The organism is Ruegeria sp. CK3 (assembly GCF_056536565.1).
The window spans coordinates 228,946-283,924 of record NZ_JBQFPV010000008.1; the positions used below are offsets into that span (position 1 = coordinate 228,946).

Consider the following 54,979-nt stretch of genomic DNA (forward strand, 5'->3'; position numbering starts at 1 on the left):
GGTTGTAGCGCGTCCGCAAGGCCGGTTCGATGTCCTGCGTCGGCAGATGCTCGGCAAACCAGCGCACGGCATGGTCGATCATGTGAATCGCGGTGCTTTCCAACGGCTCGATGAACCCGCCAGATAGGCCGATCGCCACGCAGTTCTTGACCCACGCGTTTCGCACGCGCCCAACGCGCATCGGGATCACGCGCGGCGTCAGACCCTTGCCGCTGTCGCCCAGCCACTCAAGATATTCATCTGCTGCCTGATCATCCGTCCGGTGCGCAGACGAAAACACATAGCCCGTGCCGACTCGGTTGAAGAGTGGCACGCGCCATGTCCACCCCGCCCCAAGCGCGGTTGAGCGGGTCAGGCTTTCAATCTTTTCCGGATCCGGATGTTCAATCTGCAACGCCATGGCCCGGTCATTCGGCAGATAGTCCGAGTAATCCATGAAGGGTTCACCCAGAGCCTGATTGATGATCAGACCACGGAACCCTGTGCAGTCAATGACCATTTCAATGTCATGACGGCCTTTGCGCTCGAGCATCAGGTGACTGACATTGCCCTGCTCATCCAGCTCGACCGATTGCACCTCATCCTGAATATGCTCAACACCGCGCTTGGTGCAGACCTTGGTCAGCATGCCCGCGAACTTCACGGCGTCCAGGTGATACGCGTAACCAAAGCGCTGCTCGAATTCCGGTGCCCCCAAGGGCCGAGCGCCCTTGCACATCCGACCCAGATCATCATGCGGCGAAATGGACTGGGTGAAATCCCGATCCCCGTTGCCAAAACGCAGGAAATACTCGGCCGTCTCCAACCCCTCCAGCATCTGACCATGGGCAAACGGGTTCACATAGTCGATGCGATTGCCCTTGGCGTCCTTGTTCCAATTGCAGAACTTCACGCCCAGCTTGAATGAGGCATTGGTTTCGCGAAAAAAGTCCCGTTCGGAAATGCCCGCTTGCCTCAGCGTGACCGGCATTCTCGGAACCGTTGCCTCACCCACACCGACGGTCGAGATATTGGGGCTTTCGATCAGGCAGATACGTGGGCGATCCTTGGGCGCGGAGGTGCGCGACAGCACCATCTCCAAAATCAACGCGGTCATCCAGCCCGCGGTCCCACCACCCACGATGGTGATTTTGCGCAAACGTTTGGTCATGTTTGTCTGTCCCTGTTGGCTTAGGGAATTTTGTGGCTGCTTCCCCCTTTTTTGGAGGTTTACGGCGGCCTTCCCTTTATTGCTTGTGAGGGGAGCATAACAGTTTTGCTACGTCTGGCTAGAGTCCTGTCGATGTGGCTATTTTACCCTTCTTGCGCAGATGCTTACTAGGTTTCACTTGATCTTTTAGCCCCAATCTGATGGCGATAAAAATCCGGTAACGGCGAGGTGTGTCAAATTGAAACTCGACCACGTTCCAGGTTCAGATCTCTTCGCCCTTTTTCAAAAGCTCATCGATCAGCGCACGCTGCAGATCGCCGCTGTCACCCCCTCCGAACTCAGCCGCCCCGCCCGAATATAGAGTGCCATAGGTGTTTGCGATGTTCACCGTCTGCGCCAGGCCCGAGATCAGCTGATCCTTTTTCAGCGGCGACAGAGGGTGGATGAACACGGCCCACAGGGTTCCGTTCGCAATCGCATAGCGCGCGTCCAGCGTGCTGTCGAAATTGGCCTGCATCATCCGTTGCAGATCCTCCGCAGACAGATCCGCCGTGCTGCTGATGGGCACCATGGCGCGCATTCGATCGGCCACTACATCGGTGATCACCAGAACTGGCACATCCGCAATGGTGATCTGGAACCCCGGCCCGCTGGGCTGCGTTTCTGGATCAAGCGCAAAAAGAATCCTGCCCAACCGCTCATACGTCATCGGAGGTTCGCCCTCAGGCACGGGCGGTTCGGCCTGCTGCGCGCTCACGCTGCCGGCGATGAGGAACAAAATCACAGCTAGTCGGATCATGAGGCCGCTCCCATAGTTGCCCCCCTACCTTAGAAAGCAACCGGGTCACTGGCCAAACAAAGCTGTGTGAAGTGTTTTTGCGTGTAATCCAGATTTTTGAACGATCTGCACAGTTTCGCGGCTTACCTGCGATTACACGTACAAGACTCAAGTCCTAACTTTGTCACATCGGCCGAGGGGATACCTCAGCCCGGATCTGAAAATGAAAGGATGACCCAAATGAAATCGCTCGTCTTCACTGCTTTTGTTGCTGCGCTTGCCCTGTCGGCCCCGGCCTTTGCTGCGGATGAAATCAATGTCTCCAAAGGCATCTCGGCGGCTGGCGCGCCGCTTGCTGCGCATGGGGTTGATCTGGTCGCACTGGTCAACAGCGGCAACCCGGTCGAGGGTTTTGCCACCCACTCGGCCACCTATGATGGCGCGTCCTACTACTTCACCACGGCCGAAAACCGCGAGGCCTTTGAGGCTAACCCAGCAGCCTACCTACCCCAGCACGGCGGCTTCTGCTCATTCGGAGTTTCGGTCGGCAAGAAGTTTGACGGCGACCCGGATCAGTACCTGATCGCGGACGGCAAATTGTTCCTGTTCCTGAACGCCGAAACCCGCGCCGCCTTCTTGAAAGACGTGGTCGGCACTATCAAAACCGCCGACGACCAGTGGGCAAATATCAAGAGCATCGCCGTCGGCGAACTCTGATCCCCTAAAACAACGGCCCGCAGTTACGCTGCGGGTCTTTTCTGCGTGATGATTTCGACAGCCTTCTCCAAAGCGTCGTCGATGCTCAGTTCGGACGTGTCCAGCAGAACGGCGTCTTCGGCGGGTTTCATGGGGGCGGTGCTACGCTCCGCATCGCGCGCGTCCCGTTCGCGCACATCGGCCAGGACCTGATCACGCGTTACATAAGACCCTTTGGCGCTAAGTTCCAAAAACCGGCGTTCGGCCCGAACCTCAGCGCTGGCGGTGACGAACAGCTTTACCTCAGCCTCGGGGCAGATCACCGTCCCGATATCGCGCCCATCCAGTACTGCCCCGCCCGCGCGCCGGGCAAAGGTACGTTGGAAATCGACCAGCGCGGCCCGTACCTCAGGGATGACAGCAACCTTCGAGGCGGCCTGCGCGATCTCAGCCGTACGCAGATCGCCTTGCTCCAGTTCCTCTGCGGTCAGAGCTTGGGCCGCAGCGACGGGATCAACCCCATCCAGCACGCGCCGTCCTACCGTTCGATACAACAGCCCCGTATCCAGATGAGCAAACCCGAAATGCGACGCGACGCCTTTCGAGATCGTCCCCTTGCCCGCCGCCGCTGGGCCATCAATGGCGACGGTAAAGCTCATACCCGTTCGACCTTGGCACCCAACGAGGCCATCAGCGGCTCGAAGATCGGGAAAGAGGTCGCGATCGGGCCGCCATCATCGACCGAAACCGACGTTTTCGCGCCCATGCCCATCACCATGAAGGACATCGCGATCCGGTGGTCCAGAAAGCTCTCGCAGGTGCCACCACCGGGAACGTTGCCGATGCCCAGCCCTTCGACCGCCCACCAATCGTCACCTTCATTCACAGTCACGCCATTGGCCCGCAACCCGCGCGCCATCGCGTCGATCCGGTCGCTTTCCTTGACGCGCAGCTCTTTCACGCCGCCCATCATCGTGGTGCCGGTCGCATTGGCGGCAACCACGGACAGAACCGGGTATTCGTCGATCATCGAGGCCGCGCGCTCGGCCGGGACCTCGATCCCCTTCATGTTGGGCGAGTATTTGGCGCGCAGATCGGCGACGGGCTCACCGCCCTCTTCGCGTTCGTTTTCATAGGTCAGGTCCGCCCCCATCTCACGCAGAGTGGTAAAGAGGCCCGCACGGGTCGGGTTCAGACCGATGCCGGGCACCAGCACGTCCGAACCGGGGGTGATCAGCGCCGCGCAAACCGGGAAAGCGGCACTCGACGGGTCACGCGGCACGGCAATGACCTGAGGTTTCAGCTCGGGTCGACCGGTCAGCGTGATCACGCGACCTTCATCTGTATCTTCAACGGTGATCTCGGCCCCAAAACCGGCCAGCATCCGTTCCGAATGGTCACGGGTGGCCTCTTTCTCGACCACAACGGTCTTGCCGGGGGAGTTCAGGCCCGCCAGCAGAACGGCCGACTTCACCTGAGCCGAAGGAACCGGAACCTCATAGCGGACCGGGGTCGGGTCCGCTGCGCCCACGATGGTCATCGGTAGGCGCCCGCCCGAGCGGCCAACCGCCTGCGCGCCGAACAGCGCAAGCGGATCTGTGACCCGCGCCATCGGGCGTTTGTTCAAGCTAGCATCACCCGTGAAGGTCGCCGTGATCGGAGAGGTTGCCATCGCGCCCATGATCAGCCGCACGCCGGTGCCCGAGTTGCCACAGTCGATCACCTGATCGGGTTCGGCAAAGCCACCGACACCGACACCATGCACGGTCCATTCACCGCCGCCATGGTCGGTCACCTCGGCCCCGAAGGCACGCATGGCCTTGGCAGTGTCCAGAACATCCTCGCCCTCAAGCAGGCCCGAGATCTTGGTTTCCCCAACCGCCATCGCGCCAAGGATCAGTGACCGGTGCGAGATCGACTTGTCGCCGGGCACCTCAGCCGTTCCGTTCAACGGGCCGCAGGGATGCGAGGTCATCGGGATGGGCGTGCCGTGTCCGGACATGGGGGCTCCTGTTTTCGCTATCAGTCCATGCCGATTAGCGAATTGGGACCAGTTGGTCCAGCGGCAATAAGGGTATGGGTGTCTCTCAGGTCTCTCCCAGCCATTTTGCCGGGTTTTCCTCGGCGATTTGGCGAAAGATCTCTTCGCCCAGAACGTTGCGCAACCGGATACAGACCGCCTTTTCTGACAGCGCCTCTTGCCGGGTCATGTAGTAATCCGACCCGAACAAAACGCGCGACCGCAGGCGTTCGCTTTCCTCATCCTCGCCCATCAGGAACAAACGCAGGAACGGCGCATAGTCTTCGAACTGGAAAAGGGTGTAGGAGATATCCGTCCACAGGCCTTCGAAGTCTCCGCTGCCGATCAAGTCGCGAATGGATCTCAGCCAATTCCGGTTGAATGCATCGTCCAAAGGGTCGCTGTGATCGGGATTGACGTAGGCATGCCAGTCTCGCTGCCCACCAAAATGTGCCAGACAGATCCGAAGGTTGGGAAAGGCGCGCATCACCGGGATAAACGCCTCAGGCTCTGTATAACGGTCGGCCCAATAGTCGGAAAGATACCGCCCCTGAACCCCGCCACGCGAACAATGCGACATCACCGGCAGGTTTTTGTCCTGCAATCCCGGATAGACATGCTGCATCAGAACCGGGTCATTCGGTGCAAACCCTAAACGGGGATAGAGTTTGACCCCACGAAACTTCAGATCATCAATGGCACGCCACAGTTCAGTGGCATTGGGATCAGCCCGCGGGTCGATGGTTGCGAAGGGAACCACCGAAGGGCCAACCTCTGGGTCAGTGGAGAGCTGCGCCAGTTCGTCGTGCTGGTCGCGCAGGGGCACCTCAGGCGCGCCGAAGCCAAAGGCTGACAGATCCATCGGCAAGACGACAAAACGGGTATTGCTGGGGTAATGTCGCTGCAGGTTATCCAGAATCTCGCGCTGGCTGCCCTCATCCGTTTCCTGCTGAAAACGATAGAGCCGATCCAATTTTTCAGCGACGCCAGGCTGGCCGATCAGTCTGGCACCGAAAGCCAGAGCCTTGATCAACCATGGCATCTTCTTGAACGGTTTGAGCGCCGGATAGGGATAGTCCTCGGGCACGTGGCGCGAGTGAAACAGATGCGTGTGGCAGTTGGTAATCCGAATATCAGACATGGTAATCCTTGAAATAAGCTATGCTGAAAACGCGTAACGCGCACAGCCTAGCATAGCGTGCAGGATTACAAAAATTTGAAACCGATCAGGCGTCTGTCCGGCGGAAGGTCAGATAGTGCGGTGTCCGCCCTTCCCGCAGGGCCTTTTGCTCATAGCGGGTCGAGATCCAGTCGTCCCAAGGCTCGCGCCAATCGACAGGGCGTTCAGCCAACCACTCGAAACCGGCGCGGGGTACTTCCTCAAGCGTCTGGCGCACGTAGTCAGGAATGTCGGTGGCAACACGGAAGATCGAGCCGGGCTTCAGGACACGCGCCAGAGGCTCCAGATGTTCGGGCGTCACGAAGCGGCGGCGGTGGTGGCGCGTTTTGGGCCACGGATCTGGGTAGAGCAGGAAGGCGCGTGAAATGCTGGCTTCTGGCAGCACATCGAACAGGTCGCGCGCGTCACCGGGATGCACCGCGAGGTTTTCGACCCCAGCCTGACGGATCTTGCCGAGCAACATGGCGACGCCGTTGATGTAAGGCTCGGCCCCGATGATTCCGATATCGGGGTTGTTCGCGGCCTGATGCACCAGATGTTCCCCACCGCCAAAGCCGACTTCAAGCCAAACATCCTTACCGCCAAACAGCGCATCGAGGTCCAGCGGGTGGCGTTCGGGGTTCGTCTCCCAATCCACGGCACCGGGCGACAAGGCTTCGAGGTCTTCGTTCAGATACGTCTTCTGGCTTTGCTTCAGGGTTTTGCCCTTGAAGCGACCATAGAAGTTTCTGCGGGGGCGTTGGGGTGTCTGGTTGCTCATGGCGGTGCCCTTACTGTGGCGCGCGCCGTGTGACAAGGGGCTGACCCTCGGAGTATCTCGAAAAAGAGAAAGGGCGCATCCTGCGAGACGCGCCCCTTTTGTCTTGGATCAGACTGCCGCTTTCAGGGCTTCGATGAGATCAGTGCGTTCCCAACTGAAGCCGCCATCGGCAGCGGGTTCACGGCCAAAATGACCGTAAGCTGCGGTGCGCTGATAGATCGGCTTGTTCAGTTGCAGATGCTCACGAATGCCGCGCGGGGTCAGATCCATGACCTGACCAACGGCTTTTTCGATCACAGCGTCTGCAATCTGGCCGGTTCCATGGGTATCGGCGTAGATCGACAGCGGCTTGGAGACGCCAATCGCATAGCTCAACTGAATGGTGCAGCGTTCTGCCATACCGGCGGCAACCACGTTCTTGGCCAGGTAACGCGCGGCATAAGCAGCTGAGCGGTCCACTTTGGTCGGGTCTTTGCCCGAGAACGCCCCGCCACCATGAGGCGCCGCGCCGCCATAGGTGTCGACGATGATCTTGCGGCCAGTAAGGCCTGCGTCCCCGTCCGGGCCGCCGATTACGAACTTACCGGTCGGGTTCACGTGCCATTCGGTATCGGCACTCAGCCACCCTTCGGGGAGGGTTTCGGTGATGTAGGGCTCGACGATCGCACGGATGTCGTCCGAGGTCAGCGCTTCATCCAGGTGTTGCGTGGACAGAACGATCGAACTGACGCCAACCGGCTTGCCATCGCGGTAAACGACGGACAGCTGCGATTTCGCGTCCGGGCCCAAAGCAGGCTCGGTGCCGTTTTTACGCACTTCGGCCAGACGACGCAGGATCGCGTGCGAATACTGGATCGGGGCTGGCATCAGCGCAGGTGTTTCCGTCGTGGCGTAGCCGAACATGATGCCCTGATCGCCTGCGCCCTCATCCTTGTCACCCGAGGCATCAACGCCTTGAGCGATGTGAGCAGACTGTTCATGCAGCAGGTTCGTCACTTCGACTGTTTCGTGGTGAAACTTGTCCTGTTCGTAACCGATATCCTTGATACAGGCGCGCGCGATCTCGTCGATGCGCCCCATATAGTCGTGCAGCTTTTCCTGATCAGACAGACCTACTTCGCCACCGATGACGACCCGATCGGTCGTAGCAAAGGTTTCGCACGCCACGCGCGCTTCGGGTTCTTCATTCAGAAATGCGTCGAGTACGGCGTCCGAAATCCGGTCACAGACTTTATCCGGGTGCCCTTCGGAAACCGATTCCGAAGTAAAGGTGTAGTTCTGTCGGGACATAAATGTGCTCCACTGAAGTTCCTCTGCCACGCCAGGAAGCCGTTGTGACAGGCACCAAGGGCATACGCGCCTTGCGAAATGGCGTCAATCGGAAACTAGGTGCTGCGCGGCCGCGGCATGCGCCACAACAACACGGCCAACAAGAGCGAGACCAAGAACACGGGCAGGTCCCCAATGCGGGAATAGACGGTTGGCGCAAGAGGCAGCGGCAGATCAGCGTCTACGAACCCCGCCTGCCCCAAAGGAAGCGATGCGGTAATCCGACCCAACGGATCGATCATCCCCGAAATGCCGGTGTTGGCGGACCGCATAAGTGGCAGCCCCTGCTCAATCGCCCGCATCTGGGCCTGAGCAAGATGCTGGTAAGGGCCGGAACGGGTTCCGAACCATGCATCATTGGTAATCTGCAAGATGAAATCGGCCCGTTCCGGCGCGCCGTTGACGTCTTGGGGAAAGACGGCCTCATAACAGATCAGCGGTAGGGCTTGACCCAGCTTGCCCGCCTGCATCACCGCAGGCCCTGGCCCAGAACTGAACCCATGACCAGCCGTTGTGGCCATGCCGTGAATACCGAACCGGGCCATCAGGTTTCCGAACGGTACATATTCGCCAAACGGGGCCAGATGGTGCTTGTCATAAAGACCCGTCTGCTGCCCGTTCTCATCGAGAAAAATCATCGAGTTGTAGATGCGCGGGCCGTCCCCTCGCTGAATGCCCAGAATAACCGGAACGCCCTGAGCTGCATCCGTGGCGGCCTCAAGATAGGGATCGGCGCTGCTGAGCCACGCCGGAATTGCAGTCTCGGGCCAGACGATCAGGTCTGGACGTGGCTCTGCCGCGGTGAATTCGATCTGCCGAGCGAAGAAAAGGGGCGCATATGCAGGATCCCATTTCTGATGCTGAGGCGCATTCGGCTGGATCAATCGGACCGTATTTTCACCATACTCAATCACCGGCCTGCTGGAGGCGTAGACCACAGCAATAACAGCGACACCGACGAACCCAGCGACCGGAATCAAAAGCGAACGGAGAGCCACAGGGTGCACCATCGCGGCCCCAAGCGAAAACGTCACCGCAAACGTCAGTGCAGCCAGCCCATAAGGGCCAACCAAAGACAAAAGTTGCGCAACCGGTGTGTCGACCCAGACCTGCGCAACCCCGGCCCAGGGGAAGCCGGTCAGAAGATAGCCGCGACCAAACTCGGCCAGTGACAATGTCAGTGCCAGCAACACAGCCTGTCGTACAGCCGGAGCATCAACCCGCCGCGCCGCCCAGAATGCCGCCGCCCAGAACAAAGCCAAGCCGCCAGCCATGAAGACCAGCGCAAACGGAGCCATCCACGCATGGCGCTCGGCGTCCACTTGGAAAGGCTCGATGATCCAACTCAGCGCATGGGCGAAGTAGCCGGTGGCAAAGGCCCAGCCCAACCAAGCGGCACAGGCGCGGGTTTCACAGGCCAGAAAAAACGCCGGGATCAGGATCAGCGCAATCAGAGTCAGCGGCCAGTAACCAAACGGCGCCAAGCCATATGCTCCCAGCGCCCCCAAGGCAGCTGCGGCAGCAAGTCTAAGCCAGAAAGGCCAACCCCGGACAGGGATCATGCAGCGACGTCCGGCAACATAACGCGCAGACGCTTGATGCGGCGCGGGTCGGCATCAATCACCTCGAACTCCGGACCTTCGGGGTGCAGTACAACCTCACCCCGCGCCGGAACACGGCCCGACAGCATGAAGACCAGACCGCCCAGAGTTTCGATCTCTTCCTCGTCGACATCCTCGTGACTAGTTAGAGAACGTCCGATTTCGGCCTCGAAATCCTCAAGCGGAACGCGGGCCTGCACGACGTAGCAACCCGGCTTTTCCTGCAGCCAAAGCTGATCTTCATGCGCGTCATGCTCATCCGCGATTTCGCCGACGACCTGCTCAATCAGGTCTTCGATGGTCAACAACCCGTCAACTCCGCCATATTCATCAATCACAAGCGCCATGTGGCGACGCTCGGTCTGCATTTTGGTCAGCAAAACACCGATCGGCATCGAGGGCGGCACAAACAGCAGCGTGCGCAGCATCGAGGTCAGGTCGAACTCGGCTCCGCCACCATTGAACCCATGGGTTAGAGCAAAATCCTTGAGGTGGACAAAACCCAGCGGCGTATCCAGCGTACCTTCGTACACGGGTATCCGCGACAGGCCGCTTTCGCGAAAGACCTGCGCCAGCTCATCCTTGGAAATCGTTGAGGGAACCGAGACGATTTCAACGGTCGGAATGGCGACATCCTCAACCCGCTTGCGACGCAGGTTAACCATGCCGCGATGTTGATTGTCGGCTATTTCATGCCCGTTGACCGGAGCGCTTTGCTCCTCTTCGGCCCCCGAAATGGCATCCATAATCCGCGAAAAGAAACCGCTTTTCTCTTCAATGTCCAAATTCTCAGACTGCGCGCTTTGCGCCGCCCTAGAACTGCCGTCTGTATCGCCCATTGTCCTCTTCCAATTGATCGGGTGAAATAACCCGCTTCATCTATTATATGGGTCATTGATACCCAGTTTGCCAAGTATCTTGACCTCAATCCCTTCCATCAAGGTCGCATCGGGGTCACGAATGTGATCATACCCCAGCAAATGCAACGTTCCGTGAACAATCAGATGAGTCACGTGATCAGACATGGATTTGCCCGCCTCAGCAGCTTCTTGCGCGCAGGTGTCGTATGAGATCGCGATATCCCCTAGCGCGATTTCGCCGGTAAAATCGGGTTCTGGCAGTTCGGGCGTTTCACCCGCAACTTCCGCTGCGAGGTCTTCGGCGGGCCAGCTCAGAACATTCGTCGGTGTCGGCTTTTCCCGGAACTCGGCGTTCAGTTCGGCAATTCGGGTGTCATCGCAGGCCAGCAGGCTGACCTCACACAAATCCGGGTCCAGCCCGCAATGGTGCAGAACCGCGTCAACCGCGCGCGAACACAGAAGCTCCAGCCCCTGCCAGCGGTCATCTTCCACGGTGAGTTCAAGATTCATCCTGTCGCCTCAAAGCCTGATGTCGGGCCTTGAGTTATCCTGTCTCGCGCCCTGAATCGGCCTCATACGCTTCGATGATTGCGGCGACAAGCGGGTGCCGCACCACATCTTTCGAAGTAAAGTAGTTGAAGCTGATATTCGGGATCGTTTTCAGCAGGCGTTCAGCATCCGCCAGCCCGGATTGAACCCCACGCGGCAAATCGACCTGAGACCGGTCACCCGTGATGACCATGCGGCTACCCTCGCCCAGACGGGTCAGGAACATCTTCATCTGCATGGTCGTCGCGTTCTGCGCCTCATCCAGCACCACAAAAGCATTGGCCAACGTCCGCCCTCGCATGAACGCCAGAGGGGCAATCTCGATTCGCTTTTCCTCGATCAGTTTGGCGAGCTGTTTGCCGGGCAAAAAGTCATTCAGCGCGTCATAAAGCGGCTGCATATACGGATCGACCTTGTCCTTCATATCGCCGGGCAGATAGCCCAGCTTTTCCCCGGCCTCGACCGCAGGACGGCTGAGGATGATGCGGTCCACATGGCCGCCGATAAACATCGACACGCCAACGGCAACGGCCAGATAGGTTTTACCGGTACCCGCCGGGCCGATTCCGAAGGCCAGTTCATTCTGGAAAAGCGACTGCACATAGGCTTTTTGCGCATCCGTGCGGGGTTCGACCAGCTTTTTGCGGGTCTTGATCTCAACGGTACCGCCCTTGAACATCTCAAGCTGGTCGCCGTCTCGACTACCGGTCCCCTGTTCCGAGCCACCCATTCGCAACTCTCGGTCCACATCAGCGGCTTCAACATCGCGCCCGCCTTCCAGACGGGTGTAAAGGGCCTGCAAAACCTCAATGGCGTTTTTCTGCGAATCCTCTTCACCCATCACCACCAACTGATTGCCGCGGCGCACAATCTGGACCGAGAGCTTCTGTTCGATCTCGGTCAGGTTGCGGTCATATTCGCCACATAAATCAATCAACAAGCGGTTGTCGGGGAATTCTACAAATGCCTCGCGCTGGGGCATCTCATTTTGCGGTGGGGTAAGGGCACCGATGGCCAATCCGTTCTCCTGTCTTGGCGTTTCACCTTGAGCGTAGACAAGAACTCGGACCAGGTGCAAGCCACAGTTTCAAAAATTCGCTCGGCGATGACAAAAGCGCCGATCGGGCGCTTTGCCCCGGTTTAGAACTTGTAGTTCAAACCGAACCTCAGACCGCGATAGTTCGGTGTGGATTTTGTCGAAAAACCCGAAGAGAATTCAATATCCTTGGAATCGAACTGGACATATTCAAACTCACCTGTGATCGACCAGTCTTCCGTCAGATAATGCTCCGCACCAATGCTGAGCGAGAACCCGTTGCGGCGATCCGAAGTTTCAAATGACTGTGTGCCAGAGGTGGACGAAATACTGTTTGTGGTCTCTACGTCACCCCAAAGGTAACCGACACTGACGAAATAAAGGATTCGCCCGCTGCGGTTGGTTAGGCCATTCCGAAACCGCAAGGTGACAATATCCGAGACTTCTGACCCGCCTTGAACCGTCTCAGAGCCGACTACAGTGGAAACACTGTCGTCCAGCGATCCGAAATCATATCCCAGCTCAAATCCATAAACATAGTCACGACCGCCCCGAGCCGGCAGGACACCCCGCCAGCCGCCACGCACACCGCCATAGGTTCCGCTGATGTCCTGATCGCCGATTGCAAACGTATCGGTTGGCGTGGTCAGACCGAACCGATCATCGCCCCCACCGCCATACCCTGCCGTCACACCGAGATAGAAGGCACTGACATCGTCGCTGAAGCGCTTGTCGCTGATCACTTCGGGATCAGATATGTCCCCCGTTTGATCGCTCGCCCAAGTCGCGCTGGCCCCAAAAGCCACTAAAGTTGCGACCGACACAGACCAGAGACCTTTGCACTTCAGAACCACCACTCAATACCCTCCATCGACGCCACTTTCGTGATCGGCAAAAACAAACCTTCCGCACGCGGTCGAGGCCCATCAGAAAACTTGGCTCCTCTCGGAACATAGTTCCAATTCATAAATCAAGGGTAAATTTTAGATATATTCGTACTGGCACGACGTGCCCGCAAAGAACCACCTTATTGCAACAGTTCCCCGGCCAAAGAGTTCGCGCCAGACTTCACGATACGCACCTTCCGCAGGTCTCCCACGTTCAGGTCAGACCCAACCACGTGCACCGAGTGAAGATAGTCCGATTTTCCAACCATTTGCCCTTCGAGCCGCCCGGGTTTCTCGAACAGAACGCCGACAGTGCGACCGACCATGGAATCTTGAATCTCGCGCTGATGCTTGGTGATCAGAGCTTGCAAGCGTTGTAAGCGGTCATCCGCCGCCGCCGGGTCAACCTGGGCGCGTTCCGCCGCCGGAGTCCCCGGACGGGTCGAGTACTTGAACGAGTAGGCGTAGCCGTATTTGACCTGCTCAACCAAATCCAAAGTCGCCTGGAAATCCTCTTCGGTTTCTTCCGGGAAGCCGACGATGAAATCCCCCGACATCACGATATCCGGACGCGCGGCGCGAATACGCTCGATCAGCCGCAAATAGCTGTCCGCCGTATGGCTGCGGTTCATCCTCTTGAGAATCCGATCCGACCCCGCCTGCACCGGCAAGTGCAGGTAAGGCATCAGCTTGTCACAGGTGCCATGCGCCTCGATCAGGTCATCCGCCATGTCATTGGGATGCGAGGTGGTAAAACGGATACGCTCCAGCCCGTCGACCTTGTTCAACTCCCAGATCAGCCCAGCCAGCGTCATGTCGCCATTGGGACCGGCACCGTGATAGGCGTTGACGTTCTGACCCAGTAGAGTGATCTCGCGCACGCCGCGTTCGACCAGATCCTGCGCTTCACGAGTGATGCGGTCGGCCGGGCGGCTAACCTCGGCCCCGCGGGTATAGGGCACAACGCAGAAGGCGCAGAACTTGTCGCAGCCTTCCTGCACCGTCAAAAACGCCGTCGGGCCGCGTTTGGCCTTGGGGCGGTTTTTGAGCTTTTCGAACTTGTCCTCTTCGGGGAAATCCGTGTCTAAAGCTTTGGCCCCCTCGCGGGTCTTGGCCTCCATCTCCGGCAAACGGTGATAGCTTTGCGGTCCAACCACCAGATCGACCAAAGGCTGGCGGCGCATGATCTCTTCGCCTTCGGCCTGCGCAACACAGCCCGCCACTCCGATCTTGAGGTCGGGCTTTTCCGCTTTCAATCCCTTGAACCGGCCAAGCTCGGAATAGACCTTCTCGGCGGCTTTTTCGCGGATATGGCAGGTGTTCAGCAGGATCATATCCGCATCGTCCGGCGACTTGGTCTCGACATATCCCTGCCCGCCCAAGGCTTCGGCCATACGCTCGCTGTCATAGACATTCATCTGACAGCCATAGGTCTTGATAAACAGCTTTTTGGGTTCAGACATGGATCGGGCCTTTGCAGTCGCTGGATCGGCGTCATCTATATGCTTCGAACGCCGCTTGCAATGCCGGCGCAATTACCCGAATTTGGCGAAACTTTCCAGCAAGACGCGAATGAAAACCAGCGATGCAGTACGAATCCCTCGACAGCTTTCTGAATTCAGGCCAATCCGCCCTGTCCAAAGGCCCCGTGGCCCTGATTTTCGCCGAAGACGAGACCGAGGTCGAAAGCACGCTGCACCACCATCTAGGCCTCGGCTTCAAGTCGGTCGTGGCCTTCATGCCCGCTGAGTTCACCCTCAGCGATGACCTGTCCGCGCGGATACATCGCGTGACGTTCAAATGCGCGCCCCGGACCGTGGTATTCGACGCGATCAACAGCATCACGAAAGCCGCGCCCAGTGTCTGGATATACTACTGCTACAACGCCGAATACCTGTTCTACCCTTTCTGCGAAACACGTAGCATAGGGGAATTGCTGGCCTTCCACGCCGAGGAACGCCGCAGCGCAATGTTGTGCCACGTGATCGACCTCTATGCCGGTGATCTGAGCCAGTTCCCGAACGGTGTAGCCCCCGATCAGGCCATGCTGGACAGCACCGGATACTACGCCCACACCCGCCACGACCCCACGGGCCGCCCGATCGAGCGTCAATTGGACATGTCCGGCGGCCTGCGCTGGCGGTTCGAAGATCACATCCCCTATGAACGCCGCCGGATTGACAGAATCGCGCTGTTCAAGACGCGCAAAGACCTGATCCTGCAGCCCGATCACACGTTCAACGAGGCCGAATACAACACCTATGCCTGTCCGTGGCATCACAATCTGACGGCTGCGATCTGCTCATTTCGGGCGGCAAAAGCTCTGAAAAGCAACGCAGGTTCAGCCTTCGACATCTCAAGCTTCCGTTGGCACAATTCCGTCTCGTTCGAATGGACATCGCGCCAATTGCTCGATCTGGGATTGATCGAACCCGGCCAATGGTTCTGATCCGCTCTTCATCTGGCTGAAAATATCCCGGGGGAGGCGCCGCAGGCGGCGGGGGCAGAGCCCCCTATCGCTGCAGCAGCATCGGGAACCAGTCTTCCCGCAAACGCTGCCCCGGCATCATATCATGCCCCGGAAACGGAGGCGACGTGCGGCCCGGGCGCTCGACATAGCGCGCATCATCCCCGACCAGCCGCAGTGAAAACGCCCGGCGACGACTGTCCGAGTGATTCCCCCGCGCCCCATGCAGGGTGCGGTAGTTGAACGCAACCGCATCGCCGGGCTCCATTTCGAATTCGACCACCTTCATCCCTTCCGCATCCGGATCGGGGACCGGAATGTATTGACCTTCATCAGCAAAGAAGCCCTCTTCGCTCACCCAGCGGGTCGGCAGCACCTCTTTCTCCCACCTGTGTGATCCCGCAACACAGCGCAGGGTGGCCTGTTTCACCGGATCCAAGGGCGACCAGAAGCTGATCGTCTGCTGCCCTTCGACAAAGTAATACGGCCCGTCCTGATGCCAGGGCGTCGCCATCGAGGTGCCTGGCTCTTTCACCAGAACATGGTCGTGAAACATCTGCACGGTTTTCGACTGCATCAGGTCCGCCGCGACCTCAGCTGCCGGAGAGGTCTCGATCACCTCGCGGAACTGCGGGATACGGGTCCAGTTGCAGTAATCATCAAAGAACAGCCCGGTCTGCCCCTCTTTCTTGTTTTCCGAGGCATAGGGTCCCGGCTCGGTCATATTGGCGGCAACCCCGTCGCGCAACGCGTCCACGTGATCGGCAAAAAGCCCTTTTATCAGGACAACCCCGTCTTCCTGGTAGGTGTCGATCATGTCCTGAGAAACAAGAGGGTGTGGCATGTCGGTCTCCTTGTGCTTGCCCTCGTTTAAAGGACAACAAAGACTTCTGTTCAAATCATATCTTTCGAAGTAATAATTAACCTGATGTTATATATATCACTGCGCCAATACGAATATGTCTGCGCCATAGGCCGCCATGGCAGCTTGTCTGCCGCAGCCCATGCGCTGAACGTATCGCAACCCGCTCTATCGACGGCCCTGACGCGGGTTGAGTCGCTTCTGGGATATCCGCTCTTCATGCGTCGTCGGGGAGCGGCGATGACCACAACCCCTCAGGGGCGCCTTTTCATCGAACAGGCGGAAAAGCTGTTGCACTCTGCCGCGCAGATCGAAAATCCGACAGACGCACCGCACGGGTCTTCACACCTGCGGTTGGGCTGCTTCATTGACTTGGCACCGTTTCATCTGGCCTCTGCCTTGCATAGTCTGCAAACAGCCCTGCCCGATGTGACCATCTCGTATCAGGTGGACAGTTTCGAGGGCTTGCTGGACGGTCTGATCAACGGCCAGACGGATATCGCGATCACGTATGACCTTGGCATGGATGCAGGGTTTACTCGGCAAGAGCTGTTCGACAGTGTCCCGCACGCCTTGCTCCCACCTGATCACCCGCTTGCTTCTGCCCACAGTGTGACTTTGGCCGAACTGGAAAAGGAACCCCTGATCCTGTCAAAAGAAGGGCTGTCTGCGCAGCATGTCCTGAACCTGTTTCGGCGCAAGGGTCTGAACCCAATGGTCGCCCACAGATCTGCTACGCTTGAGATTCAGCGCAGCCTCGCGTCCCATGGCGAGGGAATCGCGATCAGCTACGCAAGCCCAAACAATTCGACGAGCTACGACAATCGAATGCTGACCCGCCTGCCAATCTCGGACAAGGGCGCTGCTGAACCTGTCGTCTTGGCGCGCCACGGGACCGGCCCCGTCGAAGCCACATTGGCCTCAGCGGAACGTGTCCTGTTTGATGCGCTGTCCGAAACTAGACCTGAGGTTTCTTGCGAAGACGGATAACTACGTCGACCGAGGCGATCTCTACCCCTTCCGGTGCCTGCGGAAGGCGCTGGATCACCAACTCTTCGGACGGAGCGTCGCTCAGCCGGCTTTCGTCTTCCCAATAGAAATGCGGGTGATCATGGGTGTTGGTGTCAAAATAGCTTTTCGACCCATCCACCGTGATCTCTTGCAGTACGCCCGCATCGCAGAACGCGCGCAGCGTATTGTAGACGGTCGCAAGCGAAACGGCATCGCCCTTGGTCTTGGCCGAGTCAAACAGGCTTTCCGCTGTGACATGCCGGTGACGACCATCGCCCACAAGCAACTCGGCCAGCGCAACACGCTGTCGCGTTGGGCGCAATCCGGCGCTCTCCAACCAGTCTGTAGCTATCTTACGGCTCTGAGGTGTCATGAATCCGATACCCATTTTTGCTGCTTATATATATAGGGGCGCAGGGATGCCAATTTCAAATGAAATTCATTCGCAAAGACCGCTAGGTCGCAACATCATCCGGCCACTGCTCTTGCAGGACCTTGCATACGGGTGCTAGGTGAGGCCAAATGTAATGAACAGACCCAAGGCAGAAGAGGCGGCAAGAATGGCCCAATTCCCAAGCAGTTTTGACAAAGAGGATCTGCTGAAATGCGCGCGAGGCGAACTTTTTGGCCCTGGCAATGCGCAGTTGCCTGCCCCTCCGATGCTGATGATGGACCGGATCACCGATGTTTCAGGTGACGGAGGCGCACATGGCAAAGGCCATGTTGTCGCGGAATTCGACATCACGCCTGATCTTTGGTTCTTTGACTGCCACTTCCCCGGCAACCCGATCATGCCGGGCTGCTTGGGTCTGGATGGCCTGTGGCAACTGACGGGCTTCAACCTGGGCTGGCGCGGCTGGCAGGGGCGCGGCTATGCGTTGGGCGTGGGCGAAGTCAAACTGACCGGCATGGTCCGCCCGGACCGTAAGATGCTGACCTATTATGTTGATTTTACCAAAGCCCTACAAACACGCCGTCTGACCATGGGGGTCGCGGATGGCCGTGTCGAAGCGGATGGTGAAGTGATTTATCAAGTCAAAGATATGAAGGTTGCACTGTCCGAAAGCTGACGCCAGCGGACATTACGCCAACAGGAACGGAACACAGGAGAACGCATATGCGTCGCGTCGTCGTCACCGGTTTGGGGATCGTCTCCTCGATCGGGAACAATGCCGAAGAGGTTCTCGCCTCGCTCAATGCAGGCAAATCCGGCATCGAGGCCAATGAGCAGATGGTCGAACACGGCTTTCGCAGCCAGATCGCCGGGTCGCTCAAGATCGACGTGTCCGAGCACGTTGATAAACGCACCCTGCGCTTCATGGGACCGGGTGCGGCCTATGCGCATATCGCGATGGGACAGGCGATTGCTGATTCCGGGCTGACTGAGGATCAGGTCGTCAATCCGCGCACCGGACTGGTTGCCGGATCCGGCGGACCGTCCACCAGCGCAATGCTGACCGCGCATCAGACGGTGCTGAAGAACGGCGCGACCAAGCGGATCGGGCCCTTTGCCGTGCCGAAATGCATGTGCTCCACGATTTCCGCGAACCTTGCCACCGCTTACAAGATCAAGGGTATCAACTACTCGATCACCTCGGCGTGCTCGACCTCGCTGCATTGCATCGGCAACGCGGCGGAACAGATCATGCTAGGCAAGCAGGACGTAATGTTCGCAGGCGGCGGAGAAGAGCTGGACTGGACCCTGTCCTGCCTGTTCGACGCAATGGGCGCAATGTCGTCGAAGTATAACGACACTCCGCAGAAAGCCTCGCGTGCGTTCGATCAGAACCGCGACGGCTTCGTGATCTCGGGTGGCGGAGGCATCGTGGTGCTTGAGGATCTGGACCATGCGCTGGCGCGCGGTGCCAAGATCTACGCCGAGGTGACCGGCTATGCTGCAACCTCGGACGGTCATGACATGGTGGCCCCGTCTGGCGAAGGCGGTGAGCGCGCGATGCGTCTTGCGCTGTCGACCCTGCCCGAAGGCCGCAAGGTGGGCTACATCAACGCGCACGGCACCTCGACCCCGGTCGGAGATGTGGGCGAAGTTGAAGCCGTGCGTCGCATCTTCGGCGAAGGTCAGGTGCCTCCGATCTCGTCCACCAAGTCGATGACCGGGCACGCACAGGGCGCGGCTGGCGCGCTTGAGGCGATCTTCTGCCTGCTTATGCTGGACAATGATTTCATAACGCCGTCGATCAATGTCGACACACTAGCCGAAGGCATCCAGCCCGGTGAAATTGCAACTCAAGTGGTTGAAAATGCGGGTTTGGATTCGGTCATGACCAACAGCTTCGGCTTTGGCGGCACGAACGGATCCATGATCCTGTCAAAGTATAACGGGTGAAAGAGATGTCGGAAGTTCTAAAAGGGAAACGCGGCCTGATCATGGGCGTCGCCAATGACCGGTCGATTGCCTGGGGTATCTCGAAAGCGATGCATGAAGCAGGGGCTGAGCTGGCCTTCACCTATCAGGGCGGTGCGTTCGGAAAGCGTCTGCAGCCATTGGCAGAAAGCCTTGGCAGCGATTTCATGGTTGATGCCGATGTCACGGACGACGCCTCGCTGGACCGCGCTTTTGGCGAGTTGGGCGAACGCTGGCCCACCATCGACTTTGTTGTCCACGCGATCGCCTACTCGGACAAAAACGAGCTGACAGGCCGGTTCCTGAACACCACACGAGCCAATTTCAAGCACTCAATGGATGTGTCGGCCTACTCGTTCATTGAGGTCGCCCGCCGCGCCTATCCGCTGATGAAGGACAATGGCGGCTCACTGCTGACGCTGACCTATCAGGGCTCGAATCGCGTGGTTCCGAATTACAACGTCATGGGCGTCGCCAAAGCCGCGCTGGAATCGGCGACACGCTATCTTGCCAACGACCTCGGCCCTGAAGGCATCCGTGTGAACGCGATTTCGCCCGGCCCGATGAAGACCCTGGCCGGGGCTGCAATCGGCGGAGCGCGCAAGACCTACAAATTCTGCGACCAGAATGCGCCGATGCGCTCGAACGCTACGCTTGAGGCCGTTGGCGGCACAGCGGTTTACCTGACCTCGGATGCGGGGGCTTGCACCTCGGGCGAGATCATCAGGGTGGATGGCGGTTTCCACGTGCTTGGAATGCCACAGCCGGATTTCATGTGACCATATCTTTCCCAGACGCCGCCAAGATTTGACCATCTTTCGGCGTCAGGGATATGGGCATGAGCAAAACCGACCAGATCCTTGCCAGCAATACGCGTGGCACCCAGACCAGACGGAAAACGGGGTTCCTAAGCCCCCGCGCCCGTTTTCTGCTTTTAACGCTGACCACATTGCTGGTGTTGTTCGTGTTCTTCACGCAACCGCAGGTCCGTGCAGCGCTTGACGGGCTTTGGGGCTAAGACCTCAAGCCTTCAGTTCACCGAGACAACCTCAATATCGAAGATCAGGTCCTGCCCGGCCAGCGGGTGATTGGCGTCCAGCGTCACCGTGGCCTCGTTCGCCTCGACAACCGTTACCGGCAGCGCCTGACCATCGGGGGTCTGCATCTGCAACTGGGTTCCCGGCTCTAGTGGGATATCATCCGGAACACCCTCACGCGGGATGTCCTGCCGCATCGCCGGGTTGATCGGGCCATAGGCGTCGACACAGGCAATCTCGACCCGCTTCTTGTCACCAACCGCCAGTCCTGGCATCGCACTGTCCAGGCCGGGTATGATCTGGCCCGAACCGACAACAAATTCCAAAGGATCGCGCCCGTCCGAGCTGTCAAAGACGGTCTCGTCTAGCAGCGTGCCGGTATAGTGGATGCGAACTGTGTCGCCTTGTTTGATCTCGGACATTGGGCCTCCGGGGCTTGTGGGGAATTGGGCGCCGAACACAAGCGCGCTACGCCGGAGTCTGACGCGGCGCAGGATGCATGCATCTGATTCTGATGTCCAGATTGCGGTGCAGGCATGCGCGTCCTCTTGTCGTCGCTTACACACGTGCCTTCAATACCGAGCGGGCAGAACAGGAACATCCGCTCCTATCGACAAGATGTTATCGCTACAGTCTTAAATAGAGATTGACCGGTGATGGGAATCTCTGCCATCAGCGTCCTCATGTCCGGTTCCGGGTTCGCCCGGAGAAAAGGGAATGCGGTGCGGGGAATTCTGATCCACCCAATGCCGCAACTGCCCCCGCAACTGTAGGCGGTGAGCAGGGCTGACACGCCACTGGGGTCCACCCGGGAAGGCCAGCCCCATGCTTTGACCCGCGAGTCAGGAGACCTGCCGGATATGCACCCTCGGAAGGGGTGTGTCACCGATGCCGGGGTGTGCATTGGGCCGATACCCTCATTTTGGGTAAATGGCTCCGTTCGTCCCGATATCAAGCAAGAAACGTGCCGGGGTTGGCACGAAGGACGAAGGAAAGACCTTGTGAAGAAATTATTTTGCACGGCTGCGGCTGCGCTGGCGATTCCAGCGATGGCGCACGCACATTTTCTGCTGGAATACACCACGGACACACTGATCGAGGCGCCGGGCGACGTGCCGGTCAAGCTGATCTTCTGGCACCCGTTTGAAAACGGCCATGTCATGGATCTGGACAAGCCGCAGGAATTCTACGTGATCCACAATGGCGAAAAGACCGACCTGTTGGACACGCTGGAGCCCATCCGGTTTTCGAGCCCCGAAAACGAAGGCGCGGCCTTTCAAGGTTCTGTCCCGGTCAAGCGTTCGGGCGACTATGTGATGGTCACCGTGCCTCAGCCCTATTACGAAGAGGCCGAAGATATCTATATCCAGCAGATCACCAAGGCGTTCCTGAACCGCAACGAATTGCCGACCGACTGGATGAACCCCGCAGGTCTGGCGACCGAGATCGTGCCGCTGAACAAGCCCTACAACATCATCGCAGGCTCGACCTTCACCGGTCAGGTTCTAGCAAATGGCGAACCGGTTGCCGGCGCTGAGATCGAGATCGAATACATGGCCGCCAAACCCAGCTTTGACAGCCAAGCTTCGTCCGAGCCTACCGTTTCGCCGATGCCCGGAGGCGCTGTTGTCGCCATTTCCGACGCCAATGGCTATTTCTCCTTCGGTGTGCCGAAAGCCGGATACTGGGGCTTTGCCGCGCTGGGTTCTGGTCCGGAGACCGAACATGAAGGCAAAGAGCTGAGCCAGGACTCGGTGATCTGGATCCGCGCCTGGGACATGGAGTAACCCCCGATGCACATCGTCGACGGAGCCCTATCCAACCCGGTCGTCATCGGCGGAGCAGTTGCCGCCGCTGGTGGGGTTGCCATGGGCCTCAGGTCGCTGGATCTGGACCGCATCCCCACGGCAGGGGTGCTAGCGGCCAGTTTCTTCGTGGCCTCTCTGATCCACGTGCCGATCGGGCCGTCGTCGGTGCATCTTATTCTCAACGGTCTGGCCGGGCTTCTGCTCGGCTGGGCCGCCTTCCCGGCCCTGTTTGTGGGTCTGCTATTGCAGGCCGTTTTCTTTGGCTTCGGCGGGCTGACGGTGCTGGGGATCAACACGCTCAACATCGCCTTTCCGGCCGTACTGGCGGGGCTGCTGTTCCGGCCCCTGATTGGGCGTGGTTCACCTGTTCATGGCGCGATCTGGGGCGGCATTGGCGGCGCCTTTGCCATTGCAGCCACGACCGTCATGGTGGGCAATTCATTGGCCCTTTCAGGGGACGAATTCCTCCCTGCCGCCAAGCTGGTCTTCTTTGCCCACATCCCGGTTATGATAGTCGAGGCCGTCCTGACCGGATTTGCCGTTCTTCTCGCGCGAAAAGTCAAACCTGAACTGTTCCTGACAAGGCCCGCCACATGAGAAAGATTGCGCTCATCCTGGCCCTATGCGCGGCCCCTCTGCCCGCGCTGGCCCATAAGGTGATTGCCGGAGTCTTTGCGTCCGGCGATGCGATCGAAGGGGAAATCGGCTTCTCCAACGGCACCATGGCGACCGATACCGAGGTTGTCGTGACCGATCCAAACGGGGTCGAGCTGGGTCGGGCCACGACCGACGCAGACGGGTTCTTCATCTACACGCCTACCACAGCGGTCGCCCATACCTTCTTTGCCGACCTTGGCGCCGGTCACGTGGCCGAGGTCACCATGACTGCCGATAACGTCGCCAAGATCATGGGCGTCGCTGTCCAGAACACGCCCGCAGCGTCGCCCACGCCAACGCCAGCCTCGGAGGGCGTCACTGTGGCCTCCCTCAGCGATGAGGAGCGTCAGGCCATCGCAGCAGCCGTCCGTGACGAAATACGCCCCCTGCGCCGGGAAATCGCCGCTTATCGCGAACATAACGACCTACAGACCATTCTGGGCGGCATCGGATACATCTTTGGCCTGTTCGGGCTGGGCTTCTACCTCGCGGCGCGGAGGAAATTGGCAGGCTGATGGCACACGTACTTGGACCACAGGAACGGACGCTGGCTGAAGCTGGCACGGTCGATCAACTGGGGTTGATCACCTCGCTTGATCCGCGCGTGCGCATCGTCATGTCCGTTTTGTTTGCGGTCGTTGTGGTCTCCCTATCGTCCCTGCCCGCTCTTGCGGCGGCGCTAACGATAGCCTTGTCTTTGCTGGTGCTGTCCCGACTGCCCTGGCGCAAGACGCTCAAGCGGATGGCGATGATGGACAGTTTCATCATCTTTATGCTGGTCCTCCTGCCGTTCACCATGCCCGGCGACACGATGTTCACCATCTGGGGGTTTCCGGCCAGCTGGCAGGGGCTCTGGAAAGCCGTGGAAATCGCGCTGACCGCCAACGCCGTGATCCTGACCGTGATGGTTCTGGTCGGCACAATGGAGCCTGTCACACTGGGCCACGCCCTGCACCGGCTCCGCTGCCCGGAAACACTGGTGCACCTTCTGATGTTCACCATCAGATACATCGACGTCCTGCATGAGGAATACCAACGCCTACGCGCCGCTATGAAAGTCCGAGGCTTCCGTCCCGGCACCAACTGGCACACCTATCGCAGCTTTGGCTATCTGGTCGGCATGATGCTAGTCCGGGCAATCGAACGGTCCGAGCGCATCCTCGGCGCGATGAAATGCCGGGGGTTTTCAGGCAAGATGCTGTTGCTGCAAGACTATAGCATCAACCGACGTGATATTGTCTTTGCTGCCGGGCTTGGAGCCCTCTGTCTAGCCCTGATCCTAGTGGAATTCGCATGACCCTAATCGCGCTGGACGACATCTGCTTTGCCTATACTGGACAAGCACCGGTTCTGAACGGCGCAAACCTGCGGCTGGAGGCCGGACAACGCCTGTCACTGACCGGCGCGAACGGAGCCGGGAAATCCACGCTTCTGCGTATCACACTTGGGCTGCAGCGGCCGTCCTCCGGAACGGTGACCGTCTTTGCCAAACCAAGGCAGGTCGAGGCAGATTTCCATGAAGTGCGCCGCCATATCGGCCTTGTCTTTCAAGACCCCGACGACCAGCTATTCTGCCCCACAGTAGCCGAGGACATTGCTTTTGGTCCGTTGAACCTCGGCAAGACGCGCGACGAGGCCTTGGAGATTGTAGATCGCGTTCTCGGCGATCTCGACCTCATGCATCTGAAGGATCGGACCACACATAAACTGTCAGGCGGCGAAAAGCGCCTGATCACGCTGGCGACGGTTCTGGCGATGGAGCCGCAAGCCCTGCTACTGGATGAGCCGACTAATGCGCTGGACACCAAGAACGAAGCGCGGTTGCTCGAAATCCTGCAATCTCTGCCTCAGGCTATCCTTCTGGTCAGCCATTCTCCTTCATTTCGCGATGCGCTTGCCCCAGACAGGCTGGAATTGCGAGACGGCAAGCTGGTCGCTGTATGAGAAAGCCCATCTTGGTCGCGCCGAGGGGAACGGTTTGCAACTGCGCAAAACAAAAAACCCCGCGTCGAGGACACGGGGTTCTTTCTTGAAAGCTGTAGGCTTTCTTATTCTTCTGCGGCCTCTTCGGCTGCAACGCGAGCTTTGTCAGCTGCGCCTTTGGCGTCGACGTCACGATCAACGAATTCGATGATCGCCATCGGGGCCATGTCGCCATAACGGAAGCCAGCTTTCAGGATGCGGACGTAACCGCCCTGACGCTCGGCGTAGCGGGGGCCCAGAACTTCGAACAACTTCGCGACGTCTTTGTCTTCTTTCAGCTGTGCCGCGGCCTGACGACGGGCGTGCAGGTCGCCCCGCTTGCCCAGAGTGACCAGCTTTTCGATGATCGGGCGCAGTTCTTTTGCCTTGGGCAGAGTTGTTTTGATTTGCTCATGCTCGATGAGCGAGCCAGCCATGTTTGCAAACAGAGCCTTGCGGTGCTCATGAGTACGGTTCAGGCGGCGGTAACCACGTGCGTGACGCATTTTTCAGTTCCTATCTTGCGTTTTGCTTTGTCTGGCCGGCGATGCGTGTCACCGGCTCTCCTTGGGGCGGAAGTGCCCATTTGGTCCCCGGCAGCCCGGGCATTTGGGAAGACGCGCTTAGAACGCGTCTTCGAATTTCTTCGCCAGATCTTCGATGTTGTCGGGCGGCCAATCCTCGACATCCATGCCAAGGTGAAGACCCATACCGGAAAGCACTTCTTTGATCTCGTTCAGCGACTTGCGACCGAAGTTTGGAGTGCGCAGCATCTCGGCTTCGGTCTTCTGGATCAGATCGCCGATGTAAACGATATTGTCGTTCTTCAGGCAGTTTGCCGAACGGACCGACAGCTCCAGCTCGTCGACTTTCTTCAGCAGCAGCGGGTTGAACTCCAGACCATCGTCTTCGTCCTGGCGGCCAGCCGATTCCGGCTCGTCGAAGTTGACAAAGATCGACAACTGATCCTGCAGGATGCGCGCAGCATAGGCCAGTGCATCTTCCGGACTGATCGAACCATCAGTTTCGATCTTCAGGGTCAGCTTGTCATAGTCCAGAACCTGACCTTCACGGGTCGGCTGAACGTCATAGGCAACCTTTTTGACCGGCGAGTAGATCGCGTCGATCGGGATCAGGCCGATGGGTGCATCTTCCGGCTTGTTCTTCTCAGCCGAGACGTAACCCTTGCCGGTGTTGACGGTCAGCTCCATGAACAGGTCGGCGCCATCGTCCAGGTGGCAGATGACGTGATCGCGGTTCAGGACCTCAATGCCAGCGCTTTCGCTGATGTCACCAGCGGTCACAACTGCGGGGCCTTTGGCATTGATCGACAGGCGCTTGGGGCCTTCGACTTCCATGCGCAGCGACACGCCTTTGAGGTTCAGGATGATGTCGGTGACGTCTTCACGTACGCCCGCAACCGAGGAGAACTCGTGCAGGACATTGTCGATTTGAACGCTGGTGATGGCCGCACCTTGCAGCGAGCTCATCAGGACGCGGCGCAAAGCGTTGCCCAGTGTCAGACCAAAGCCACGCTCCAGCGGTTCAGCAACCAGGGTTGCCTGACGCGCAGGGTCGTTGCCCGGCTTGCCGTCCAGCTGGGTCGGCTTGATCAATTCTGCCCAATTCTTGTGGATCATGTAATCCCTCCATTCCTGTCCGCGCCCCATGACCAACAAGGTGCAGACGCCCGAGGTTCAAAATGACATGCTGGGGCCGCGCAAAAACGCAGCCCCAGCTGAATTCGAAATCGCTTAGACGCGGCGGCGCTTCGGCGGGCGGCAGCCGTTGTGAGCGATCGGAGTCACGTCGCGGATCGACGTGATGTTGAAGCCCACGGCAGCCAGTGCACGCAGAGCTGATTCACGACCCGAACCGGGGCCCTGAACTTCGACTTCCAGCGTTTTGACGCCATGTTCCTGCGCCTTCTTGCCTGCGTCTTCTGCAGCCATCTGAGCGGCGTAGGGTGTCGATTTCCGCGACCCTTTGAAGCCCATGGTACCGGCAGACGACCACGAAATGGCGTTGCCTTGTACGTCCGAGATCAGGATCTTGGTGTTGTTGAAGGTCGAGTTCACATGGGCGACACCCGATGCGATGTTCTTACGCTCTTTGCGCTTAACGCGAGTCTTATCACGTGCCATCAGTCAGACCCTCCCTTATTTCTTCTTACCAGCGATGGCCTTTGCGGGGCCTTTGCGGGTACGAGCGTTGGTGTGGGTGCGCTGACCGCGAACCGGCAGGTTGCGGCGGTGACGCAGACCGCGGTAGCAGCCCAGATCCATCAGGCGCTTGACGTTCATTTGAACTTCACGACGCAGGTCGCCTTCGACGGTGAAGTTTTCGTCGATGAATTCGCGGATTTTCAGAACTTCGGCGTCGGACAGTTCGTTGACGCGACGGGTCGCCTCAATGCCCACGGCTTCGCAGATCGCTTTGGCCGAGGTGTTGCCGATTCCGGTGATATATGTGAGGGCGATTGGTACCCGCTTTGCAGTCGGGATGTTTACGCCGGCAATACGTGCCACGTGTCACTTTCCTTTTCGTTGCGGTTCCGTAACTCCAGAACCTTTTTTCACAACGCCTTACCGTGGCAGTGTCGCCAGAGGGCTCAGCATTTTATGATATGATCATGTGAACGGAATACCCGCGCACAATTCGATTCTCTTCCGAGATAGCGTCAATTAGTGTCGCGCGACCCGCGCGTCAAGCGCAGATCGCATATTGATCCCGAATTCACTCCGCAAGCTCGATTTCAGGGAAGGTCCAGGTCCCGTCGATCACTTCGAGCGCGGGCTGGTAGAGACGCACAGTATAGTTCCATCCCTCCATGATCGGCAGGCAATTCACACGGCCGTCTTCACATCTACCGAAATGCACCGTCATCGAGCCATCCGGGTTGCTGTCGCCCGTCACCGAGTTGATCACGTAGACACCCAGATCGTTCTCTTCAAAGAACCCCGCCGTGTTATACAGGCTGACCGACCAGAACGCGCCAACTGGAACTTCGGCGGGAACTTCTAGTTTGTACGCCCCCAGCTCCAGCCCCGGTTCGACGTTCAGATAGAAGGCCTGCGCCTCTGGCAAGCCACCCCAACCGAACGCTGTTCCCAGCAGGTGGCGCACAGGGTCAACCGCCTCTTTCGAACCGAATGTGCCAGTACTGTCTGGCGAGAAACGGGCAAGCTCCAATGCGGCGCTCAACACCTCTTCAAACGCATCCTTGTCGTAATGCGCTTCGTCAAAGGGACGCGCGGAATTGGCCTGCAGCGTGACCCCATCCTGCAATGCAGTCACTGCGGCTATGTCTGCGGGGTCCTCCGAGTCGACGAGGTACCGAAACAACAGCGCAACGTAGGGCGTATCGAACTGCTCGACCGTCAGCTCATAAGTTCCACCGCCAAGGAACACGTCGTTGACGTAGTGATCCTGATTGACAACCTGAACCGAGACATAGCGATCCCCGGTCTCCGGCACGGTCAGCAAAGCGCCGTCCGAAATATCAACCACCGCCATGCTGTAAAGCGTATCCCGGTTCATGCGGATCGTCGGTTGCCTATCCAACGGTGTAGGCTCGCGCACGTGAAACAGCGTGTTGACGCTGCCCGACTGCGCCAGATACTTCCGAAATTCGATATCTGTCGCCGCACGGACAAAGTTGTCGATGGTCACCGGCGTCTGTTCTGCACAAGCACCGATTGCTGCCATAGTCAGAGCGGACGTCATCGCGAGCGATTTAAGCGATAGGCTCATAGCTATCTCCCAACAAAAAATGCGCGCGTTGGCCGAAGTGATACCTCGTCAAACGCACGCATTCAATTGTCAAGATGTGTTACCTTAGGGCAGCTTCGATCGCGCCCTGAACCTCTTCGATTTCGCCCAGTCCGTTGATCTTGGTCAGTTGACCCTTGGCATAATAGTAGCCGATCAGCGGCGAGGTTTTCTTGTAGTACTCCATCAAGCGGGTCTTGAGGCTTTCCTCATTGTCATCCGCGCGGCGCTTGAAGTCGTTCTCTTTGCCGCAATTGGAGCATCTGCCGTCCGCAGGAATCGGCTTGGTGATGTCATTGTAGACCTCGCCACAGCCGCCACATGTCGAACGCGCGGTGATCCGTTCGACCAGCGCAGCGTCATCAACTTCCATCTCGATCACGGCGTCCAAGCTGTTGCCGGTGCTGTCCAGCAACTCACCCAGCGCGTCGGCCTGCGCCAATGTGCGTGGGAAGCCGTCAAAGATGAAACCGCCCTCTGCGCCTGCGTCCAGCTTTTCGCGGATCAGGCCGATCACGATCTCATCGGTCACAAGCTGCCCTTTGGCCATAACCTCGGCCACACGGTTGCCCATTTCGGTGCCGCTATCTTTAGCCTCGCGCAGCATATCACCAGTGCTAAGCTGCACCATGCCACGGGTTTCGACCAGATGACGCGCCTGGGTACCTTTACCGGCACCCGGGGGGCCAAGCAGAATGATATTCATCGACGAGCAGCTCCCTTTCTGCCGCGTTTCTTGCCTTTGCCGCGCAGTTGGGACTTTTCGATAAGCCCTTCATATTGGTGCGCCAACAGGTGGCTCTGAACCTGTTGGATCGTATCCATGGTTACAGAGACGATAATTAGAACCGAGGTGCCGCCGAAGTAGAACGGGATGGCAAACTGGTTCCGAACGATTTCGGGCAGCAGACAGACCAGCGCGAGATAGGCCGAACCCAGAACCAGAACGCGGTTGACCACGTATTCCAGATACTCGGCGGTTTTCTTGCCGGGGCGAATACCGGGCACAAAACCGTTCTGCTTCTTCAGGTTGTCGGCCACGTCATCCGGTTTGAAAGATACGTTGAACGTATAGAAATACGCGAAGAACACGATCATCGACGCGAAGAACAGCAGATAGAGCGGCTGTCCCGGGCCAAAGTTCGCCAGCAACCACGACATGACCGGACCGTTGGCCGCACCCGACGAGAAGGTCGAGATTGTCACCGGCAGCAACAGCAGCGAGCTGGCGAAGATCGCAGGGATAACGCCCGACGGGTTGACCTTGACCGGCAGGTGGCTCGAGCCGCCTTCGTAAACCTTCATACCGGCCTGACGGCGCGGGTATTGAATGTGGATCTTGCGCAGGGCGCGCTCCATGAACACCACAAAGGTGATCACGACGATGACCATGAGAATCACACCAACGATCACGGCGGGGCTGATTGCGCCCGAACGACCCGAGGCAAAGAACTGAGCCAAAGCGGCCGGAACCTCGGCGATGATGCCGACGAAGATGATCAGAGAGATCCCGTTGCCGATGCCGCGCGCAGTGATCTGCTCACCCAGCCACATCAGGAACATGGTGCCGCCGACCAGAGTAATCATGGTCGACATGCGGAAGAACAGGCCCGGATCGGTCGCCAGATCACCCGATTCCAACGAAACGGCCAGACCATAGGCCTGAACGGTGGCCAGCGCCACAGTACCGAAACGAGTATATTGGTTGATCTTCTTGCGTCCCTGCTCGCCCTCTTTCTTGAGTTGCTCGAGCGCGGGAACCATGGATGTCAGCAGCTGCACGATGATCGAGGCCGAGATATAGGGCATGATGCCGAGGGCAAAGATACCCATTCGACCCAGCGCCCCGCCGGTGAACATCGAAACCATGCCGCCGATGCCTTGCCCCGCTTGCTCCATGAATTCACGCAGCGCTTGTCCGTCAATGCCCGGCACCGGAATGAAGGTGCCCAGGCGATAAACGATCAACAAACCTAGTGTGAACAGGATGCGGTTGCGCAGATCGGTGGCTTTGCCAAGGGCAGACCAGCTTGTGTTGGCTGCCATTTGTTCTGCTGCTGATACCATAAATCGGTCTCTCTTATGAAAACACCGCCCAGAACCGTTTTCCGGCTCGGGCGGCGTCTGGGAAAACTTAGTGCTCTATGTAAGCGGGTCTTCGCCCGCTCACAAGCGCTTACTCTGCCGCAGCAGCTTTTGTGACCGTCAGTGAGCCGCCCGCTTTTTCAACTGCCTCAACGGCAGCTTTCGAAGCACCTGTCACTTCCAGGTTCAGTTTGGCGCTCACCTCGCCTTTCGCCAGAACGCGGATACCATCCAGCTTGCGACGAACCAGACCCGAAGCAACCAGAGCGTCCTCGGTGATCGCAGCTTTGGCGTCCAGCTTACCGGCGTCGACGAATTTCTGGATCAGGCCCAGGTTGATAACGGCGAATTCCTTGCGGTTCGGCTTGTTGAAGCCACGCTTGGGAAGACGCTGGTACAGCGGCATCTGGCCGCCTTCGTAGCCGTTGATGGCCACACCCGAACGGGATTTCTGACCTTTGATACCACGGCCACCCATTTTACCTTTACCGGAGCCTGGACCACGGCCAACGCGGGTCCGTTTCGGTGCGGCGCCTGGGTTATCGCGCAATTCGTTCAGTTTCATATCGCTTCTCCTAAGCCGGATGTGACCCCGAAGCGTGATGGGCCAAACACGGCGTTTCTTGGTTTTGATTCTCGTGGACGCAATGCCACCGGGGCGCTCTACAGCTTTGTGGCCCTCGTTGCAAGTGGCGCGTGGATGTGCAGCTCGCCAAACGCAAAAGAGACGCCCAAAAGGACGCCTCTTCGCGTGTGAGTGGTGGGGGAGTTCAGGCGCAGTACGCGTGCTTGTGCGCAATATCAGCGATATCGCAGCGACGGACTCCGATATCGTCCAGCTCGCGATTGCTGAGCCGCTGCAGTTCGGAGTAGGTCCGCTGGTATTCGGCAGCCCGAGCCCGCGCGACTTTGATGCGTTCAATAAGTGCGGAAACGCGTGCGCCGAAATTGAAGGTCGAGGGGGTGAGTGTTGCAGTATGTGCCATTTTCTTTCCTTTCAGACCGAGGCGTATTCCCCGGCAAATTTTGTGTTCCTTTTGGATACAGCGAGCAGATAGGAAGAGGTCGCGCGGCCAACAACCCCAGTTACGGTCTAGCCGCTATGCAAGGCGGACATATCCAACACTGATTTGAAGGCGATCGGCGAAAAAACCCCTGCAATGACCAGCCGACCTTGCTGACCGCGCAATTCGCGAAGGCTTACATGACCGCTGGACACTTCATGCGCGCAGGATAGCTGCAGAATGCAGGAAAATCGCGGATCGGGTCAGAACTCAGAGCAATTAAAGCTCTTGCACGGATTGGTTGGCCCGACCTACGGCCAACCAATGTGTATTATTCAGAACCTTACCCAAAAGGCCCTGATCCAGCGCGCTTAAATGGCTGCCTTGCGGCTTTCGTCCAGATAGATCTCGCGCAGACGTTTGGCGATTGGGCCAGGGGTGCCATCTCCCAGCGCCACGCCGTCAATCTCAACCACTGGCATGACAAAGGCGCTGGCCGAGGTGGTAAAGGCCTCATCCGCCTCTTTCGCCTCGTCGATAGTGAACAGGCGTTCCTCGACCTCCATCTGCGCTTCGGCAGCCATGCGTAGAACGGCCTTGCGGGTGATACCGTGCAGGATCTCATTCGACAGTGGGCGGGTGACGATCTTGCCGTTCTTTACGAAATAGGCATTGTTGCTGGTGCCCTCGGTAACATGACCGTCTTCGATCATCCACGCATCATCACACCCGGCAGCCTTGGCCATCATCTTGCCCATCGACGGGTAGAGCAGTTGCACGGTTTTGATGTCACGGCGTCCCCAGCGGATATCCTCGATCGAGATGATCTTGGCGCCCTTTTGCGCCGCAGGGCTATCCGCCAGACCTGGCTTGTTCTGTGTGAACAGAACCAGTGTGGGCTTGGTGCCGGCGGAGGGGAACACAAAATCCCGGTCCCCATCGCTACCGCGCGAGACCTGCAGATAGACCAGACCTTCGTCAATCTGGTTCAACTCGACCAGCTTGCGGTGGATATCCAGCAGTTCATCCTTGGTACAAGGCTCAGCCATCTGCAGCTCGTCCAAAGAACGTTTCAGGCGCACCGCGTGGCCTTCAAAGTCGATCAGCTTGCCATCTAGAACACTGGTCACCTCATAGACGGCATCTGCCATCAGGAAACCACGGTCAAAGATGGATACCTTGGCCTCTGTTTCGGGCAGATATTCGCCATTCACGTAAACGGTGCGGGTCATGTCACTCTCCTCAGCCCCAAAGTTCCGCACTTGGCGGATGCACTCCGGCGTCATCAAAAATAAGCGGGTTGGTGCGGTCTTCGGCCAACAGAAGCGGGCCGTCAAGGTCTGTCACCATCGCACCCTGCGCCAGCAATGTCGCAGGGGCCATGGCCAGAGAGCTGCCGACCATGCAGCCGACCATGACTTTGTAGCCCTCAGCCAACGCCGCCTCGCGCAGCAGCAAAGCCTCAGTCAGACCGCCGGTCTTGTCGAGCTTGATGTTCACCACATCATATTTGCCCTTCAGTTTGGGCAGGCTGGTCCGGTCATGGCAGGATTCGTCAGCACAGACAGGCACCGGACGTTCCATGCCAATCAGCGCGTCATCCTCGCCTGCGGGCAAGGGTTGTTCGACCAGTTCCACGCCCAACCGCACCAGATGAGGCGCCAGATCTGCATAAACCTCAGCCGACCAACCTTCGTTGGCATCAACAATGATCTTGGATTTCCGCGCGCCCGTGCGCACGGCCTCCAACCGGGGCATGTCGTCCGGGGTGCCCAGTTTGATCTTCAATAGCGGCCGATGCGCGTTTTCTGCCGCCTGCTTCTTCATCGCCTCAGGCGTCGCCAAAGACAGGGTATAAGCGGTGATTTCAGGCCCCGGAACCGGCAGACCGGCCAGGTCCCAAGCACGTTTGCCCGCACGCTTGCACTCCAAATCCCAAAGAGCGCAGTCCACAGCGTTCCGCGCGGCCCCGGCGGGCAGCAGCTCCATCAGCGATTGCCGCGTGAATTCGGCAGGCAGCGCCGCGATTTCAGCCTCGACCGACTCGAGCGTCTCGTCATAGCGCGCATAAGGCACGCATTCGCCCCAGCCCTGATGGGTTCCGTCCGAGAGTCGAACCGTCAGAACCTTTGCTTCGGTCCGCGACCCGCGCGAGATGGTAAACACCTGCGCCAGCCGAAACACATCACGAGAGACCTCAACCTGCACGCGCCTGCTCCTTCATCTTTTCAAAAATACGCCCGCCGGAGGCGATCCTCCGGCGGGTTTCTTTGATCACAGAGCGGACAGAGCATCCACCAGTTTTCCGGCACCAAAGCGGTAAGGGTCAGTGGTGGGCAGGCCCATCTCTTCCTCGACCTTGGCCAGATAGGCCTTGGCCTCGTCCTCGCTCAGGTGCTGAGTGTTGACCGAGACGCCTGCAACCTGGCAGGCCGGGTTGCCAACCCGTGCAAGCGGCAGGGCCGTGTCGCGCAGCTGCTGCAGCGTCGGCAGCGAATACTCGGGCAGGCCGCGCATATGGGTCCGGGTCGGCTCATGGCACAGGATCAGCGCATCGGGTTGACCGCCATGGACCAGCGCCATCGTGACGCCCGAATATGACACGTGATACAAAGAGCCCTGCCCCTCAATGTGATCCCAGTGATCGTCATCATTGTCGGGCGTCAGGTATTCGACCGCACCCGCCATGAAGTCCGCAACAACCGCGTCGAGCGGTACACCTTGGCCGGTGATTAGAATACCGGTCTGGCCCGTGGCGCGGAAGGTGGACTTCATGCCGCGCTTGCGCATCTCGGCATCCATCGACATCGCCGTATACATCTTGCCCGCCGAGCAATCGGTGCCAACAGCCAGGCAACGCTTGCCGCTGCGTTTCTTGCCGTTTGCGATGGGGTATCCAACGGTCGGCACCCGCACATCGTGCAGGGTGCAGCCGTGGGTCTGGGCGGCCGCGACCAGATCGCCTTCGTCCCGCAAAAGGTTGTGCAGGCCCGACGCGATGTCATAGCCCATTTCGAGCGCCTCGATCAGAACGATTTTCCAGGCCTCGCTGATCACGCCGCCGCGGTTGGCGACACCGATAACCAGCGTCTTCGCGCCGGCCTCTTTGGCCTCGGCCAAAGTCATGTCGGTCATACCCAGATCGGCCTTGCAACCCTCCATGCGGTACTGGCCCACAGCGTTTTCCGGACGCCAGTCACGGATGCCGATGGCAACTTTAGCGGCCAACTGGTCAGGCGCATCGCCCAAAAAACAACAGATACGGTGTCTCGATCATTGCGTCGCACTCCTTTGATTCCGCGCCAAACTAACGAACCACGTGAACGAGCGTTTCGCGAATTTTCACTACATACATCCCCTCACCAATAATTTTTCGCGCATTTTGATGTCTGATCGCAAAATTCTTCGAAGTTTTTAAACTGAACAATCTTTCAGCACCCGCAAACTGCGCCATGCGCAAGAAATGCTGCGCACGCATTGCCGCATCCGCACAATGACCCTTGCGCCGCATTGCGCAATTTAATATCCCGAACGAGAACCAAAACGTAACTTCATTACTCTTGCGAGGTCCCGATGAGTTTCCGCATCCAACCCGCCGCTCCGGCGCGACCAAACCGTTGCCAGTTGTTCGGCCCAGGCTCGAACACAAAGCTGTTCCCGAAGATGTCGGCCTCTGCTGCGGATGTGATCAACCTGGACCTTGAGGATTCGGTTGCACCCTCTGACAAGGACGTCGCCCGCGCTAATGTCATCGAGGCGCTGAAAACCGTCGATTGGGGCAACAAATACATGTCCGTGCGTATCAACGGGCTGGATACGCCCTATTGGTACCGCGATGTGGTGGACGTTCTGGAACAGGCCGGAGAGCGCCTCGACCAGATCATGATCCCCAAGGTCGGCTGCGCAGCAGATGTCTACGCCGTAGACGCTCTGGTCACCGCAATTGAGCGCGCCAAGGGTCGGAGCAAGCCGATCTCGTTTGAAGTTATCATCGAATCCGCGGCTGGCATTGCCCATGTCGAGGAAATTGCAGCCTCATCGCCCCGGATGCAGGCGATGAGCTTGGGTGCTGCGGATTTCGCCGCTTCCATGGGCATGCAAACCACCGGGATCGGCGGCACGCAAGAGAACTACTACATGCTACGCGAAGGTGAAAAGCATTGGTCAGACCCATGGCATTGGGCGCAAGCGGCCATCGTCGCCGCGTGCCGCACCCATGGCGTTCTGCCGGTCGATGGACCCTTTGGTGACTTCAGCGACGATGAGGGCTATATCGCACAAGCCAAACGCTCGGCCACTTTGGGTATGGTCGGCAAATGGGCGATTCACCCCAAACAGATCGCTCTGGCCAATCAGGTCTTCACACCGTCGGATGAGGCTGTCTCCGAGGCGCGCGAAATCCTGGCCGCGATGGAACAGGCCAAAGCCAATGGTGAAGGCGCGACAGTCTACAAAGGCCGTCTGGTCGACATCGCGTCGATCAAGCAGGCCGAGGTCATCGTGGCGCAATCCGTGCTGATCGCTGCGAACGGCTAAAGCAAAAAATTAAAGAGCGCCAATTTGGCGCTCTTCCTACTGCAGTTACTGCTTTCAGCGGCCGAATGCGCTATCAGGCGTCCAAGTAAAGTCTTCGCCCTGCTTGCCCCATTTCATCATCAAACAAGAGGTGCCGAGCTTCTGGAAGTAGACGATGTGAAGTGGATACCATCCGGCTTTCGGAACCTCGACTTCGGTTCTTTGGTTGGCCTCGCAACCCTGAATGCCCCTAACAAACCCGATTTGCTGCCCTCCGACAAATGCCTCGAGCCCATCATTGGACCATGTTTCAAGCTCATAAATGCCAGGGGAATCAAAGCGAATGTAGCCGTTGATATCAGCCACGACGTTGACGGATTCCCCGAAAGTCAGAACAGGGTCACCCTTGTTAGTGTCTCGGTAGTCTAATCCAAGCAGAGGTGTGCCGACTTCGGCATTAGGCAGTAAGGACTTGGCGTGGCTCAGATCGCGAATTTTGCGCTGCGTTCCGTTCCATGCATATTTCACATTGAGGCCGGATTGCACATTGCCAGGTTGCGGGTTAGCCGGTTCCAGCTTGAGCGGCGCCGCCCCGACGTGTCCAGCAAGAATGGTTAGCGCGGACGCGATCAACCCAATTTGAAGATGGTTCATAGTGGTCTCCCAGTATACGCGCCCATTTTGTCTTGGGCGTCTTTGCCAAAGACCCTAAGACCTGAGCTTTTACCTCGCAAGGGTGTGATGCCAGCGCGAAAGGCAAGCTACGCTCTCAAATCCTTCGGCGAACCCATGACCACATATGACGTGATCGACGTGACATGGGGCAGTGTTCCCAGCACGTCGGTGTGAAAAATCTTATACGATGGAAGGTCCGCGCATTCCACGCGCAAAAGATATTCGATCGTACCGGTGATATTGTGGCATTCCACCACCTCGGGTGCGCGCTGTAGGGCCCGTTCAAAGCCTTCCTGAGCGGCCTTTGTATGCTCTCCTAGACCGACGCCGATATACGCAACAAACCCTTTCCCTAGCGCAGCCGGATCGAGAACAGCGCGGTATCCGGTGATGACTCCGGCCTTCTCCAATTCTTGCACACGGCGCAAACAGGCCGAGGGAGATAGCCCGACACGATCCGCAAGCTCAAGATTGCTGATGCGCCCATCCGTTGAGAGTTCACGCAATATTCCGCGGTTTATTCGATCCATTTTAGTCATTAGTTGTCAAACTAGATCATTCACGCACAATAACGCAATTTCATTTGCGCCATTTGGGGTAAATATCCCCCGCATGACCTACGACATCCTTCTGGCCCTGATCGCCTTTGCCTTCGTCTCGTCCATTACACCGGGACCGAACAACTTGATGCTGATGGCATCTGGCGCCAATTTCGGCTTTCGGCGTACGATTCCGCATATGTTGGGTATCGGGCTTGGCTTCACCTTCATGGTGCTGCTGGTTGGTGCAGGTTTGGTTCAGGTGTTCAACCAATACCCGGTCAGCTACACGGTACTGAAGGCGGCCTCGGTCGCGTATCTGTTGTATCTGGCGTGGAAGATCGCGCATGCCGCACCGGCTGAGAAAGGCGCTGACGTAGGCACGCCGATGAGCTTTCTACAGGCCGCCGCCTTTCAATGGGTCAATCCAAAGGCCTGGGCGATGGCGCTGACCGCGACAACGGCTTATGCGCCAGGGCAGACCCTCAATGTCATCATCATCGTCGCGCTTGTGTTCGGAGCGGTCAACTTGCCCTCGGTCAGCACCTGGACGGTTCTGGGGCAACAAATGGCGCGGCTCCTGACGAATCCGCGCCGGTTGGTGGTGTTCAACTGGACAATGGCAGCCCTGCTTGTGGCCTCACTCTATCCGGTATTGTGGCCGAGCTGATCACTTCAGCGGCAGGCAGATCTCGGTCAACAGATCCTCGGGCGCAGTTTCGCGCGGATCGTTGAGGTAGATCTCATAGCAGGGTTGATCTGCTGGCTCTTTCCCTGATTCAGGCAACCAATTCCCGAACAGACTGTGGTAGGCGGCCTCTAGGCCAGAATAGGGTCCTTTGTAGGTCAGCACCGCCGTCTTTCCCCCGGCGATCTGCACGTCCTCCATCCCATCAGGGGTGCCTTCCCCACGAAATTCGGCCCCGGCATAGCTGCGCAACTGATCCTCTGGCACCTCATCGGGGCTGTCAAAGTAGATACCAACCACAGGGCCAACCTGCGGCCAAAGTTGACGGGATTCGCACAGTGCGCCGAACGCTTCAAAGCTCTTGCCAATTTCGGAATATGCGCCTTTGTGCGGCAGAGCGATCACGCGGCGGGCGGGTTCGGTTCGGGTGGTCACGGGATGCATCGGATATCCTCCGGTTTTGAAGTTTGGATGGGCTGGCAGAAACTGACCGGCCTTGCGAAAGGCCGCGGGGCTACTACCATAGGCCTCGGTAAAGGCCCGGATGAAAGAGTTCGGGTTGGGGTAGCCAACGGAATGCGCAACCTGTGAAACCGAGGTACCTGACCGGACCAGTTGGACCGCCGCACGGTGCAACCTGATCCGTCGCACCGCCTGAGCGCAGGTTTCGCCTGTCAATGCGCGGAACACGCGGTGCCAATGAAACCGCGACATCGCGGCGACATCAGCCAGCGCATCCAGTGACAAATCCCCATCGGGGTGTTCGTGGATATAGGTCAGCACCCGCAGGATGCGGTCCTCGTAACTGGTTGCCATCTGGCATCCCTTCCTTCTCTCTGCCCAATCGTGGTCGCATAATCGGCTCTCACAAATCTTGCTGAGTTGCATCCCAAGCGACCACGCGTCATATAGCAGGGAACTTCCGCGTTGAGAGGCGTCATGACCCAGTATCTGGATTTCGAAAAACCGCTGGCCGAGATCGAAGGCAAAGCAGAAGAGCTGCGCGCCCTGGCCCGCGCAAATGAAGAGATGGATGTGGCCGAAGAAGCCTCAGCTCTGGACGCAAAAGCCGCCAAGCTGCTGGATGAGCTGTATGCCGATCTGACCCCTTGGCGGAAATGTCAGGTCGCACGTCACCCCGAGCGGCCTCATTGTCAGGATTATGTCAAAGAGCTTTTTACCGAGTTCACTCCGCTGGCCGGGGATCGCAACTTTGCCGACGATCTGGCTGTGATCGGCGGGTTGGCGCGGTTCAACGACCAGCCGGTGATGGTGATCGGCCATGAAAAAGGTTCGGATACCAAGTCGCGGATCGAGCGGAATTTCGGCATGGCCCGCCCTGAAGGCTACCGCAAAGCCGTCCGCCTGATGGAGATGGCCGGGCGGTTTGGTCTGCCGGTCGTGACCCTGATCGACACCGCAGGGGCCTACCCCGGCAAGGGCGCAGAGGAGCGCGGTCAGTCCGAAGCGATTGCCCGGTCGACCGAGATGTGCCTGAAAATCGGAGTGCCTCTGGTTTCGGTCATCATCGGTGAAGGTGGCTCTGGCGGGGCTGTGGCCTTTGCCACCGCGAACCGCGTCGCGATGCTGGAGCATTCAGTCTATTCGGTGATCTCTCCCGAAGGCTGTGCCTCGATTCTTTGGAAAGACGCCGAGAAGATGCGTGAGGCCGCCGAGGCACTGCGCCTGACCGCGCAGGACCTTTACAATTTGGGTGTCTGCGATCGCATCATCACCGAACCAAAAGGCGGCGCCCATCGCGATCGTCCGGCTGCAATTGAATCGGTCCGTTCCGCCATTGCGGCTATGCTGAAAGAGCTGGACGGTAAGGATGCGGCGGCCCTGATCAAGGATCGCCGTCAGAAGTTCCTGGATATCGGCTCAAAAGGGCTGGCGGCGTAAACCGTCAGCCGCCCAACCGGCGCAACAGCTCAACCGAAGGCTTGCCGGTGACCGGCAGACCGTTTGCGCGCTGATAGCCACTAATCGCGGCTTCGGATTTCTTGCCGATCACGCCGTCCGCGCCTTCTGTATCGAACCCGGCCGAAGTCAGGCGGCGTTGCAACTCTTTGCGATCTTCCAGTGTGAGCCCTGTTTCATCCGGTCCGAACGATGCCTTGAACGGCGCGCCGCCGGCGATCCTGTCGGAAAGATGGCCCACGCCGATCGCGTAGCTGTCCGAGTTGTTATAGCGTTTGATCACGTTGAAATTGCGGAACACGGCGATCTTTGGGCCGGGAACCTGCGGCTGCAAGACCGCGACGGGCGTGCCGGAAACGGTGCCGACCTCTCCGCCCCAGGGCTGACCACGCACCCAACCCGCGCGCGACAGATAGGCAGCGGTTGAAGCCAGTGAGTCCGACGGATCCTCGGACCAGATATCGCGTCGCCCATCACCGGTGAAATCGACCGCATAAGCCAGATACGAGGTCGGAATGAACTGCGTATGCCCCATCGCGCCCGCCCAGCTGCCGGTCATGTTGTCCGCCGAGGTGTCGCCCGCCTGAATAATCTGTAAGGCCGCGATCAATTGCTTTTCGAAAAACGCACCGCGCCGCCCGTCATAGGCCAAGGTCGAGGTTGCCGAGATCACCGGCACATCACCGCGGCGCGCGCCATAGCGGCTTTCCAGCCCCCATACGGCCACGACGACCTCTTTGTCGACGCCATATTGCGCCTCGATCTGCGACAGAACACCGTTATGGCGTTGCAGCATCTTTTTACCGGTACTGATCCGCTCATCCGAGGCAGCGATGGCCAAATAGTCCTCAAGCGAGCGTTTGAACTCGACCTGATTGCGGTCCCGTTCGATCACGCCGGGCAGATAGCCTGCCCCCTGAAAAGCGCGGTTCAGCGTGGATTGTGAGATGCCCTGTGAGGAAGCGCGGGATTTGAAACCCGCCACCCAGGCATCGTAACCCGCATTGGAAACAGGCTGCATTCGGGATGCAGGCGCGCGCGCCGGAATGGTCGCATCACTGCACGCCGCCAAAAACGCCGCACCGAGGCCGAGTGAAAAACTGCGTCTATTGATCATGACTGAAATCTGCTCTGGTTTGTGATTTGCTTTAGCGTAGCGCAGTCCGTGCGCGCAAACCAGAAAGACCGGTCACAGTGACCGCCAAAAAGGCCGTTCGGCAATTGGCCGCCTAGAGCATTTTGCGTTTCACTTTAGGTAAGACCATCGAAATGCGCGTCGACCGTGGGGAGAAGCAGCGTATTTCGATTCAAATCAAACGCAAACGATCTAGCTAACCAGCAACCGCAAGCCTTGTGTCACGTCCGAGCGGACCGCGAGGCGCAGGCCCGGCTCGTCCCCCGCCTTCAGCGCGGCAATGATTAGCTTGTGATAATGCGGCGGCTCGGTGCGCCGCAAACGGCCATAAAGCGCACGCATGGTAGGGCCAAGCTGAAGCCAAACAGTTTCCGCCATGGCCAGCATCGCAGGCGCCTGCGCACGCAGGTAGAGCGTCCGATGAAATTCCAGGTTCGTTCGGATATAGCCCACCGCGTCGCGCTTGGTCACCATCTCGGCGACATTCATATTTATGCTCTGCAACCGGTCGATCAGCGCCATATGCGCGCGAGGCAAAGCACGGCTGGCCAACTCAACCTCCAGCAGCGCCCTTAGGGCTGCCAGCTCTTCTATCCGGTCATTTGTCAGCTCGGGCGTCGAGACGCGCCCCGATGACGACAAAAATAAAGCCCCTTCAGCCGCCAGTCGGCGCACCGCTTCGCGCGCCGGCGTCATCGAGACGCCGAATTCCTTGCCGATTCCCCTGAGGGTCAAAGCCTCGCCCGGCGCAATCTCTCCGTGCAGGATGCGCGATCTCAGGGTGCGATAGACCCGATCATGCGTTGCGATGCTCGAGTCTGTGGGCCGTGTCGTTATCATGGCCTCATGTGATCACAAAATTCGGTGACGTCAACTCGCTGGCCCGTCAAATCGGAAGCGATGTAACACGGCTCCGTTGTCCCTCAACCAGCGACGCGGTGTATCATAGGGACCGAAAATACGCTCCACCTGCGCCCAGAAAGCCGGCGAGTGGTTCATCTCCGCCAGATGCGCCACCTCATGCGCAGCGACATAGTGCAGAACTTCGGGCGGAGCCAAAATCAAGCGCCACGAGAACATCAACCCGCCGTGGGAACTGCACGACCCCCAGCGCGACCGCGTGTCCCGCATTGACAGGGTCGTGTAGGACCGGCCCAGAATGGCGGCGTAGTCATCACAGGCCTCGCTCAAACGATCCCGCGCAAGTTCTTTGAGGAAGCGGGCCAATCGACGCCCCTCAGCCCCTGCCGGGACAGCCACCTTGTCCGCGCCCAACTGAACGCGCCGACCGGTTGCCGGGACGATTCGGCGTTCAACGCCTTCGACAGGGATCAGGCCGCCGACGCGTACGTCTTCCCTCTCGGGCTGACCCGCCAGGTTCTGGCGGATCCAATCTTCCTTGCTACGCGCGAAGTTCAACGCCTCGACCTCGGGCACGCCGTTTGGATAAGTCAGGGTAACTCGTCCGTCCAATTGGGAAATCCGCAGACTGATCCGTCGCGCCCGCGCGGATTTGCGCAGCGTCAGCGGCACTGGCGGCCTGCCCGGCAAAGCGTGTTCCCCCATATCCCGTCCTCTTCCGCGCAAAGGCTTTGACAGCACCCGCCGCCTGTGGCAGGTGAACTGAATCTTTTAGACGACTCACCTGATATCAAGGGGATTTGACATGCCCAAGGAAGAATGGGGCGTAAAGCGCGTTTGTCCGACCACCGGTAAGCGGTTTTATGACCTGAACAAAGACCCGATCGTCAGCCCCTACACGGGCGAGATCGTGGAACTTGAAACCGGCAAGAGCCGGATGATCGCCGCCGATGCCGAAGATGCGGCAACCAAGAAAGCGCGCGAAAACGCATCCGAGGATGATCTGGTTCTGGATGATGACGACAATGTCGACGTCGATCTGGATGACGATCTGCTGGACGATGATGACGACGGCAATGATGATGTTTCGCTCGACGACATCAAGGACATGTCGTCGGAAGACGAAAACTGATCCGATATAGGGGCGGCCACTGGCCGCCCTTTTTCGTTGTGCAAAGCCGCGCAGAGTTTTTCGCAGAATTCAAATTTTGCTCTTGCACTCGTGCGCGCTGTCTCATAAACGTCCGCCCACTGCCTCGGCAGTACTTGGAAGGGGCCTTAGCTCAGTTGGGAGAGCGCTTGCATGGCATGCAAGAGGTCAGGGGTTCGACTCCCCTAGGCTCCACCAAATCTCAGATCATTGTCGGATTGGTTTTGCTTCCTTGAGCGACAGGGGATGAGCACGTCTCGTTAGCATTGAGACTGCCGGAAGAAATGCCTGGTCTCTCGCATCGGCAAAAGTGCAAACTGCTACTGGCACTGCGCCTGACTATCCCGCGCCTGACAAAATGTTGTTGGACCTTGGCTCTTTCCTGCACCGCCCTCTTGTGCCACCTTGCGCCAGAAAAAGTGGAGAGAGCAGATGGCAATCACGACCTGTGTATTTGACGCCTATGGCACATTGTTCGATGTAGCCGCTGCGGCACGTCAAGCCGCTGCCGAGCCGGGCTTTGAGGCTCTCCGCGATACATGGCCGGATTTGGCAAATCACTGGCGGCTGAAGCAATTGCAATACACATGGCTGCGCGCCGTCGCAGACGCTCATTGCGATTTCTGGGATGTCACACAAGACGGGTTGGACTGGGCGCTCGAGGCGACGGGGCTGCAAGGGGACGGCAAACTGCGCCAACGGCTGCTGGATTTGTATTGGGAGCTGCGCGCCTATCCCGAGGTGCCCCAGATGCTGCAGGCCCTGAAACAGGGCGGGTTGCAGACGGCGATTCTGTCGAACGGGTCGCCTCCCATGTTGGATGGCGCGGTGCAATCGGCCGGTATTGGCGATGTTTTGGACGATGTGCTGTCGGTCGAAAGCGTCGGTATCTTCAAACCCCACGCCAAGGTCTATGATCTTGTGCAGGGCCGGTTCGGATGTGCCCGCGATGAGGTTCTGTTCGTCAGTTCCAACGGTTGGGACGCTGCCGGGGCAAGCGGATACGGCTTTGTTACCGCATGGGTCAATCGCGCTGGCGAACCGATGGATCGACTGCCGTGGAAACCGGCGCATGTTCTGTCTGACCTGACCTCAATCCCCGAACTGGCCGGGCTGTAATGGGTGAATTCAAAACGTCTGACGGGATTCGGCTGCACTATGAGGATAGTGGCGCTGGCGTTCCTCTTCTTTGTCTGGCCGGACTGACGCGCAACGGGCGCGATTTCTCGCTTCTCGCACCGCATATGGACGATACCCGCCTGATCACATTGGATGCGCGGGGGCGCGGGCAGTCGGATCATGATCCGAACCACGCGAACTACAACGTCCTGCGCGAAACTCAGGATGTCGTCGAGCTGCTGGACCATCTGGACCTTGACCGAGTGGTGGTTTTGGGCACGTCGCGCGGCGGGATGGTTGCGATGACGCTCGCGACACTGCAGCCGGACCGGCTGGCAGGCGTGATCCTCAATGACGTGGGTCCAGTGATCGAACCCACAGGTATCGCTCGGATCATGGATTACGTGGGCGTAGCACCCAACTCCAAGACTTTTGACGAGGCCGCCGCCGTCCTGAAGGCAGTGATGGAGCCGTATTTCCCCGGAGTCCCCTTGGAAACTTGGCGCATACAGGCCGAGAACCAGTATCAGGAGACGCCGGAGGGGCTGGCCTTGCGCTATGATCCGGCCCTTCGCACGGCCCTGGTGGAGCAAGCCGCAGTTGGCGCTGTGCCGGACCTATGGCCCTTCTTTGAGGCGCTAAAGGGCATTCCGACGGGCGTTCTGCGCGGCGCAAACTCGGACATCCTGAGCCAAGAAACACTGAAACAGATGCAGACCCGCCACCCGGGCCTGATCACGGCTGAAGTCCCGGATCGCGGCCATGTACCCTTTCTGGACGAGCCGCAATCCCTCACCGTTATTCGCAAGATTCTGGACCAAGCATGAGTACACTAGAGCTGATCGAAGCCGCCGCCCATCGGCTGAAAGGGCATGTTCGGGAGACGCCCCTTCTGACCTCACCCTTTCTGGACGAAATCGCCGGGCGGCGGGTGTGGGTCAAACCCGAATGCCTGCAACACACCGGCAGCTTCAAATTCCGCGGCGCGTGGTCGGCCATCTCGGCGTTGAGCGAGGCGGAAAGACAGCGCGGTGTGATCGCCTATTCCTCGGGCAATCATGCGCAGGGGGTGGCCTTGGCGGCGGCGAAGCACGGAATCTCCTCGGTCATCATCATGCCTTCGGACGCGCCGCAGCTGAAGATCGACAACACGCGTGCCTTGGGCGGTGAAGTTGTTCTGTACGACCGAGCCACGGAAAGCCGCGAAGAGATTGGCAATGCGCTGGCCTCAGAACGCGGACTGACCCTGATCCGCCCCTACGACGAACCCCAAGTCATCGCAGGGCAAGGCACTGCCGGGCTCGAGATCGCGCGCCAAGCCAAAGCCGCAGGCGTGAGCAATGCCGACGTTCTGGTCTGTTGCGGCGGCGGCGGTCTAACGTCGGGCATCGCGCTCGCGCTTGAGGCGCACGCCCCTGGCCTGTGCGCACGTCCGTGCGAGCCAGACGGGTTCGACGACGTCAAGCGCTCGCTGGAGGCGGGGCAGATCCAAGGCAATCCTGCAACTGCCGGCAATATCTGTGACGCAATCCTTACCCCGCAACCGGGTGACATTACCTTTCCAATCCTCAACCGCCTCTGCGGCCCCGGCCTATCCGTGACCGAGGACGAGGCACTGCACGCCATGGCGCTGGCCTTCTTGCGCCTCAAGATCGTGTTGGAGCCGGGCGGCGCAGTGTCGCTGGCCTCGGCCCTCTTCCGCAATGACCAGATTGAAGGGGATGACGTGATCGTTGTCGCCTCGGGCGGAAATGTTGATCCCGGCGTCTTTGCGCGTGCGTTGGAATTCCTGACCTGACACCCATATCGGGTTTGTGCAATCTGCACGCACAGGCCGAGCAAGGAACAAAAGCATGACGATCGCTGATCTGGGTGGCGTTCAGCTAAACTACCGGATTGATGGCGCACCAGACGGTGCGCCCATCGTGTTTGCAAACTCGCTGGGCACCAATCTGCACCTGTGGGACGATGTGCTACCACATCTGCCAGACGGGCTTCGGATCATTCGCTATGACAAGCGGGGGCACGGACAATCCTCGGTCCCGCCTGCGCCTTACGCCATGGGCGCGCTGATCAGGGATGCCGAGGCGCTGCTGGATCACCTCGAAATCCGGGATTGCGTCTTCGTTGGCTTGTCGATTGGTGGTATGATTGGCCAAGGGCTGGCGGTGAAACGGATGGATCAGGTCCGGGCGCTGGTACTGTCGAACACCGCTGCCAAGATCGGGATGCCGAAAATCTGGCAGGATCGGATGGAGGCCGTCCGCAGCGGCGGGATCAAGGCGCTTGCCGATGCGACGATGGAGCGGTGGTTCTCGCGCGATTTTCGAGCCGCCAACCAGCACCTCGCATGGCGCGAGATGATGGTCAGCCAACCGGCCGAAGGGTATCTGGGCTGTTGTGCCGCCATTGCGGGCACCGATTTTTACACGCCGACCAGCGGCCTGCGCCTGCCCACCCTTGGGATCGCGGGCAGTGAGGACGGCTCGACCCCGCCGGATCTGGTACGCGAAACGGTGGACCTGATCCCCGGCTCGCGGTTCGAATTGATGCGCCGGGTGGGCCACCTGCCCTGCGTCGAAAAACCCGCTGAATACGCTGCCCTGTTGCGGCAATTTCTGACCGAGATCGGTCACATCTGAAGGAGCGTCCCTTGGCCGAATTTCTATTGGTCCATGGATCCTGTCACGGCGCCTGGTGCTGGCGCGACCTGATACCCGAGCTCGAAGCGTTCGGCCACATCGCTCGTGCCATCGACATGCCCAGCCACGGCTCGGACCCGACACCAATCTGCGATGTCACGCTAGAGAGCTGCCGAGACGCCGTGCTCGCGGCCTCAACACCAGACGCGATTCTCGTCGGGCATTCCTGGGGCGGCTACCCGATCAGCGCCGCAGCCGAGGCCCACCCGAACGCCATGCGCGCCCTGATCTATCTTTGCGCCTATGTCCCGCAGGACGGATTGTCTCTGGTCGACATGCGAAGACGTGGTCCGGTGCAAACCATTGGCGATGCGGTCGACAAATCCACCGATGGGCTATCCTATACCGTGCATCCCGACCGCGTTCAGGACCTGTTCTATCATGATTGCACGCCCGAGATCCTGCCCTATGCATTCGCCCGGCTCTGCCCGCAGGCCATCAAGCCGCAAGACACACCGCTTTCATTGGGGGATCACTTTGACCAGGTCCCAAAGGCCTATATCCGCACCACCGAAGACCACACTATCCCTCCGGCCTATCAGAAAGACATGAGCGAGCGAATTCCAGCACATCTGCGGCGGGATATCGACAGCTCACACTCTCCGTTCTTTTCGCACCCGCGCCATCTGGCGCAGATATTGGATGAGCTGTCGGACAAGCTGTAACTGACTGACGAGACGTCATCCTGGGTGGCTACACAGCGCCCTTCCCTCATCCCGCTGGCCCCTCTAGTGTGAGCGATGGGTCATATAGCCGGGTTCCATGCGTCTGCCATTTGTCTTTGTTCTTCTGACCGTCATGATTGACGCGATGGGTATCGGCCTTGTGATGCCGATCATGCCGCAACTGATCGTCGAGGTGCAGGGTGGAACGCTCGCCGACGCCGCCCTTTGGGGAGGCATCCTCAGCACGGCCTTTGCCGCCATGCAGTTCGTGTTCGGGCCTATTCTGGGCAACTTGTCAGACGCCTATGGCCGTCGGCGTGTCTTGCTGGTCTCGTTGTTTGTGATGGCTTTGGACTATGTGGTCATGGCCATCGCGGGCAGCATCTGGTTGCTTTTGATCGGTCGTCTTGTGGGCGGGATCACAGCCGCAACCCACGCGACAGCGGCTGCCTTCATGGCAGATGTCTCGAAACCCGAAGACAAAGCCGCCAATTTTGGCCTGCTCGGCGCGGCCTTCGGCATGGGATTTGTTCTGGGCCCTGTGGTGGGTGGGCTGCTTGCCGAATACGGAACGCGCGCGCCTTTCTGGGCGGCTGCAGCACTTTCAGCCCTCTCATTCGGCTTGGGACTGATGGTCATGCCCGAAACGGTCACAGACAAAACCCGCCGTGCCTTCAACTTGCGACGCGCCAACCCCGTCAACGCGCTTAAGGCCATCGCCGCCCTGCCCGGAGTTCGCCCCCTACTGTGGGTTTATTTCCTCTACTCGGTGTCCATCTACGTCTACCCTGCGATCTGGTCCTATTTCACGACCGAGCGTTTCGGGTGGTCGCCGCAGATGATCGGGCTGTCTCTCGGCGTTTATGGCATCGGCATGGCCGCCGTTCAGGGCGGGCTAATCCGACCCGCGACACGTCATCTTGGGGAACGCATGACCATCATCTGCGGCATGGGTTTTGAAGTTATCAGCTTTGCCCTACTGGCCTTCCTGACCAATGGCACTATCGCCCTGATGCTGATCCCGATCACCGCCTTGGGCGCGGTGATCACGCCCGCCCTGCAGGCGCTGACCTCGCGCGCGACGCCGGACTCGCAACAGGGTGAACTTCAGGGCGTCCTGACGTCTCTGCATGCTTTGTCGATGGTGATCTCGCCTCTGTTGATGACCAGCGTGTTTGCGTGGTTCATCCGGCCTGACACGTCACTCTACCTGCCCGGAGCACCGTTCCTCCTGGCACTGGTCCTTATGGCCGCCGGGTTTTTCCTGTTTCTGCGCGCTAGGCCTGCCGTGGCGTAATACCGACATACTCGTGACGGTTTCTGTCTTGCGAGATGCCAATTCCCACGCCACCGTAAACCAAACGAAGCGAGGGACGACATGCAAACCATCAAAGCCGCCGTATGCCGGGCGTTCGAGGAACCTCTGACCATAGAAGAGGTCCAACTGGCCGCCCCCGGCACTGGCGAAGTCGAGGTATCACTGGACGCGGTGGCCATTTGCCATTCGGACATCTCATATGCCGACGGTGCATGGGGCGGATTTCTGCCCGCTGTCTATGGACATGAGGCCGCCGGGGTGGTCAGCGCAGTTGGTGAGGCCGCAGGGGATTTCAAACTGGGCGACTCGGTGGTCGTGACACTGATCCGGGCCTGCGGCTCTTGCCCTTCATGTGCAGGTGGCAAACCTACGATCTGCGAAACCCCCTATGACACGGTCAAAGGGCCTTTGCGCACGGGCGACGGAGGGCCTTTGGAACAGGCGATGGCCTGCGGGGCCTTCGCCGAGAAAGTCGTCGTCAGCCACCGACAGATCGTTCGGATACCCGAAAGCCTACCCAAAGACCTCGCCAGCCTGTTGTCCTGTGGTGTGATCACCGGGGTCGGCGCAGCGGTGAACGCCGCAGGTTTGCGCCCCGGGCAAGACGTAGTGGTGATTGGCGCGGGCGGCGTGGGCCTTAACGCCATCCAAGGCGCTCGGATCGCTGGCGCGCGCCGTATCGTTGCGGTCGACATGACCGAAGAAAAGCTTGAGATCGCCAAGCAGTTCGGTGCCACCCATGGCGTTCTCGCCAGTCTGAAAGAGCCATGGAAAGCTGCTTACAAAGCGCTGGGCGGCCGCGGCGCAGATGCAGTTCTGATCACCGTTGGCGCGATCCCTGCCTATGATCAGGCCCCACGGTATCTGGGTCTGGGCGGCAAAGCCGTGATGATCGGCATGCCGCATTCCGGGGACGAAGCCAGCTATGAGCCGGTGATCCTCGCCGCGCTGGGGCAGGGTCTGGTTGGGTCAAAGATGGGCGACGTGGTCATCCAGCGCGACATCCCCTGGATGATCGACCTCTATGAACAGGGGCGGCTGAAGCTGGACGAATTGGTCTCGGGCCGGTGGTCACTGGAACAGATCAATGAGGCGATTGCCGATACCAAAACCGGATCTGCCAAGCGCAACGTGATCCTCTTCGACAGGTAGGCCGATGCTGCGTTTCCTGACCGATCTCTTCAAACCCGAGGCGGCGAAACCTGCGCCGTCCACCTCGGAGACGTCATTGAATTTTGATCTGGCAGAGGTACCGCCCTTCCTGACCGGCCTCGCCAACAATCCCCGGTTTGGGCTGCCCGAAGCTCTGGTCACCCAGATCGCGGAGAACCTGTCGAAATTGCCCGTGGACCAAAGCAGCCGCTGGCAGATCGAGGGCAGTTTCGACGGCAAACCAGCGCTGATCGAAATTCAGGCCTTCATGGACGATGTCGATGCCCCGGACATGGCGTTCTTTGGCAGCGCCGAGGTGGTGGCCGAGATTGACCGCGAACTCATTGCCTTTGACCAAGCACGAGAGGGCTAGGATGAAACTGCAAGACCTCGATATCATCGTCACGGCCCCGCCAGCCCCAGGATGGGGCGGTCGCTATTGGAATTTGGTCAAGCTGACTACGGATACCGGCATCACCGGCTGGGGCGAATGCTATGCCTCGTCCATCGGACCCGACGCTATGCGCCATGTGATCCGCGACGTTTTTGACCGCCACATGCAGGGCGAGAATCCGGAAAACATCGAGTTGATGTTTCGTCGCGCCTATTCATCGGGTTTTACGCAGCGCCCGGACCTGACTGTGATGGGAGCGTTCTCGGGGCTTGAGATCGCGTGCTGGGACATTCTGGGCAAAGACCGCGACCGCCCGGTCTATGCTCTGTTGGGCGGCAAGATGAATGACCGCATTCGCGCCTATACCTACCTCTACCCCCTGCCCCAGCATAACCTGACCGACTTCTGGACATCGCCCGAACAGGCGGCTGAGGCTGCGGCAGATGCGGTCCGTCGGGGCTATACCGCCGTCAAGTTCGACCCCGCCGGTCCCTATACGATCCGGGGCGGGCACATGCCTGCGATGTCCGATATCTCTCTGTCCGTTGCGTTTTGCAAAGCGATCCGCGAGGCGGTGGGCGACAAGGCCGATTTGCTGTTTGGGACCCATGGCCAGTTCAACACTGCAGGCGCTATCCGCTTGGGTCAGGCGCTTGAACCATACTCTCCGCTTTGGTTCGAAGAACCCACCCCGCCCGACAATATCGAGGACATGGCCCGCGTCGCCCGCAACGTCCGCACACCTGTCGCGACCGGAGAACGCATGACCACCAAAGCCGAATTTGGCGCGGTTCTGCGCGCGGGCGCGGCTGAGATCTTGCAACCGGCTTTGGGGCGTGCAGGCGGCATTTGGGAAATGAAGAAAGTCGCTGCGATGGCCGAAGTGTTCAACGCGCAAATGGCCCCGCATCTTTATGCCGGGCCGGTGGAGTGGGCTGCGAATATCCATCTGGCGGCCTCTATCCCGAACCTGTTGCTACTGGAAACCATTGAAACGCCATTCCATGACCAGTTGATCAAGGGCTCTATCCGGGTTGAGCAAGGGTTCGTGACCCCTCCAACTACCGCCGGACTTGGAATTGAAGTGGACGAAGATCTGGCTCGCGCGCATCCTTACAAAGGCGACGGGCTTCACCTTCAGATGCAGGAAGAACCGTGCGATTATGCCAATGGCAACGCCTTTCAGGGTGGGGCTCCCGCATCTGAGGGGTGACATTATAACGTTTCTTAGGGCATAATGTCAGAAGACTTAGTTGAAGAACGGTTGACCGGTGACACTGAAAGACAGCACCACTCAAGCCCCGGCATCGGACGGATTGGCGGAAATGAAAGACAACGCAGCCCGTGCCGCCGCGTTTCTGAAAACGCTCGCGCATGAGGGCCGCCTGATGATCCTGTGCCACCTCGGAGACGGTGAGAAGTCGGTGGGAGAGCTGGAGGCGCTTTTACAAATCCGGCAAGCCGCCGTCAGCCAGATGCTAGCCCGTCTGCGCGAGGACGGTTTGGTCTCGACCCGGCGCGCCGGAAAAACGGTGTTTTACTCGCTTGAGGATGGCAACACGAAACAGGTGATCGAGTTGCTCTATCAACTGTTCTGCAAGCCGAAAGACTGACAGAGAAGCGTTCCGGGGTTAACCCGGAACGGCGCTAGTTCGAGACATATCCCGCAACCACCTGCAGCAGCTTGAACGCCGTCGCCGCGTCGTTTTCGACCACGGCCAGGAATTCCTCTTCCCCGATGCGCAAGCAGGAAAGATCGGTTTCGGCCACCATGCTCAACGCGCGGGGCTCTTTGCGGATCAGGCCCAGCTCCCCAACCAATGCCCCGGGGCCGACGCGTAGGATCAGCTCATCCGGCGTGCCCGATTTGGGCAGATACAACCCCGCCTCGCCTTCGAGGACGACGTATGCACCATCCGTCGGTTGGTCATCTTTGAGGAAGATCACCTGCCCGGCAGAGGCGTCAAACCACCGCGCACCAAAGGCCAGCAGGCGCAACTGTCGCCGATCAAGGCCAGAAAACAGCGGCGTCTGCTCTAGGGCGCGCAGCTTGCGGGCCAAGTCGGCCGAGGCGGCACTATCCTCTTCCACATCCCCCGGTCCTTCATCCGTGACAACCCGACCTTGCCGTATCTCGACATACATGTCGAAGACATCGGGGTTTTGGAATTGGTCGTTCAGGTAGATGACCGTGGTCTCGGGCAACAGCGCGCGCAGGTTTTTGTAGACCGCGACCTGCGTCTGCATGTCATAGCTGGCGAGCGCGTTTTCCAAAATCAGAATGTCCGGCTTCTTGATCGTCGCGCGGGTAAACGCGAGGGGTTCGGCAAAGACTGCGGGCAGGTTCTGCCCACCGAGCGCGACCGGCACATCATAGATCAACTCAACCACCAACGGACGCGCGCCGTGTTCGGCCAGAACGTCGACTATCAGCTTGCGCACCTCGTCCGAGCGCGCGCCGCCGATCTCGCTGACCTTGCCGAACAGCGCGTTCTCCATCACGGTCAGGCCGGGCGCGACGGCCTCAGGGTCCAGCGGCACGAACACATCCATCAACGGCCGCATGAGCTTATCCGAGTGGCTGTGGCGCAGCTCCAGAATACGATCCTTTAACTCATCCGAAAAGGCCGGGCCGATCTGTTCAGCCGAGACGACCAGAGGCACCGCCAGCAATGTTGCCAGTTGTTCGTCGTCCAACCCCTCAGCGCCTTCCTTGCGGGTGCGCTCGACCAGTTCGACGGCTGTTTCATAAGTCTGCGCCTCAAGTCCCAACTTGCGGAACAGCGGGTGATCTGTTCCATCCAGGCCAAAGATCTGGCGCAGCATGTCGATCACATCACGGGTCAGCGCGATCAGAGTCTCGTCCAACCCCAGTTCGCGCAACTGACCCAGAAAAACCCTCTGTTGTGCCAACAGCGCTTGCGTGACCGGTACACGGGGCGTGGCAAAAAGAAGGTTCTCGGCCACGGGCAAGGCCGGGTTATAGGTGGACTTGTCGAAGATCAGCGCCTGCTGCTCAAGCCCTGCCTTCTTCACCGCCTGCTGCACCAACGGTCGCAGCTTGACCAGTTTCTGCGCCAGTTCCGGATGCAGTGCAGCGTCGAAAACCTGCTCGGCCCCGCGCTGGAACAAGGCCGCGCCTGACCCCATTCCATCAATCAGTTGCAGCCACCAATCTCGCAGGGCATCCGCCGATTCCAGCCCAGCGAGAGACGGGTCCAGCCACTCAGCCTTGAAAGGGTCGGCGCTGTTGCCCGCCCGCAAGGTTTCGGCGAATCCGGGATCATCGCCCCCCTCCGACAGGGGCTTGTAGCGCATCGGCATCATCACATTGTCGCCCAGCGATCCCTGAAACATCACCGGTCGCGATGACGCATAGCCGATCCGCGCGGCGACGACGCCCTGATGCAGTTCGGCCAGATTCTGCTCGCCAATGCGAACGCGCCCAGCGCTTGGCAGAATCTCACGGGTCAGCAACTCGGCAATAGCGCGGCGGTCTTCTTCACTAGGCGCGGCGATCCCGATCGTTTTGCCATGCGGGAAGGTCAGGTTCAGATCGTCCAGGATCTGGTTGCCGTCCATATCGCGCACCGACACCCGATCCAGAGCGATATCGCCATCAAGATGCGGGCGGGTCTTTGGCTCACCCTCAAACAACGCCTCATCCTGCATTCCGGCCGGCGCAAACCGTTCGATCACAACATCCCAGCGCAACGACATGTCCTGCGTCTGGTTGTAGTAGGTCAGCAGTTCCTTCCACGGAGAGCTGAGGTCCTTATACGCCGCCAACGCCGCCACCAGCGCGCCCAGAGAAACCGAGCCTTGGAGGACCAGCAGGCCGCCCACCAGATAAAACATGAACGGTGTCAGCTGTGAGATGAAGTTGTTTATGAACTTCATAAAGAACTTCTTCTGGTAGATCTCGAACCGGATCCCGAATAGCCGTCCCAGTTGATCCGAGATCATCGCCCGGCGATACCGCCAGCCCCCATTTGCGCGCAGTGTCGAGGCCCCAGCCGCGTTCTCGCCGATCTGGGCGGCAAGGATACGCACCTCCTGGATGCGCTTTTTGTTGAGAAGGTTGATCTGGCGCTGCAGCTTGGGAATCAACCAGGCCTGCACGGGGATCAGCGCCACCGCAGCCAGACCAAACCAAACGCTTTGCAGAAACAGAAACGACAGGATGGTGATCATCTGCCCCGCCTGCAGAACTGGCTGGCTGATCGCATCCCCCATCAACCCGCCCATCGGCTCGCTTTCAGCGGTGATCA

General features: G+C 59.0%; 61 protein-coding genes, 1 tRNA gene, 1 pseudogene and 2 riboswitches (2 of these 65 running past the window's edge). Of the genes and pseudogenes, 27 read left to right on the plus strand and 36 right to left on the minus strand.

All coding sequences use genetic code 11. From position 1 onward, the window contains the following. Positions 1–1,150 carry the 5' portion of a tryptophan halogenase family protein gene (locus ACR0C3_RS13895; protein ID WP_170377706.1) on the minus strand. The gene continues 536 nt to the left of window position 1, outside the view, so 1,150 of the gene's 1,686 nt are visible here — the first part of the coding sequence; it begins with the start codon at positions 1,148–1,150; its stop codon lies off the left edge, out of view. Between the two features lie 262 nt (positions 1,151–1,412). Further along, positions 1,413–1,949 carry a hypothetical protein gene (locus ACR0C3_RS13900; RefSeq protein ID WP_480758963.1) on the minus strand — a complete coding sequence of 179 codons (537 nt, stop codon included), beginning with the start codon at positions 1,947–1,949 and terminating at the stop codon, positions 1,413–1,415. 219 nt (positions 1,950–2,168) lie between these two features. Between ACR0C3_RS13900 and ACR0C3_RS13905 the strand changes: the two genes are divergently transcribed. Beyond that, a complete protein-coding gene (locus ACR0C3_RS13905; protein ID WP_170640479.1) occupies positions 2,169–2,645 on the plus strand; it encodes a YHS domain-containing (seleno)protein in 477 nt (158 codons plus the stop codon). Between the two features lie 23 nt (positions 2,646–2,668). Here ACR0C3_RS13905 and cmk read toward each other — a convergent pair whose 3' ends face one another. From cmk to miaB, 11 genes are all read right to left on the minus strand, one after another. Further along, positions 2,669–3,283 carry a (d)CMP kinase gene (gene cmk, locus ACR0C3_RS13910; protein WP_480758965.1) on the minus strand — a complete coding sequence of 205 codons (615 nt, stop codon included), beginning with the start codon at positions 3,281–3,283 and terminating at the stop codon, positions 2,669–2,671. Next, on the minus strand, positions 3,280–4,626 hold the full coding sequence (aroA, locus tag ACR0C3_RS13915) for a 3-phosphoshikimate 1-carboxyvinyltransferase (protein WP_480758966.1): 1,347 nt from the start codon (positions 4,624–4,626) through the stop codon (positions 3,280–3,282). The genes cmk and aroA overlap by 4 nt, the downstream gene beginning before the upstream one ends. An 85-nt stretch (positions 4,627–4,711) precedes the next feature. Further along, positions 4,712–5,785 (minus strand): amidohydrolase family protein, encoded by a 1,074-nt coding sequence (locus ACR0C3_RS13920; RefSeq protein ID WP_425083918.1) that lies wholly within the window; start codon positions 5,783–5,785, stop codon positions 4,712–4,714. Between the two features lie 85 nt (positions 5,786–5,870). After that, on the minus strand, positions 5,871–6,584 hold the full coding sequence (gene trmB, locus ACR0C3_RS13925) for a tRNA (guanine(46)-N(7))-methyltransferase TrmB (RefSeq protein ID WP_170719508.1): 714 nt from the start codon (positions 6,582–6,584) through the stop codon (positions 5,871–5,873). 108 nt (positions 6,585–6,692) lie between these two features. Further along, a complete protein-coding gene (metK, locus tag ACR0C3_RS13930) occupies positions 6,693–7,874 on the minus strand; it encodes a methionine adenosyltransferase (RefSeq protein ID WP_475218646.1) in 1,182 nt (393 codons plus the stop codon). A 5-nt stretch (positions 7,875–7,879) separates the two neighbouring features. Beyond that, a riboswitch (SAM-SAH riboswitch) is annotated at positions 7,880–7,928 on the minus strand. Between the two features lie 41 nt (positions 7,929–7,969). After that, positions 7,970–9,475 (minus strand): apolipoprotein N-acyltransferase, encoded by a 1,506-nt coding sequence (gene lnt, locus ACR0C3_RS13935; protein WP_480758968.1) that lies wholly within the window; start codon positions 9,473–9,475, stop codon positions 7,970–7,972. Then, complete coding sequence (locus tag ACR0C3_RS13940) at positions 9,472–10,353, minus strand: hemolysin family protein (RefSeq protein WP_170640489.1); 882 nt, start codon at positions 10,351–10,353, stop codon at positions 9,472–9,474. The genes lnt and ACR0C3_RS13940 overlap by 4 nt, the downstream gene beginning before the upstream one ends. 36 nt (positions 10,354–10,389) lie before the next feature. Further along, entirely contained in the window at positions 10,390–10,884 is a 495-nt protein-coding gene (gene ybeY, locus ACR0C3_RS13945; protein WP_425083923.1) for an rRNA maturation RNase YbeY, read from the minus strand. Between the two features lie 34 nt (positions 10,885–10,918). Further along, positions 10,919–11,941, minus strand: a complete 1,023-nt coding sequence (locus tag ACR0C3_RS13950) for a PhoH family protein (RefSeq protein WP_480758969.1) — start codon at positions 11,939–11,941, stop codon at positions 10,919–10,921. Positions 11,942–12,063: 122 nt separating this feature from the next. Further along, positions 12,064–12,816, minus strand: coding sequence for an outer membrane protein (locus ACR0C3_RS13955; RefSeq protein ID WP_480758971.1), 753 nt, complete (start codon positions 12,814–12,816; stop codon positions 12,064–12,066). 170 nt (positions 12,817–12,986) lie between these two features. After that, a complete protein-coding gene (gene miaB, locus ACR0C3_RS13960; protein WP_480758972.1) occupies positions 12,987–14,309 on the minus strand; it encodes a tRNA (N6-isopentenyl adenosine(37)-C2)-methylthiotransferase MiaB in 1,323 nt (440 codons plus the stop codon). Between the two features lie 122 nt (positions 14,310–14,431). On the opposite strand from miaB, the gene ACR0C3_RS13965 reads away from it, so the two are divergent. Next, on the plus strand, positions 14,432–15,295 hold the full coding sequence (locus ACR0C3_RS13965) for a hypothetical protein (protein WP_480758973.1): 864 nt from the start codon (positions 14,432–14,434) through the stop codon (positions 15,293–15,295). A 64-nt stretch (positions 15,296–15,359) separates the two neighbouring features. Here the strand turns inward: ACR0C3_RS13965 and ACR0C3_RS13970 are convergent, their stop codons facing one another. Further along, a complete protein-coding gene (locus tag ACR0C3_RS13970) occupies positions 15,360–16,157 on the minus strand; it encodes a phytanoyl-CoA dioxygenase family protein (protein WP_480758975.1) in 798 nt (265 codons plus the stop codon). Positions 16,158–16,241: 84 nt separating this feature from the next. Between ACR0C3_RS13970 and ACR0C3_RS13975 the strand changes: the two genes are divergently transcribed. Then, a complete protein-coding gene (locus ACR0C3_RS13975; RefSeq protein ID WP_480758976.1) occupies positions 16,242–17,165 on the plus strand; it encodes a LysR family transcriptional regulator in 924 nt (307 codons plus the stop codon). Here the strand turns inward: ACR0C3_RS13975 and irrA are convergent. Further along, entirely contained in the window at positions 17,134–17,559 is a 426-nt protein-coding gene (gene irrA, locus ACR0C3_RS13980; RefSeq protein WP_170378119.1) for an iron response transcriptional regulator IrrA, read from the minus strand. The genes ACR0C3_RS13975 and irrA overlap by 32 nt on opposite strands. Before the next feature lie 187 nt (positions 17,560–17,746). Here irrA and fabA point away from each other — a divergent pair, with 187 nt between their 5' ends. The 4 genes from fabA to ACR0C3_RS14000 are packed head-to-tail and all read left to right on the plus strand — an operon-like array spanning position 17,747 to position 20,569. Continuing rightward, a complete protein-coding gene (gene fabA, locus ACR0C3_RS13985) occupies positions 17,747–18,256 on the plus strand; it encodes a bifunctional 3-hydroxydecanoyl-ACP dehydratase/trans-2-decenoyl-ACP isomerase (RefSeq protein ID WP_480758978.1) in 510 nt (169 codons plus the stop codon). A gap of 47 nt (positions 18,257–18,303) precedes the next feature. Further along, the gene (fabB, locus tag ACR0C3_RS13990) at positions 18,304–19,533 is read left to right on the plus strand and encodes a beta-ketoacyl-ACP synthase I (RefSeq protein ID WP_480758979.1); all 1,230 of its coding nucleotides are present in this window, start codon (positions 18,304–18,306) and stop codon (positions 19,531–19,533) included. Between the two features lie 5 nt (positions 19,534–19,538). Beyond that, positions 19,539–20,330, plus strand: coding sequence for an enoyl-ACP reductase FabI (locus ACR0C3_RS13995; RefSeq protein ID WP_480758980.1), 792 nt, complete (start codon positions 19,539–19,541; stop codon positions 20,328–20,330). Positions 20,331–20,389: 59 nt separating this feature from the next. Beyond that, positions 20,390–20,569, plus strand: coding sequence for a hypothetical protein (locus ACR0C3_RS14000; RefSeq protein WP_480758982.1), 180 nt, complete (start codon positions 20,390–20,392; stop codon positions 20,567–20,569). A 12-nt stretch (positions 20,570–20,581) separates the two neighbouring features. On the opposite strand, the gene ACR0C3_RS14005 is transcribed toward ACR0C3_RS14000, so the two are convergent. Continuing rightward, positions 20,582–21,010 carry an FKBP-type peptidyl-prolyl cis-trans isomerase gene (locus tag ACR0C3_RS14005; RefSeq protein ID WP_480758983.1) on the minus strand — a complete coding sequence of 143 codons (429 nt, stop codon included), beginning with the start codon at positions 21,008–21,010 and terminating at the stop codon, positions 20,582–20,584. Between the two features lie 249 nt (positions 21,011–21,259). Further along, a riboswitch (cobalamin riboswitch) is annotated at positions 21,260–21,461 on the plus strand. A gap of 128 nt (positions 21,462–21,589) precedes the next feature. Here ACR0C3_RS14005 and ACR0C3_RS14010 point away from each other — a divergent pair. From ACR0C3_RS14010 to ACR0C3_RS14030, 5 genes are read left to right on the plus strand one after another with little or no spacing between them, the layout of a single operon-like run. After that, positions 21,590–22,375, plus strand: a complete 786-nt coding sequence (locus ACR0C3_RS14010) for a DUF4198 domain-containing protein (RefSeq protein WP_480758985.1) — start codon at positions 21,590–21,592, stop codon at positions 22,373–22,375. A gap of 6 nt (positions 22,376–22,381) precedes the next feature. Then, the gene (gene cbiM / locus ACR0C3_RS14015; RefSeq protein WP_480758986.1) at positions 22,382–22,993 is read left to right on the plus strand and encodes a cobalt transporter CbiM; all 612 of its coding nucleotides are present in this window, start codon (positions 22,382–22,384) and stop codon (positions 22,991–22,993) included. Next, complete coding sequence (locus ACR0C3_RS14020) at positions 22,990–23,568, plus strand: cobalt ABC transporter permease (protein WP_480758988.1); 579 nt, start codon at positions 22,990–22,992, stop codon at positions 23,566–23,568. Before cbiM ends, ACR0C3_RS14020 begins: the two co-directional genes overlap by 4 nt. Continuing rightward, positions 23,568–24,350, plus strand: coding sequence for a cobalt ECF transporter T component CbiQ (gene cbiQ, locus ACR0C3_RS14025; RefSeq protein ID WP_480758989.1), 783 nt, complete (start codon positions 23,568–23,570; stop codon positions 24,348–24,350). The genes ACR0C3_RS14020 and cbiQ overlap by 1 nt, the downstream gene beginning before the upstream one ends. After that, on the plus strand, positions 24,347–24,997 hold the full coding sequence (locus ACR0C3_RS14030; protein WP_480758990.1) for an energy-coupling factor ABC transporter ATP-binding protein: 651 nt from the start codon (positions 24,347–24,349) through the stop codon (positions 24,995–24,997). The genes cbiQ and ACR0C3_RS14030 overlap by 4 nt, the downstream gene beginning before the upstream one ends. 104 nt (positions 24,998–25,101) lie before the next feature. Here ACR0C3_RS14030 and rplQ read toward each other — a convergent pair whose 3' ends face one another. The 13 genes and pseudogenes from rplQ to ACR0C3_RS14095 form a co-directional block, all read right to left on the minus strand. Beyond that, complete coding sequence (rplQ, locus tag ACR0C3_RS14035) at positions 25,102–25,521, minus strand: 50S ribosomal protein L17 (RefSeq protein ID WP_170334079.1); 420 nt, start codon at positions 25,519–25,521, stop codon at positions 25,102–25,104. 117 nt (positions 25,522–25,638) lie between these two features. Continuing rightward, entirely contained in the window at positions 25,639–26,655 is a 1,017-nt protein-coding gene (locus tag ACR0C3_RS14040) for a DNA-directed RNA polymerase subunit alpha (RefSeq protein WP_480758992.1), read from the minus strand. Between the two features lie 114 nt (positions 26,656–26,769). Continuing rightward, positions 26,770–27,159, minus strand: a complete 390-nt coding sequence (gene rpsK, locus ACR0C3_RS14045) for a 30S ribosomal protein S11 (protein WP_008757289.1) — start codon at positions 27,157–27,159, stop codon at positions 26,770–26,772. Between the two features lie 15 nt (positions 27,160–27,174). Next, complete coding sequence (gene rpsM, locus ACR0C3_RS14050) at positions 27,175–27,543, minus strand: 30S ribosomal protein S13 (RefSeq protein ID WP_170377641.1); 369 nt, start codon at positions 27,541–27,543, stop codon at positions 27,175–27,177. A 208-nt stretch (positions 27,544–27,751) separates the two neighbouring features. Continuing rightward, a complete protein-coding gene (locus tag ACR0C3_RS14055) occupies positions 27,752–28,768 on the minus strand; it encodes a DUF1254 domain-containing protein (protein WP_425083934.1) in 1,017 nt (338 codons plus the stop codon). A gap of 79 nt (positions 28,769–28,847) precedes the next feature. Then, positions 28,848–29,492, minus strand: coding sequence for an adenylate kinase (locus tag ACR0C3_RS14060; RefSeq protein WP_480758993.1), 645 nt, complete (start codon positions 29,490–29,492; stop codon positions 28,848–28,850). Beyond that, a complete protein-coding gene (gene secY, locus ACR0C3_RS14065; RefSeq protein ID WP_170555668.1) occupies positions 29,489–30,853 on the minus strand; it encodes a preprotein translocase subunit SecY in 1,365 nt (454 codons plus the stop codon). The genes ACR0C3_RS14060 and secY overlap by 4 nt, the downstream gene beginning before the upstream one ends. Positions 30,854–30,962: 109 nt before the next feature. Continuing rightward, complete coding sequence (rplO, locus tag ACR0C3_RS14070; RefSeq protein WP_170377635.1) at positions 30,963–31,436, minus strand: 50S ribosomal protein L15; 474 nt, start codon at positions 31,434–31,436, stop codon at positions 30,963–30,965. Positions 31,437–31,641: 205 nt separating this feature from the next. Further along, entirely contained in the window at positions 31,642–31,857 is a 216-nt protein-coding gene (locus ACR0C3_RS14075) for a DUF1127 domain-containing protein (RefSeq protein ID WP_170472137.1), read from the minus strand. Positions 31,858–32,246: 389 nt separating this feature from the next. Next, positions 32,247–33,107 carry a D-amino-acid transaminase gene (locus ACR0C3_RS14080; protein WP_480758995.1) on the minus strand — a complete coding sequence of 287 codons (861 nt, stop codon included), beginning with the start codon at positions 33,105–33,107 and terminating at the stop codon, positions 32,247–32,249. 10 nt (positions 33,108–33,117) lie between these two features. Beyond that, positions 33,118–34,083 carry an N-acetyl-D-Glu racemase DgcA gene (gene dgcA, locus ACR0C3_RS14085; protein ID WP_480758997.1) on the minus strand — a complete coding sequence of 322 codons (966 nt, stop codon included), beginning with the start codon at positions 34,081–34,083 and terminating at the stop codon, positions 33,118–33,120. Between the two features lie 66 nt (positions 34,084–34,149). Then, positions 34,150–35,152 (minus strand): annotated as a pseudogene (gene dgcN / locus ACR0C3_RS14090) (N-acetyltransferase DgcN). Between the two features lie 30 nt (positions 35,153–35,182). Beyond that, positions 35,183–35,353 (minus strand): hypothetical protein, encoded by a 171-nt coding sequence (locus tag ACR0C3_RS14095; protein ID WP_480758998.1) that lies wholly within the window; start codon positions 35,351–35,353, stop codon positions 35,183–35,185. A gap of 95 nt (positions 35,354–35,448) precedes the next feature. On the opposite strand from ACR0C3_RS14095, the gene ACR0C3_RS14100 reads away from it, so the two are divergent. Continuing rightward, positions 35,449–36,411 carry an L-malyl-CoA/beta-methylmalyl-CoA lyase gene (locus ACR0C3_RS14100; RefSeq protein WP_480759000.1) on the plus strand — a complete coding sequence of 321 codons (963 nt, stop codon included), beginning with the start codon at positions 35,449–35,451 and terminating at the stop codon, positions 36,409–36,411. 54 nt (positions 36,412–36,465) lie between these two features. Here the strand turns inward: ACR0C3_RS14100 and ACR0C3_RS14105 are convergent, their stop codons facing one another. Continuing rightward, positions 36,466–37,044 carry a PA14 domain-containing protein gene (locus ACR0C3_RS14105; RefSeq protein WP_170377622.1) on the minus strand — a complete coding sequence of 193 codons (579 nt, stop codon included), beginning with the start codon at positions 37,042–37,044 and terminating at the stop codon, positions 36,466–36,468. Positions 37,045–37,151: 107 nt separating this feature from the next. Then, positions 37,152–37,604 carry an Lrp/AsnC family transcriptional regulator gene (locus ACR0C3_RS14110; RefSeq protein ID WP_480759001.1) on the minus strand — a complete coding sequence of 151 codons (453 nt, stop codon included), beginning with the start codon at positions 37,602–37,604 and terminating at the stop codon, positions 37,152–37,154. Positions 37,605–37,677: 73 nt separating this feature from the next. On the opposite strand from ACR0C3_RS14110, the gene ACR0C3_RS14115 reads away from it, so the two are divergent. After that, positions 37,678–38,274: a LysE family translocator gene (locus tag ACR0C3_RS14115; protein ID WP_170640523.1), complete on the plus strand. Its 597-nt coding sequence runs from the start codon at positions 37,678–37,680 to the stop codon at positions 38,272–38,274. Here the strand turns inward: ACR0C3_RS14115 and ACR0C3_RS14120 are convergent, their stop codons facing one another. After that, positions 38,275–39,108 (minus strand): AraC family transcriptional regulator, encoded by an 834-nt coding sequence (locus ACR0C3_RS14120; protein ID WP_480759002.1) that lies wholly within the window; start codon positions 39,106–39,108, stop codon positions 38,275–38,277. It abuts the gene before it with no gap. 123 nt (positions 39,109–39,231) lie between these two features. On the opposite strand from ACR0C3_RS14120, the gene ACR0C3_RS14125 reads away from it, so the two are divergent. Further along, positions 39,232–40,194, plus strand: coding sequence for an acetyl-CoA carboxylase carboxyltransferase subunit alpha (locus tag ACR0C3_RS14125; protein ID WP_170659867.1), 963 nt, complete (start codon positions 39,232–39,234; stop codon positions 40,192–40,194). Positions 40,195–40,198: 4 nt separating this feature from the next. Here ACR0C3_RS14125 and ACR0C3_RS14130 read toward each other — a convergent pair whose 3' ends face one another. From ACR0C3_RS14130 to ACR0C3_RS14140, 3 genes are all read right to left on the minus strand, one after another. Continuing rightward, complete coding sequence (locus ACR0C3_RS14130; RefSeq protein WP_480759004.1) at positions 40,199–41,329, minus strand: lytic murein transglycosylase; 1,131 nt, start codon at positions 41,327–41,329, stop codon at positions 40,199–40,201. Positions 41,330–41,539: 210 nt separating this feature from the next. Further along, entirely contained in the window at positions 41,540–42,187 is a 648-nt protein-coding gene (locus ACR0C3_RS14135; protein ID WP_170377611.1) for a GntR family transcriptional regulator, read from the minus strand. A gap of 30 nt (positions 42,188–42,217) precedes the next feature. Then, positions 42,218–42,913, minus strand: a complete 696-nt coding sequence (locus ACR0C3_RS14140) for a M48 family metallopeptidase (protein WP_480525424.1) — start codon at positions 42,911–42,913, stop codon at positions 42,218–42,220. Between the two features lie 100 nt (positions 42,914–43,013). Here ACR0C3_RS14140 and ACR0C3_RS14145 point away from each other — a divergent pair, with 100 nt between their 5' ends. The 12 genes from ACR0C3_RS14145 to ACR0C3_RS14200 all read left to right on the plus strand — a co-directional run bounded on the left by ACR0C3_RS14145 (position 43,014) and on the right by ACR0C3_RS14200 (position 52,321). Beyond that, positions 43,014–43,340 (plus strand): TIGR02300 family protein, encoded by a 327-nt coding sequence (locus ACR0C3_RS14145; RefSeq protein WP_170377607.1) that lies wholly within the window; start codon positions 43,014–43,016, stop codon positions 43,338–43,340. A gap of 140 nt (positions 43,341–43,480) precedes the next feature. Then, positions 43,481–43,556 (plus strand) — tRNA-Ala (locus ACR0C3_RS14150). 234 nt (positions 43,557–43,790) lie between these two features. After that, positions 43,791–44,477, plus strand: coding sequence for a haloacid dehalogenase type II (locus tag ACR0C3_RS14155; protein WP_170377604.1), 687 nt, complete (start codon positions 43,791–43,793; stop codon positions 44,475–44,477). Beyond that, positions 44,477–45,304, plus strand: a complete 828-nt coding sequence (locus ACR0C3_RS14160) for an alpha/beta fold hydrolase (RefSeq protein ID WP_480759006.1) — start codon at positions 44,477–44,479, stop codon at positions 45,302–45,304. Before ACR0C3_RS14155 ends, ACR0C3_RS14160 begins: the two co-directional genes overlap by 1 nt. Further along, entirely contained in the window at positions 45,301–46,275 is a 975-nt protein-coding gene (locus tag ACR0C3_RS14165) for a threonine ammonia-lyase (protein ID WP_480759007.1), read from the plus strand. Before ACR0C3_RS14160 ends, ACR0C3_RS14165 begins: the two co-directional genes overlap by 4 nt. Before the next feature lie 55 nt (positions 46,276–46,330). Continuing rightward, complete coding sequence (gene pcaD, locus ACR0C3_RS14170; RefSeq protein WP_480759009.1) at positions 46,331–47,119, plus strand: 3-oxoadipate enol-lactonase; 789 nt, start codon at positions 46,331–46,333, stop codon at positions 47,117–47,119. An 11-nt stretch (positions 47,120–47,130) separates the two neighbouring features. Further along, positions 47,131–47,844: an alpha/beta fold hydrolase gene (locus ACR0C3_RS14175; protein WP_480563345.1), complete on the plus strand. Its 714-nt coding sequence runs from the start codon at positions 47,131–47,133 to the stop codon at positions 47,842–47,844. Between the two features lie 97 nt (positions 47,845–47,941). Beyond that, complete coding sequence (locus tag ACR0C3_RS14180; RefSeq protein WP_480759010.1) at positions 47,942–49,141, plus strand: TCR/Tet family MFS transporter; 1,200 nt, start codon at positions 47,942–47,944, stop codon at positions 49,139–49,141. A gap of 81 nt (positions 49,142–49,222) precedes the next feature. After that, complete coding sequence (locus tag ACR0C3_RS14185) at positions 49,223–50,314, plus strand: Zn-dependent alcohol dehydrogenase (RefSeq protein WP_480759012.1); 1,092 nt, start codon at positions 49,223–49,225, stop codon at positions 50,312–50,314. Positions 50,315–50,318: 4 nt separating this feature from the next. Next, the gene (locus ACR0C3_RS14190; RefSeq protein ID WP_480759013.1) at positions 50,319–50,687 is read left to right on the plus strand and encodes a hypothetical protein; all 369 of its coding nucleotides are present in this window, start codon (positions 50,319–50,321) and stop codon (positions 50,685–50,687) included. Between the two features lies 1 nt (position 50,688). After that, entirely contained in the window at positions 50,689–51,921 is a 1,233-nt protein-coding gene (locus tag ACR0C3_RS14195) for a mandelate racemase/muconate lactonizing enzyme family protein (protein ID WP_480759015.1), read from the plus strand. A gap of 112 nt (positions 51,922–52,033) precedes the next feature. Then, entirely contained in the window at positions 52,034–52,321 is a 288-nt protein-coding gene (locus ACR0C3_RS14200) for an ArsR/SmtB family transcription factor (protein ID WP_170555798.1), read from the plus strand. Positions 52,322–52,355: 34 nt separating this feature from the next. Here ACR0C3_RS14200 and ACR0C3_RS14205 read toward each other — a convergent pair whose 3' ends face one another. Further along, on the minus strand, positions 52,356–54,979 hold the 3' portion of the coding sequence (locus tag ACR0C3_RS14205) for an ABC transporter transmembrane domain-containing protein (RefSeq protein ID WP_480759077.1). It continues 373 nt past the right edge of the window; only the last 2,624 of its 2,997 coding nucleotides appear in the window; the start codon falls outside the window, past its right edge; the stop codon is at positions 52,356–52,358.

Coding starts and splice junctions, on each gene's coding strand:
- ACR0C3_RS14145 (WP_170377607.1), top strand. CDS start 43,014: ATGCCCAAGGAAGAATGGGGCGTAAAGCGCGTTTGTCCGACCACCGGT.
- ACR0C3_RS14160 (WP_480759006.1), top strand. CDS start 44,477: ATGGGTGAATTCAAAACGTCTGACGGGATTCGGCTGCACTATGAGGAT.
- ACR0C3_RS14115 (WP_170640523.1), top strand. CDS start 37,678: ATGACCTACGACATCCTTCTGGCCCTGATCGCCTTTGCCTTCGTCTCG.
- ACR0C3_RS14140 (WP_480525424.1), bottom strand. CDS start 42,913: ATGGGGGAACACGCTTTGCCGGGCAGGCCGCCAGTGCCGCTGACGCTG.
- ACR0C3_RS14005 (WP_480758983.1), bottom strand. CDS start 21,010: ATGTCCGAGATCAAACAAGGCGACACAGTTCGCATCCACTATACCGGC.
- ACR0C3_RS14120 (WP_480759002.1), bottom strand. CDS start 39,108: ATGGCAACCAGTTACGAGGACCGCATCCTGCGGGTGCTGACCTATATC.
- ACR0C3_RS14135 (WP_170377611.1), bottom strand. CDS start 42,187: ATGATAACGACACGGCCCACAGACTCGAGCATCGCAACGCATGATCGG.
- ACR0C3_RS14000 (WP_480758982.1), top strand. CDS start 20,390: ATGAGCAAAACCGACCAGATCCTTGCCAGCAATACGCGTGGCACCCAG.
- ACR0C3_RS13940 (WP_170640489.1), bottom strand. CDS start 10,353: ATGGGCGATACAGACGGCAGTTCTAGGGCGGCGCAAAGCGCGCAGTCT.
- ACR0C3_RS13965 (WP_480758973.1), top strand. CDS start 14,432: ATGCAGTACGAATCCCTCGACAGCTTTCTGAATTCAGGCCAATCCGCC.
- ACR0C3_RS14075 (WP_170472137.1), bottom strand. CDS start 31,857: ATGGCACATACTGCAACACTCACCCCCTCGACCTTCAATTTCGGCGCA.
- ACR0C3_RS14195 (WP_480759015.1), top strand. CDS start 50,689: ATGAAACTGCAAGACCTCGATATCATCGTCACGGCCCCGCCAGCCCCA.
- trmB (WP_170719508.1), bottom strand. CDS start 6,584: ATGAGCAACCAGACACCCCAACGCCCCCGCAGAAACTTCTATGGTCGC.
- pcaD (WP_480759009.1), top strand. CDS start 46,331: ATGACGATCGCTGATCTGGGTGGCGTTCAGCTAAACTACCGGATTGAT.
- rplQ (WP_170334079.1), bottom strand. CDS start 25,521: ATGCGTCACGCACGTGGTTACCGCCGCCTGAACCGTACTCATGAGCAC.
- ACR0C3_RS14080 (WP_480758995.1), bottom strand. CDS start 33,107: ATGACCCGCACCGTTTACGTGAATGGCGAATATCTGCCCGAAACAGAG.
- ACR0C3_RS14040 (WP_480758992.1), bottom strand. CDS start 26,655: ATGATCCACAAGAATTGGGCAGAATTGATCAAGCCGACCCAGCTGGAC.
- ACR0C3_RS14030 (WP_480758990.1), top strand. CDS start 24,347: ATGACCCTAATCGCGCTGGACGACATCTGCTTTGCCTATACTGGACAA.
- ACR0C3_RS14100 (WP_480759000.1), top strand. CDS start 35,449: ATGAGTTTCCGCATCCAACCCGCCGCTCCGGCGCGACCAAACCGTTGC.
- ACR0C3_RS14095 (WP_480758998.1), bottom strand. CDS start 35,353: ATGCGTGCGCAGCATTTCTTGCGCATGGCGCAGTTTGCGGGTGCTGAA.
- fabB (WP_480758979.1), top strand. CDS start 18,304: ATGCGTCGCGTCGTCGTCACCGGTTTGGGGATCGTCTCCTCGATCGGG.
- ACR0C3_RS14190 (WP_480759013.1), top strand. CDS start 50,319: ATGCTGCGTTTCCTGACCGATCTCTTCAAACCCGAGGCGGCGAAACCT.
- ACR0C3_RS14110 (WP_480759001.1), bottom strand. CDS start 37,604: ATGACTAAAATGGATCGAATAAACCGCGGAATATTGCGTGAACTCTCA.
- secY (WP_170555668.1), bottom strand. CDS start 30,853: ATGGTATCAGCAGCAGAACAAATGGCAGCCAACACAAGCTGGTCTGCC.
- ybeY (WP_425083923.1), bottom strand. CDS start 10,884: ATGAATCTTGAACTCACCGTGGAAGATGACCGCTGGCAGGGGCTGGAG.
- irrA (WP_170378119.1), bottom strand. CDS start 17,559: ATGACACCTCAGAGCCGTAAGATAGCTACAGACTGGTTGGAGAGCGCC.
- ACR0C3_RS13920 (WP_425083918.1), bottom strand. CDS start 5,785: ATGTCTGATATTCGGATTACCAACTGCCACACGCATCTGTTTCACTCG.
- cbiM (WP_480758986.1), top strand. CDS start 22,382: ATGCACATCGTCGACGGAGCCCTATCCAACCCGGTCGTCATCGGCGGA.
- ACR0C3_RS14165 (WP_480759007.1), top strand. CDS start 45,301: ATGAGTACACTAGAGCTGATCGAAGCCGCCGCCCATCGGCTGAAAGGG.
- rplO (WP_170377635.1), bottom strand. CDS start 31,436: ATGAAACTGAACGAATTGCGCGATAACCCAGGCGCCGCACCGAAACGG.
- ACR0C3_RS14130 (WP_480759004.1), bottom strand. CDS start 41,329: ATGATCAATAGACGCAGTTTTTCACTCGGCCTCGGTGCGGCGTTTTTG.
- ACR0C3_RS14125 (WP_170659867.1), top strand. CDS start 39,232: ATGACCCAGTATCTGGATTTCGAAAAACCGCTGGCCGAGATCGAAGGC.
- ACR0C3_RS14200 (WP_170555798.1), top strand. CDS start 52,034: ATGAAAGACAACGCAGCCCGTGCCGCCGCGTTTCTGAAAACGCTCGCG.
- ACR0C3_RS14155 (WP_170377604.1), top strand. CDS start 43,791: ATGGCAATCACGACCTGTGTATTTGACGCCTATGGCACATTGTTCGAT.
- cmk (WP_480758965.1), bottom strand. CDS start 3,283: ATGAGCTTTACCGTCGCCATTGATGGCCCAGCGGCGGCGGGCAAGGGG.
- ACR0C3_RS14105 (WP_170377622.1), bottom strand. CDS start 37,044: ATGAACCATCTTCAAATTGGGTTGATCGCGTCCGCGCTAACCATTCTT.
- fabA (WP_480758978.1), top strand. CDS start 17,747: ATGGCCCAATTCCCAAGCAGTTTTGACAAAGAGGATCTGCTGAAATGC.
- ACR0C3_RS14180 (WP_480759010.1), top strand. CDS start 47,942: ATGCGTCTGCCATTTGTCTTTGTTCTTCTGACCGTCATGATTGACGCG.
- cbiQ (WP_480758989.1), top strand. CDS start 23,568: ATGGCACACGTACTTGGACCACAGGAACGGACGCTGGCTGAAGCTGGC.
- ACR0C3_RS14020 (WP_480758988.1), top strand. CDS start 22,990: ATGAGAAAGATTGCGCTCATCCTGGCCCTATGCGCGGCCCCTCTGCCC.
- ACR0C3_RS14060 (WP_480758993.1), bottom strand. CDS start 29,492: ATGAATATCATTCTGCTTGGCCCCCCGGGTGCCGGTAAAGGTACCCAG.
- ACR0C3_RS13995 (WP_480758980.1), top strand. CDS start 19,539: ATGTCGGAAGTTCTAAAAGGGAAACGCGGCCTGATCATGGGCGTCGCC.
- ACR0C3_RS13975 (WP_480758976.1), top strand. CDS start 16,242: ATGTTATATATATCACTGCGCCAATACGAATATGTCTGCGCCATAGGC.
- ACR0C3_RS13900 (WP_480758963.1), bottom strand. CDS start 1,949: ATGATCCGACTAGCTGTGATTTTGTTCCTCATCGCCGGCAGCGTGAGC.
- aroA (WP_480758966.1), bottom strand. CDS start 4,626: ATGTCCGGACACGGCACGCCCATCCCGATGACCTCGCATCCCTGCGGC.
- lnt (WP_480758968.1), bottom strand. CDS start 9,475: ATGATCCCTGTCCGGGGTTGGCCTTTCTGGCTTAGACTTGCTGCCGCA.
- metK (WP_475218646.1), bottom strand. CDS start 7,874: ATGTCCCGACAGAACTACACCTTTACTTCGGAATCGGTTTCCGAAGGG.
- rpsK (WP_008757289.1), bottom strand. CDS start 27,159: ATGGCACGTGATAAGACTCGCGTTAAGCGCAAAGAGCGTAAGAACATC.
- ACR0C3_RS13905 (WP_170640479.1), top strand. CDS start 2,169: ATGAAATCGCTCGTCTTCACTGCTTTTGTTGCTGCGCTTGCCCTGTCG.
- ACR0C3_RS14055 (WP_425083934.1), bottom strand. CDS start 28,768: ATGAGCCTATCGCTTAAATCGCTCGCGATGACGTCCGCTCTGACTATG.
- ACR0C3_RS13970 (WP_480758975.1), bottom strand. CDS start 16,157: ATGCCACACCCTCTTGTTTCTCAGGACATGATCGACACCTACCAGGAA.
- ACR0C3_RS14185 (WP_480759012.1), top strand. CDS start 49,223: ATGCAAACCATCAAAGCCGCCGTATGCCGGGCGTTCGAGGAACCTCTG.
- miaB (WP_480758972.1), bottom strand. CDS start 14,309: ATGTCTGAACCCAAAAAGCTGTTTATCAAGACCTATGGCTGTCAGATG.